43 protein-coding genes and 2 tRNA genes (2 of these 45 running past the window's edge) are annotated in these 45,956 nt (G+C 55.3%); 35 read left to right on the top strand and 10 right to left on the bottom strand.

Annotated features, from left to right (window positions below; translation table 11 throughout):
• Positions 1-1,846: the 5' portion of a DNA gyrase subunit A gene (gene gyrA, locus ACFSKT_RS29995; protein ID WP_377719410.1), read on the bottom strand. Its footprint begins 659 nt before the window's first position; 1,846 of the gene's 2,505 nt are visible here — the first part of the coding sequence; its start codon is at positions 1,844-1,846; its stop codon lies beyond the left edge, outside the window.
• 411 nt (positions 1,847-2,257) lie between these two features.
• Here gyrA and ACFSKT_RS29990 point away from each other — a divergent pair, with 411 nt between their 5' ends.
• The gene (locus ACFSKT_RS29990) at positions 2,258-3,034 is read left to right on the top strand and encodes a YheC/YheD family protein (RefSeq protein ID WP_377719409.1); all 777 of its coding nucleotides are present in this window, start codon (positions 2,258-2,260) and stop codon (positions 3,032-3,034) included.
• Between the two features lie 83 nt (positions 3,035-3,117).
• Here ACFSKT_RS29990 and gyrB read toward each other — a convergent pair whose 3' ends face one another.
• The 6 genes from gyrB to dnaA all read right to left on the bottom strand — a co-directional run bounded on the left by gyrB (position 3,118) and on the right by dnaA (position 9,547).
• Positions 3,118-5,028 carry a DNA topoisomerase (ATP-hydrolyzing) subunit B gene (gyrB, locus tag ACFSKT_RS29985; protein ID WP_377719408.1) on the bottom strand — a complete coding sequence of 637 codons (1,911 nt, stop codon included), beginning with the start codon at positions 5,026-5,028 and terminating at the stop codon, positions 3,118-3,120.
• A 90-nt stretch (positions 5,029-5,118) separates the two neighbouring features.
• Positions 5,119-5,367, bottom strand: a complete 249-nt coding sequence (gene remB, locus ACFSKT_RS29980) for an extracellular matrix regulator RemB (RefSeq protein WP_148929281.1) — start codon at positions 5,365-5,367, stop codon at positions 5,119-5,121.
• A gap of 47 nt (positions 5,368-5,414) precedes the next feature.
• Positions 5,415-6,524, bottom strand: coding sequence for a DNA replication/repair protein RecF (recF, locus tag ACFSKT_RS29975; protein WP_377719407.1), 1,110 nt, complete (start codon positions 6,522-6,524; stop codon positions 5,415-5,417).
• Positions 6,525-6,558: 34 nt separating this feature from the next.
• Positions 6,559-6,774 carry a S4 domain-containing protein YaaA gene (gene yaaA, locus ACFSKT_RS29970; RefSeq protein WP_377719406.1) on the bottom strand — a complete coding sequence of 72 codons (216 nt, stop codon included), beginning with the start codon at positions 6,772-6,774 and terminating at the stop codon, positions 6,559-6,561.
• A gap of 33 nt (positions 6,775-6,807) precedes the next feature.
• Positions 6,808-7,950 (bottom strand): DNA polymerase III subunit beta, encoded by a 1,143-nt coding sequence (gene dnaN, locus ACFSKT_RS29965; protein WP_377719405.1) that lies wholly within the window; start codon positions 7,948-7,950, stop codon positions 6,808-6,810.
• 268 nt (positions 7,951-8,218) lie between these two features.
• Positions 8,219-9,547: a chromosomal replication initiator protein DnaA gene (dnaA, locus tag ACFSKT_RS29960; protein WP_377719430.1), complete on the bottom strand. Its 1,329-nt coding sequence runs from the start codon at positions 9,545-9,547 to the stop codon at positions 8,219-8,221.
• 628 nt (positions 9,548-10,175) lie between these two features.
• Here dnaA and rpmH point away from each other — a divergent pair.
• From rpmH to ACFSKT_RS29900, 12 genes are all read left to right on the top strand, one after another.
• Positions 10,176-10,310, top strand: a complete 135-nt coding sequence (gene rpmH, locus ACFSKT_RS29955) for a 50S ribosomal protein L34 (protein ID WP_148929286.1) — start codon at positions 10,176-10,178, stop codon at positions 10,308-10,310.
• Between the two features lie 241 nt (positions 10,311-10,551).
• Positions 10,552-10,899, top strand: coding sequence for a ribonuclease P protein component (rnpA, locus tag ACFSKT_RS29950; protein WP_377719404.1), 348 nt, complete (start codon positions 10,552-10,554; stop codon positions 10,897-10,899).
• Positions 10,900-11,050: 151 nt separating this feature from the next.
• A complete protein-coding gene (locus ACFSKT_RS29945) occupies positions 11,051-11,857 on the top strand; it encodes a YidC/Oxa1 family membrane protein insertase (protein WP_377719429.1) in 807 nt (268 codons plus the stop codon).
• On the top strand, positions 11,854-12,549 hold the full coding sequence (gene jag, locus ACFSKT_RS29940) for an RNA-binding cell elongation regulator Jag/EloR (RefSeq protein WP_377719403.1): 696 nt from the start codon (positions 11,854-11,856) through the stop codon (positions 12,547-12,549). The genes ACFSKT_RS29945 and jag overlap by 4 nt, the downstream gene beginning before the upstream one ends.
• 70 nt (positions 12,550-12,619) lie before the next feature.
• Positions 12,620-13,999 carry a tRNA uridine-5-carboxymethylaminomethyl(34) synthesis GTPase MnmE gene (gene mnmE, locus ACFSKT_RS29935; RefSeq protein WP_377719428.1) on the top strand — a complete coding sequence of 460 codons (1,380 nt, stop codon included), beginning with the start codon at positions 12,620-12,622 and terminating at the stop codon, positions 13,997-13,999.
• A 100-nt stretch (positions 14,000-14,099) separates the two neighbouring features.
• On the top strand, positions 14,100-15,989 hold the full coding sequence (mnmG, locus tag ACFSKT_RS29930) for a tRNA uridine-5-carboxymethylaminomethyl(34) synthesis enzyme MnmG (RefSeq protein WP_377719427.1): 1,890 nt from the start codon (positions 14,100-14,102) through the stop codon (positions 15,987-15,989).
• 6 nt (positions 15,990-15,995) lie between these two features.
• The gene (rsmG, locus tag ACFSKT_RS29925) at positions 15,996-16,718 is read left to right on the top strand and encodes a 16S rRNA (guanine(527)-N(7))-methyltransferase RsmG (RefSeq protein WP_377719402.1); all 723 of its coding nucleotides are present in this window, start codon (positions 15,996-15,998) and stop codon (positions 16,716-16,718) included.
• Positions 16,719-17,129: 411 nt separating this feature from the next.
• Positions 17,130-17,963 carry a nucleoid occlusion protein gene (gene noc, locus ACFSKT_RS29920; protein ID WP_377719401.1) on the top strand — a complete coding sequence of 278 codons (834 nt, stop codon included), beginning with the start codon at positions 17,130-17,132 and terminating at the stop codon, positions 17,961-17,963.
• Positions 17,964-18,856: 893 nt separating this feature from the next.
• The gene (locus ACFSKT_RS29915) at positions 18,857-19,630 is read left to right on the top strand and encodes a ParA family protein (RefSeq protein WP_377719400.1); all 774 of its coding nucleotides are present in this window, start codon (positions 18,857-18,859) and stop codon (positions 19,628-19,630) included.
• Positions 19,611-20,462, top strand: a complete 852-nt coding sequence (locus tag ACFSKT_RS29910) for a ParB/RepB/Spo0J family partition protein (protein ID WP_377719399.1) — start codon at positions 19,611-19,613, stop codon at positions 20,460-20,462. The genes ACFSKT_RS29915 and ACFSKT_RS29910 overlap by 20 nt, the downstream gene beginning before the upstream one ends.
• Before the next feature lie 125 nt (positions 20,463-20,587).
• Positions 20,588-21,763 carry an aminotransferase class V-fold PLP-dependent enzyme gene (locus ACFSKT_RS29905; RefSeq protein WP_377719398.1) on the top strand — a complete coding sequence of 392 codons (1,176 nt, stop codon included), beginning with the start codon at positions 20,588-20,590 and terminating at the stop codon, positions 21,761-21,763.
• Between the two features lie 28 nt (positions 21,764-21,791).
• On the top strand, positions 21,792-22,283 hold the full coding sequence (locus ACFSKT_RS29900; protein ID WP_377719426.1) for a DUF4446 family protein: 492 nt from the start codon (positions 21,792-21,794) through the stop codon (positions 22,281-22,283).
• Here the strand turns inward: ACFSKT_RS29900 and yyaC are convergent.
• Positions 22,258-22,845: a spore protease YyaC gene (yyaC, locus tag ACFSKT_RS29895; RefSeq protein WP_377719397.1), complete on the bottom strand. Its 588-nt coding sequence runs from the start codon at positions 22,843-22,845 to the stop codon at positions 22,258-22,260. The genes ACFSKT_RS29900 and yyaC overlap by 26 nt on opposite strands.
• A 182-nt stretch (positions 22,846-23,027) precedes the next feature.
• On the opposite strand from yyaC, the gene ACFSKT_RS29890 reads away from it, so the two are divergent.
• The 4 genes from ACFSKT_RS29890 (at position 23,028) to ACFSKT_RS29875 (ending at position 24,239) form a co-directional block, all read left to right on the top strand.
• Positions 23,028-23,270, top strand: a complete 243-nt coding sequence (locus ACFSKT_RS29890) for a putative Se/S carrier protein (protein ID WP_377719396.1) — start codon at positions 23,028-23,030, stop codon at positions 23,268-23,270.
• 53 nt (positions 23,271-23,323) lie between these two features.
• Positions 23,324-23,554, top strand: a complete 231-nt coding sequence (locus ACFSKT_RS29885) for a DUF951 domain-containing protein (protein WP_377719395.1) — start codon at positions 23,324-23,326, stop codon at positions 23,552-23,554.
• Between the two features lie 65 nt (positions 23,555-23,619).
• A tRNA-Ser gene (locus ACFSKT_RS29880) sits at positions 23,620-23,707 on the top strand.
• Between the two features lie 441 nt (positions 23,708-24,148).
• Positions 24,149-24,239, top strand: a tRNA-Ser gene (locus ACFSKT_RS29875).
• A gap of 493 nt (positions 24,240-24,732) precedes the next feature.
• On the opposite strand, the gene ACFSKT_RS29870 is transcribed toward ACFSKT_RS29875, so the two are convergent.
• On the bottom strand, positions 24,733-24,921 hold the full coding sequence (locus tag ACFSKT_RS29870; RefSeq protein WP_377719394.1) for a YjzC family protein: 189 nt from the start codon (positions 24,919-24,921) through the stop codon (positions 24,733-24,735).
• Positions 24,922-25,168: 247 nt separating this feature from the next.
• Here ACFSKT_RS29870 and rpsF point away from each other — a divergent pair, with 247 nt between their 5' ends.
• The 3 genes from rpsF to rpsR are packed head-to-tail and all read left to right on the top strand — an operon-like array spanning position 25,169 to position 26,365.
• Complete coding sequence (gene rpsF, locus ACFSKT_RS29865) at positions 25,169-25,453, top strand: 30S ribosomal protein S6 (RefSeq protein WP_148929299.1); 285 nt, start codon at positions 25,169-25,171, stop codon at positions 25,451-25,453.
• A gap of 45 nt (positions 25,454-25,498) precedes the next feature.
• Complete coding sequence (gene ssb / locus ACFSKT_RS29860) at positions 25,499-26,068, top strand: single-stranded DNA-binding protein (protein ID WP_377719393.1); 570 nt, start codon at positions 25,499-25,501, stop codon at positions 26,066-26,068.
• Positions 26,069-26,086: 18 nt separating this feature from the next.
• Positions 26,087-26,365 (top strand): 30S ribosomal protein S18, encoded by a 279-nt coding sequence (gene rpsR / locus ACFSKT_RS29855; RefSeq protein WP_148929301.1) that lies wholly within the window; start codon positions 26,087-26,089, stop codon positions 26,363-26,365.
• Positions 26,366-26,442: 77 nt separating this feature from the next.
• On the opposite strand, the gene ACFSKT_RS29850 is transcribed toward rpsR, so the two are convergent.
• A complete protein-coding gene (locus ACFSKT_RS29850) occupies positions 26,443-26,790 on the bottom strand; it encodes a DUF4870 domain-containing protein (RefSeq protein WP_377719392.1) in 348 nt (115 codons plus the stop codon).
• 523 nt (positions 26,791-27,313) lie between these two features.
• Between ACFSKT_RS29850 and ACFSKT_RS29845 the strand changes: the two genes are divergently transcribed.
• From ACFSKT_RS29845 to ACFSKT_RS29775, 15 genes are all read left to right on the top strand, one after another.
• A complete protein-coding gene (locus ACFSKT_RS29845; RefSeq protein WP_377719391.1) occupies positions 27,314-28,426 on the top strand; it encodes an LCP family protein in 1,113 nt (370 codons plus the stop codon).
• A 168-nt stretch (positions 28,427-28,594) separates the two neighbouring features.
• Positions 28,595-29,032 (top strand): CBS domain-containing protein, encoded by a 438-nt coding sequence (locus ACFSKT_RS29840; protein ID WP_148929304.1) that lies wholly within the window; start codon positions 28,595-28,597, stop codon positions 29,030-29,032.
• A gap of 129 nt (positions 29,033-29,161) precedes the next feature.
• A complete protein-coding gene (locus ACFSKT_RS29835; protein WP_377719390.1) occupies positions 29,162-31,219 on the top strand; it encodes an amidohydrolase family protein in 2,058 nt (685 codons plus the stop codon).
• Between the two features lie 467 nt (positions 31,220-31,686).
• Positions 31,687-32,577, top strand: coding sequence for a DUF2232 domain-containing protein (locus ACFSKT_RS29830; RefSeq protein WP_377719389.1), 891 nt, complete (start codon positions 31,687-31,689; stop codon positions 32,575-32,577).
• 19 nt (positions 32,578-32,596) lie between these two features.
• Positions 32,597-34,558: a DHH family phosphoesterase gene (locus ACFSKT_RS29825; protein WP_377719388.1), complete on the top strand. Its 1,962-nt coding sequence runs from the start codon at positions 32,597-32,599 to the stop codon at positions 34,556-34,558.
• A complete protein-coding gene (gene rplI / locus ACFSKT_RS29820) occupies positions 34,555-34,998 on the top strand; it encodes a 50S ribosomal protein L9 (RefSeq protein ID WP_377719387.1) in 444 nt (147 codons plus the stop codon). The genes ACFSKT_RS29825 and rplI overlap by 4 nt, the downstream gene beginning before the upstream one ends.
• 32 nt (positions 34,999-35,030) lie before the next feature.
• Entirely contained in the window at positions 35,031-36,395 is a 1,365-nt protein-coding gene (gene dnaB / locus ACFSKT_RS29815) for a replicative DNA helicase (RefSeq protein WP_377719386.1), read from the top strand.
• A gap of 173 nt (positions 36,396-36,568) precedes the next feature.
• Positions 36,569-37,855, top strand: a complete 1,287-nt coding sequence (locus tag ACFSKT_RS29810; RefSeq protein ID WP_377719385.1) for an adenylosuccinate synthase — start codon at positions 36,569-36,571, stop codon at positions 37,853-37,855.
• Positions 37,856-38,099: 244 nt separating this feature from the next.
• Positions 38,100-38,897: a hypothetical protein gene (locus ACFSKT_RS29805; RefSeq protein WP_377719384.1), complete on the top strand. Its 798-nt coding sequence runs from the start codon at positions 38,100-38,102 to the stop codon at positions 38,895-38,897.
• Between the two features lie 129 nt (positions 38,898-39,026).
• Positions 39,027-40,562, top strand: a complete 1,536-nt coding sequence (locus tag ACFSKT_RS29800) for a peptidoglycan DD-metalloendopeptidase family protein (protein WP_377719383.1) — start codon at positions 39,027-39,029, stop codon at positions 40,560-40,562.
• Between the two features lie 227 nt (positions 40,563-40,789).
• Complete coding sequence (gene yycF, locus ACFSKT_RS29795; RefSeq protein WP_377719382.1) at positions 40,790-41,545, top strand: response regulator YycF; 756 nt, start codon at positions 40,790-40,792, stop codon at positions 41,543-41,545.
• Positions 41,542-43,374, top strand: a complete 1,833-nt coding sequence (gene walK / locus ACFSKT_RS29790) for a cell wall metabolism sensor histidine kinase WalK (RefSeq protein WP_377719381.1) — start codon at positions 41,542-41,544, stop codon at positions 43,372-43,374. Before yycF ends, walK begins: the two co-directional genes overlap by 4 nt.
• Positions 43,371-44,843 (top strand): YycH family regulatory protein, encoded by a 1,473-nt coding sequence (locus tag ACFSKT_RS29785; protein WP_377719380.1) that lies wholly within the window; start codon positions 43,371-43,373, stop codon positions 44,841-44,843. Before walK ends, ACFSKT_RS29785 begins: the two co-directional genes overlap by 4 nt.
• 6 nt (positions 44,844-44,849) lie before the next feature.
• The gene (yycI, locus tag ACFSKT_RS29780; RefSeq protein WP_377719379.1) at positions 44,850-45,602 is read left to right on the top strand and encodes a two-component system regulatory protein YycI; all 753 of its coding nucleotides are present in this window, start codon (positions 44,850-44,852) and stop codon (positions 45,600-45,602) included.
• 54 nt (positions 45,603-45,656) lie between these two features.
• On the top strand, positions 45,657-45,956 hold the 5' portion of the coding sequence (locus tag ACFSKT_RS29775; RefSeq protein WP_377719378.1) for an MBL fold metallo-hydrolase. The gene runs 543 nt beyond the window's last position; only the first 300 of its 843 coding nucleotides appear in the window; the start codon lies at positions 45,657-45,659; its stop codon lies off the right edge, out of view.

The raw sequence follows: 45,956 nt of genomic DNA, 5'->3' as shown, positions 1-45,956 counted from the left end.
TGGTCGCAAAGAAGAGGTATTTATCCGGTTCGAACGCTTCGACCGGAATAACGGCGTTTACCGTTTCACCTTGCTCGATCTGGATTAGATTTATAATAGGCGTACCTTTGGCCGTCCGGCTAAGATCCGGGATCTCATAGGCCTTCAAGCGGTACACCTTGCCTTTGTCCGTAAAGAACAGCAGGTAGTGGTGCGTATTGGAAACGAAGAGATGTTCGACGAAGTCGTCTTCTTTGGTTCCCATGCCGAGAATCCCTTTGCCGCCGCGCTTTTGACTGCGGTACGTGGTAACCGGCAGACGCTTCACGTAGCCACCATGCGTAATCGTGATGATGACATCTTCGCGAGGGATCAAATCTTCGTCCAAGATCTCGTCGTCGCTTAGCGTAATTTCGGTGCGGCGTTCGTCGCCGAATTTCTCGCGAACTTCGTTAAGCTCGTCGCTGATGATCTGAAGAACGAGTTGTTCGTCGGCCAGGATTGCTTTGTACTCGGCAATCTTCTTCTGCAGCTCTTCATACTCGGCCTCGATCTTCTCGCGCTCCAAACCGGTCAGGCGTTGGAGACGCATATCCAGAATGGCTTGCGCCTGATCGTAGCTAAGCGCAAATCTGGATATCAATCCGTCGCGCGCCTCTTCAGTCGTTCTTGAGGAACGTATCAAAGCGATGACTTCATCCAGGTGGTCAAGCGCAATGCGCAAGCCCTCCAGAATATGAGCTCTAGCCTCCGCCTTCTTAAGGTCGAATTCGGTTCTGCGGCGGATGACTTCGACTTGATGCTGCAGGTAATAATACAGGCAATCTTTCAGGTTCAACACGCGCGGTTCTTTGTTGACAATCGCAAGCATGTTGATGCCGAAATTGGTTTGCAGCTGCGTTTGTTTGTACAGGTTGTTCAACACGACATTCGGATTAACGTCGCGACGAAGCTCGATGACGACCCGCATGCCGTTGCGATCCGACTCGTCCCGCAAATCGGTGATACCTTCGATCTTCTTCTCACGGACGAGCTCGGCGATCTTCTCTACCAAGCGCGCCTTGTTGACCATATATGGCAGCTCGTATACGACGATACGCGCTTTGCCAGCATTGTCCTCGATATTGACGCGCGCGCGCATCGTAACCGAACCGCGGCCTGTCGTGTAGGCCTGGCGAATGCCTTCCCGGCCCATGACGAAACCTGCCGTCGGGAAGTCCGGTCCCTTGATATATTCCATCAGCTCAATCGGTGTAATATCCGGATTCTTGATGAGCGCCTGCACGCCTTCGATGACTTCCGTCAAGTTGTGCGGCGGAATATTCGTCGCCATGCCGACTGCGATACCCGATACGCCGTTCACGAGCAAGTTCGGGATACGGGCCGGCAAAACGGCCGGTTCATGTTCTTCGCCATCGTAGTTAGGCACGAAGTCGATCGTGTCTTTGTTAATATCGCGCAGCATCTCCATGGCGATCTTGGACAAACGGGCCTCGGTATAACGCATAGCTGCCGCAAAGTCGCCGTCGATCGAACCAAAGTTGCCGTGCCCATCGACCATCATATAACGAAGCGAGAAGTCCTGGGCCATACGGACCATGGACTCATAAACGGCCGAATCGCCATGCGGGTGATACTTGCCGATGACTTCGCCGACGATCCTCGCCGATTTCTTGTAAGGCTTGTCCGGCGACATGCCGAGTTCCGACATCGCAAACAAAATGCGACGGTGAACCGGCTTCAACCCATCTCTAACGTCGGGCAGGGCGCGGCTCACAATGATGCTCATCGCGTAGTCCATAAACGATTCGCGCATCTCGGTACTGATATCGCGGTCATGAATCTGCGATTGTTGTTCTTCCGCCATCGTAAACCTCCTAAAAGTTTCGCGTATGATTGTGCTTCGCAGCATCACCGCTGTTCAAGACGACCACACGCAAGTTGACTCCATGCGGGGGAGATCCGCGGCTTATCCTTCGCAAAGCTTGGTTGCCCCGCAATGATTTCGTATAAAAATGAAAGGGATAACATTACAGTTTGCCCATAAACCGCTGTCGCTTAAACCTCGTAACCGTGGGCGCATGCGCATGGATATTCGCCAATCTATCCGGGTCGATAGGTACAAACCCTCTCCACTCGCCTTGCTTCGACATAAACTATCCCCGGGGTACCAAAAAACAAACGAAAAATAGGCATTATCCCTGATATTATACCATTGTTTGCAGCCTCTGTCTTGTTTGTCTTGTGCCCCTACCAACTCCTGAGAGGCGGATTGACATTGGCTATTCAACGGGTTCGAAGCAAATGGGCCAAGACGAACGTCCTCCTGCAGTCGCCGCTCCTGGCTCCCCGGATACCGGATACAAAGCTATGGAGCCCAGATATGCTGGCCATCATGCTCGATCAATACGGGATGGTGTACGTAAAACCCGACGGCGGCACATTCGGCAAGGGCGTTATGCGCGTATGGAAAACCGGCGAAGAAGAGTATTATTTCCAGTCGGGAACGGTGGCCCATACCACCACGTCCGTTTCGTCTCTAGCCGAACAATTGGAATCGATCATGGGCGGACGCGGCTATCTCATTCAACGCGGCATCTCCTTGCTGCAGCTGGAGGGTCGAAGCTTCGACCTTCGCGTCATGGTTCAACGGAACGGAGCAAATCGCTGGGAGACGACAGGGCTAATCGGCCGCTTGGCGCAGGCGAACAAAATCGTGACCAACTATCATAGCGGCGGCACCCTCACCGAAGTATCTGTGCTGCTCCGTCCTTACTTGGACTTAGAGAGTCAGCAGCAGCTGTACGGGGAGCTCCGTCGGTTGGGCACCGATACGGCCAAACAGCTCTCCGGCACGTATCCCGGCTTGAAGGAAATCGGCCTGGATGTCGCTCTGGACGATCAGTTCCGTTTCTGGGTGCTCGAGGTCAACACAAAGCCGGATCCGTATATTTTCCGCGCGCTAAAGGATCCTTCGATTTTCCGAAAAATCTATCGCTACGCCGTGCAATACGGTCGGATTAAACGCTTCAAAAAGCGCCGTGCGGCAAAATAGCCGCCTTCATGCCTAACGCGATGATCCAATCAAAAACAAGCCGCCGGATGCCCGTGCGGCTTGTTCGCTAACTTCGCCTATTGCTATACGTCGAGGTTCTTCACGAACTTCGCGAATTGCTGTATAAAATCGCGGCGCGGCTCAACTTCGTCGCCCATCAGCGTCTCGAAAATTTCGTCCGCCTTGATCGCGTCTTCGATCGAAACCTGCAGCATGGTGCGGCTCTCCGGATCCATGGTCGTCTCCCATAGCTGCCCGGCGTTCATCTCGCCCAAACCTTTGTAACGCTGCACGTTGACTTTCGCGCCTTCTCCGAACTCGGCGATAATCTCGTCGCGCTCCCGCTCGCTCTGCGCATAACGCACAACCTTATTGCGCTCGATCTTGAAGAGCGGCGGCTGCGCGATGTAGATATAGCCTGCCTCTAGAATTTTGCGCATGTACCGGTAGAAGAACGTCAGCAGCAGCGTACGGATATGCGCGCCGTCGACGTCGGCATCGGTCATGATGATGACCTTGTGGTAACGCGCCTTAGCAATATCGAAATCGTCGCTGATGCCCGTGCCGAGCGCCGTAATGATCGCGCGAATTTCGGCATTGCCGAGGATTTTGTCCAGACGTGCCTTCTCGACGTTCAAGATTTTGCCCCGCAGCGGAAGGATCGCCTGGAAATGGCGATCGCGTCCCTGCTTAGCAGAGCCGCCCGCGGAGTCGCCTTCGACAATGTACAGTTCGCTGATCGAAGCGTCCTTGGAGGAACAGTCGGCCAGCTTGCCCGGCAGGGAGCTCACTTCCAGCGCGCTCTTACGCCGTGTCAGTTCGCGGGCTTTGCGCGCGGCCTCGCGCGCTCTGGCTGCCTGCAGGCCCTTGTCGATAATTTTGCGCGAAACGGCCGGATTCTCTTCGAGGAACTCCTGGAACTTCTCGGCAAAGAACGACTCTACGATTCCGCGCACTTCGCTATTGCCGAGTTTCGTCTTCGTCTGGCCTTCGAACTGCGGCTCCGGGATTTTGACCGAAATGATAGCCGTGAGCCCTTCGCGGACGTCGTCGCCGGAAAGATTCGAGTCGTTGTCCTTCACGAGATTCGTCTTGCGGGCGTAATCGTTAATGATCCGCGTGAGGGCGCTCTTGAAGCCGGATTCGTGCGTGCCGCCTTCATGCGTATTGATATTATTGGCGAACGAGTAGATGTTCTCCGTGTAACTGTCGTTGTACTGGAGCGCCACTTCGACATGGATGTTATCTTTGGCGCCTTCAACGTAAATCGGAGTTTCATGCAGCGCTTCGCGCTTCCGGTTCAAGTGCTGGACGAACTCGATAATGCCACCGTCGAACTTGAACGTATTGGATGTTCCGGTCCGCTCGTCGGTCAGATTAATCTCGATGCCTTTATTCAAAAACGCAAGTTCGCGAATACGTCCTTGCAAAATTTCATACTCATAAACCGTCGTCTCCGTGAAAATCTCCGGGTCCGGCTTGAAGCGTACGGTCGTTCCCGTCTCGTCGCTCTCGCCGATGATCTGAAGTTCGGATTGCGGCACGCCGCGACGATACTCTTGCTGGTGGATCTTGCCTTCGCGCTTAACGGTGACGACGACTAGTTCGGACAGCGCGTTCACGACCGAGATGCCGACGCCGTGGAGACCGCCGGACACTTTATAGCCTTCGCCGCCGAATTTGCCGCCCGCGTGAAGAACCGTCAATACGACTTCCAGGGTGGATTTCTTCAGTTTGACGTTCTCCCCGACCGGGATTCCCCGTCCGTTGTCGACAACGGTAATGCTGTTGTCCTCATGGATGGTCACGTCAATGCGTGTACAGAAGCCGGCCAGTGCTTCGTCGATACTGTTGTCGACGACTTCCCATACGAGATGGTGCAGGCCTTTGCTGCTCGTGGAGCCGATGTACATGCCCGGCCGTTTGCGGACAGCCTCTAAACCCTCTAGAACCTGTATCTGACTTTCATCGTAGGTGTGTTGATTCAACGACATGCTCGAATTCACTGCTCCTCTCGACTGCTATGCCCCAGCCCGGCTTCGGGCTGCTAAATGCAGGGCTGCTCGCTTCACTTTCCGCTGGAATCAAGTGGTCGCAAAATGATGCGATCTCTTCTTCAGCGTGGAGGACGAGATTGGCGAATAGTAGACTTTGTGCTGCGTCACAACGATCGATTTCGCTTCTTCTTCGCCTATAACTTCAACGTCTTTCCGCTTCCGGGCCTGCGCCACGAATTGTTTGGACAGCTTCGAGGATTGCTCGATCGAAATATCGAATATCGCCACGAGTTCCGCTGCGCGTATGATCTTTTCCCCGCCCAAATGAATATACATGGCTAGCACGCTCCCCGTAAAATTCCTTGGTAGTACCAGAAGCGCCGCTACCGCACAACCTGGCCGTCCCTCACCTGATAGATGCGAGAATCGTGCAGTTTGGCGATATTGACGCTCTCAAGCCCGGTCGTCGTAACGAACGTTTGTACTTTGTTCTGGAAGGTCTCAATGAGTTGGGTCTGCCGGTTCTGGTCGAGCTCCGACAAGACGTCGTCTAGCAAAAGCAGCGGGTATTCTCCGATCTCTTCGTGAATGAGCTCGATCTCCGCTAGTTTCAGCGAGAGAGCCGTCGTCCGCTGTTGGCCTTGCGAACCGTATACCTGCGCTTCCTTGCCGTTGATGAAGAAGGCAATATCATCCCGGTGGGGGCCGACAAGCGTTACTCCGCGGCGCAGTTCCTGATCTTTTACCTGTGTTAACTTTATCATAAATCGCTCGAATAAAACAGATTCATCTTTTGCATCTTCCGTCTCGAAGGAGGGGCGGTAGGCAATGGTGAGCTCTTCGGTCCCGCCCGTAATGCCGGCATGGATCTGCTGCGCCCATCTTTGCAGTTTATGAATAAAGTTTTCCCTTTTTTTTATAATTTTAACACCGTACTCCGCAAGCTGCATGTTCCAGATGTCGAGCATGGCCTGGTTGACGGACCCGGGAGTGGCGGTCTTGAGGTAGTTGTTGCGCTGCACGAGCACTTTGGAGTATTGGCCGAGGGAATGCAAATAACCGGGCTGCACCTGACCGATTTCCATGTCCAGAAACCGTCTGCGAATGCCCGGCGTTCCCTTCACGATCTCCAAATCTTCCGGCGCGAACATGACCACGTTGAGCGAGCCGACGAAATCGCTCAGCTTGCGCTGCTCCAGTCCGTTGATCTTCGCCTTCTTGCCTTGTCCGGATAGCGTTAAGTCTAGCGTCACCGAACCGTAACGCTTATCCACCTCGCCCCGGATCCTCGCGTCTTGCGACTGCCAGCCGATGAGCTCCTTGTCCTTGCTCGTGCGATGTGACTTGGTCAGCGCCAACACGAAAATGGCTTCCAGCAGATTCGTCTTCCCCTGGGCGTTCGGACCGACAAACAGGTTCACCTGGCTGTCGGTCCGAAGTTCCAGCTGCTCGTAGTTGCGGTAATGTTGCAATTGAATGGAATTTAAGAACACGCTGCCGCCTCCTACGCGCCTGTTATGCGGTGTCTTACCGCCGGACGACCCGGAACTTGCCGCAGCCTTCCACTTCGACCTGATCGCCGTCGTACAGCTTGCGTCCCCGTCTGTTATCCGGTTCCCCGTTAATGACGACCTTCGTTTCCTGCAAAAAGAACTTCGCTTCGCCGCCGGTGCTGATGCAATCGGCCAGCTTCAAAAATTGTCCGAGCGCAATATACTCGGTTGAAATCGAGATGTCTTTCATCGTGGTACGCCTCTTTCCTCTGCTCGCGATTCGTTAGCCGGTTGTCCGGTACGGCAAAATGAGATGCAAACTATGCGGATGATCCGTCGGTTTGATGATGATCGGGCTCATCGGACCGTTGAAACCGACGAACAAATATTCGCTGTCGATGACTTTGAGCGCATCGAGCATGTATTTGGAGTTAAATGCCACCCGCAGCGGATCGCCGGTGAACTGCTTCACTTCCAACTGCTCGGTCACGCGTCCAAGTTCCGTTGAGCTGGACGAGATTTCAACCGTGCCGTCATCTTGGGTCGCCAGGCGAACGATGTTCGTTTTCTCTTCGCGGGACATGAGATAGGCGCGGTCGATCGCATCGGTCAGCTTCTTCGTGTGAAGGACGAGTTCTGTTTTGAAGTTCTGCGGAATAATCTTGGAAGTATCCGGATATGTCCCATCCAAAATACGCGAGAAGAACAGCACATGTCCAATTTTGAACAACACTTGATTATCTGCGACGACAATTTCAACAAGACTGTTGTCATCCGGCACGAGCTTGGACAGTTCAACCAGCGTTTTACCGGCGATTACGACATTGGAAAAGCGCAGTCCACTCTCAGTGGACACTGAAGCGGTGCGGCTTGCCAGTCTGTGACGATCTGTAGCAACGAACTTGAATTGATCTTCTTGGAGATTCCATAACACGCCGGTTAAGATAGGCGTTTGTTCGCTTGTGGAAGCGGCGAATACCGTTTGGCGAATCATCGATTTGATCAGGTCGCCGGGAACCGAGATGCTTTCGCTTTGATCGATTGTCGGAAGCACCGGGAACTCTTCCGGATCCAGGCCGACCATTTGGATATCGGTGGAACCGGAGCGAACGAGGGTCTGATGGCCTTCCTTCACTTCGATTTCGACATTTTCGGAAGGCAGCTTCTTGACGATCTCGACAAAAAACTTGGCCGGAAGCACGACGCTGCCGGGTTTGTCGACGGATGCCACGATTTGTTGGCCGTCTTCGACAGGAATAAAGCTTTGAATGGAGATGTCGGTATCCGATGCGGTGAGCGTAACGCCTTGATGCGTTACGTCGAACTTGATGCCTCCCAAAATCGGTATTGCAGGTCTAGAGGACGAAGCTTTGGATACTTGTTGAATCGCGTCGTTCAGTTCGTCTTTGCGTATCGTTAGTTTCATGATTTCACTCCTCGTGATTATGGCGAACGGTCGATCGTTTTCGGGAGAAACCGACGTTGTTCTATTGATGATATTTCTTTAAAAAAAGAGTAGTCGTAGTAGTAGGCGCGGTGGATATGTGGATAAGCGGGTTTGGCCCGGATAAATCAAGCCTATCCACATGTTAATAGCTTGTGCATAGGCTTGTCCGTATAAACTATACACGCGTGCATAACTTTTTGTCGTTTATGACACGCGAATTGTCGAAGTTGCGCCGCTCCCGATGCGATCAGGAGTGGTTCTTTATTTTCTCCGTCAGCGTTTGGATGATCTTGAATAGATCCGGGTCGCTCTTCAGCTGCTGCGAGATTTTCTCATGAGCATGAATGACCGTGGTATGGTCGCGGCCACCGAATGCTTCGCCGATCTTGGGCAAGGAATAGTCGGTGAGTTCGCGGGAGAGATACATTGCGATCTGGCGCGGATACGCAACCGCCTTGGTACGCTTGCGCGCTTTGAACTCTTCCATCCGCAGCCCGTAAAACTCGCCTACCTTCTGCTGAATGTCCTGCATGGTTATCATTTTCGGTCGGCTGGCGGGAATAATATCCTTGAGCGCCTCCGCTGCCAAATGCGACGTAATGTCAGCATTAATAAGCGAAGAATAAGCGACGACGCGAATGAGCGCGCCCTCGAGCTCGCGGATGTTCGTATCGATCTGGTTGGCGATGTAGACCATTGCTTCGTTCGGAATATCCAGATTCTCGGCCTTCGCCTTCTTGCGCAAAATCGCGATCCTCGTCTCCAAATCCGGCGCCTGGATATCCGTGATGAGTCCCCACTCGAAACGAGAGCGGAGCCGTTCTTCGAGCGTCGGAATTTCTTTAGGCGGCCGGTCGGATGAAATGACGATCTGCTTGCGTTCTTCATGCAGGGCGTTAAAGGTATGGAAAAATTCCTCTTGGGTGCCGTCTTTGCCCGCTAAAAACTGAATATCGTCAATGAGCAGCACGTCGATGTTGCGGTACTTATTGCGGAAACTCTCGCCTCGGTCGTCCCGAATCGAGTTGATGAATTCGTTGGTGAACTTCTCGGACGACAAATAAAGAACGCGCGTGCTCGGATTATGCTCCAATATGTAGTGGCCGATCGCGTGCATCAAGTGCGTCTTGCCTAGTCCGACGCCGCCATACAAAAACAGCGGGTTATACGCCTTGGCCGGCGCTTCCGCAACGGCAAGCGATGCCGCATGGGCGAACCGGTTGTTGGCGCCGATGACGAACGTGTCGAACGTATATTTGGGATTCAGCATATGCTGAACCGTCTCTTCCGGCTGCGCAGGCACCGCCGTTACGACAGGCGCTTGAAAAGCTGGCTCCGGCGGCTTGTTCTCCTCGATCACGAACTTTATGTCAAATTGACGCCCCATATATTCCTGGAGCGTGGTGCGTACTAATTTGGTATAGCGGCTTTCCAACCACTCAACGGCAAAAGTCGTCGGTGCCGTCACAACCACCAGCGAATCGCCGTGCAGCGATGCTTTGGTTGCTTTGAACCATGTATCGAAGCTAGGTTTGCTCAGCTTGGTCTGTATGATCGACAGCACCTGCTGCCACATTTCGCTCGTATGGGCTTCCACAGATTGTCACTCCTTATCCAATTCGCCCTTATGCGGCGCAGACATGCGCTTGATGTCGAATAGACCCGTATAGGGAAACCTTCATCCACAGTATAAAGATTATTCGAGAGATAGATATCAATAGGGGAACGATGTTGTTCACAGTATTATCCACAGGTTGTTGATAAATAAGAGGAGATTGTATAGCTATCCACACCGAAAACATATCTATCATAGCAAAACAACCCCGCATTTTCAACGACTCTAATGGGTCTATCCACAAATTCTATAGGTTGTGTACAAAAGTTATCACCAACACTACATATTGTTTATAACTTGTTGGGATTCGACAAAAATCGCGGAGAGCAATTCACAGCCATCCACATGTTATTAGTTTGCGACGCATTATCCCGATTATTCTTGTTATCCACAGGCGGATGGCGTTCAATCCGTTATCCACGGTTTTGAGCAGCTGCTCGGCTGTTAGGCGCTGGAACCTTCGGTTGACATTTGGGCGAAGGCGTGGTTTAATTGAAAAAGCGTTTTTTTTATGTTAAAGATCCGTCGTTCGATCGGCGAAGTATAGAAAGTCGCTTGGCGAGGGAATATGGAAACAGGAGGTGCAATAATGAGACCGACATTTAAACCGAACGTTAGCAAACGCAAGAAAGTGCACGGATTCCGCAAACGTATGGCTTCGAAGAATGGACGTAAAGTGCTTGCTGCCCGCCGTCAAAAAGGTAGAAAAGTACTGAGCGCGTAAGAACAAGACCACGCACCGTGGTCTTTTTTTTATGCCTTGAACCGAAATCGGCTGCGAGATCGGGGACATTGCTGCTGTGATCGCGGCTTTTTTCGTATAAAATGAGGGAGCTTTCGCTTCTGCTCATGCTTGGATGCTGATCTATGGAAATCTTTCTTCATTAATGAGGGAAAAGTCGTTTAGGTTGGCGGGAGCGGGCAATAATTGAAATTAGCGCAAGAAGGTTGGTGAACGAAGAGCCGTGCAAAGGAAATTACGGTTGCGAAACCGGGAAGATTTTAGCCGGATCTACCGGCAGGGAAAGTCGTTCGCGAATGGACAGTTCGTCCTCTACTGGTCCCGGCAGCCGAAGGCGGAGCCGTTCCGGATGGGGGTGTCCGCCAGCAAAAAAATCGGCAATGCCGTCGTGCGAAACCGGATGAGACGGGTCGCCAAGGAAATCGTCCGGCTTCAGGCCGACCGAATCCAGCCGCATATCGATTTTATTCTAATCGTCCGCAAGCCGGCGGTCGGGATGACGAGCAAGGAACTGGAGCGGAGCATCATGCATGTGATGAAGCGGGCCGGACTGCTGAAAACGTCGAAATAGCGGCGGTTTTGGCGGTTTTTTGCTTCGCCTTGGCTTGTTTCTTTGTTCCATAAAATATGCTATAGTTTGTAATGTATGCATCGGGAGCGGGACGCTTCGTGCAGAAGCCCTTGGCGCTTGATTGCGATGGTTACTCTAGAGAGGAGTTTTTCTGTTGTCCCGTATTTCTAAACGCAGTTGGATCACCGTCCTCACGCTTGTACTTCTCGCTCTCTTCTTATCGGGGTGCGCGCCGTCAGCGGAACATGTGGTGAACACTGCCGATCTAAAGGAAGGCAACTTCTGGGAGAAGTATGTCGTGTATTACTTTGCGCAGACGCTCGATACGTTCGCCGATTGGTTCAATGGCGAGTATGGTCTCGCGATTCTGTTGCTGACGATTATCGTCCGCACGTTGATTTTGCCGCTGACGCTCAAGCAGTACCGGAGTTCGAAGGCGATGCAGGCCATTCAGCCGGATCTCGCCAAAATCAAAGAGAAATATAAAGACAATCCGCAAAAGCAGCAGGAAGAGACGATGAAGCTGTTCCAGCAGCATCAGGTCAATCCGCTTGCAGGCTGTTTGCCGTTGTTCGTTCAAATGCCGATTTTTATCGCGCTGTATAATTCGATCTATTGGAACCCGGCTATTCGCGACCACTCCTTCCTGGGAATCAAGATGGGGATGGCGGTCAACGAACAAGCTTGGTACGCGTATATTTTGCCGCTGCTCGCCGCGCTGACGACTTATATCCAGTCGAAAATGATGCAATCGCAGCAAAAAGGCAACAACCCGATGATGCCGGCGATGAATACGATTATGCTGATCTTCCCTGTGCTGATCTTCGTCATGGCGCTGTCGCTTCCGGCCGCACTGCCGATCTACTGGATCTTCAGTAACATCTATACGATCATTCAAAACTATTTCTTGTATATCCGCTCTGCAGAGAAGGACAAGGAGAGTGCACCTGCGAAATGAGGAAAATCGTCGCATCGGGCAAAACGATAGATGATGCTGTGCGCAACGGTTTAACGGAATTGAATACGACGATGGATCAGGTGGCGGTAACGGTGCTGGAAGCGCCAAGCCGTGGCTTGTTCGGCCTGATTGGGGTCAAGCCCGCCAAAGTCGAGATCGCGCTGATCGAGCGTCTGGTCGCGCCGGTTATCGCGGAAGCTCCGCCGGAGCGAAGCGAACCGGATCTTGGCGGCGCCGATCCGCTGGCTGAAGCCGAGCGTTTCATCGTCGACGTGGGCGCCACGATGGGATTATCTCTCTCGGTCGCGAGAAGCAAGTCGAGGGAAGGGACGACCCTTGCCATCCAAGGCCGCGGCGATCTAGGGCTGCTCATCGGACGCCGCGGTCAGACGCTGGATGCGATGCAGTATCTTGTCAATATCGTGGCCAACCGTTATTCCGACAGCCATCTGCGCATTGTGCTCGATGCGGAGAATTTCCGCGATCGCAGACGCAAGACGCTGGAGGACTTGTCCGACCGTCTGGCGGGACGCGTCATCCGGACGAAGAAGGAAGTCGTGCTGGAGCCGATGTCCCCGCAGGACCGGAAAGTGATTCACGCCCAGCTGCAAAACCATGCTCGGGTCAAAACCTACAGCAAAGGCGACGAGCCAAACCGGTGCGTCGTGATTACATTAAAGCAAGATGCATAAATAGAGATGAAGCAATGGCATGCAACAGTTGTCATTGCTCATTTTTTTAAGGGAGTATAAACCATCTATGATGACACAAGAAACAATCGCCGCGATCGCCACCGCGGTCGGAGAAGGCGGGATTGCCGTTATTCGCGTGAGCGGCCCCGATGCGGTGGCGGAGTCGGCGAAGCTGTTCAAGAGCGCCTCGAATATTGTGGAGGCGCCGTCGCATACGGTACATTACGGTCATATCGTGGATCCGGCCAGCGGGGAGAAAATCGAAGAGATTTTGCTAACCGTCATGCGCGGCCCGCGTTCGTTCACGGCGGAGGATGTCGTGGAATTGAGCACGCACGGCGGGGTTGTGGCGGTGAAGCGGGTGCTTGAGCTGTTGCTTCGGCAGGGCACGGTCCGGATCGCCGAGCCTGGGGAATTCACCAAGCGGGCTTTCCTTAACGGACGGATCGACCTGGCGCAGGCTGAGGCGGTCATTGACTTGATCCGTTCCAAATCCGACCGCGCGTTCTCGGTCGCGATGAAGCAGGCGGAAGGCACGCTGTCCCGCCGCGTGAAGGCGCTGCGCCATAACTTGGTGGAACTGCTCGCCCATATCGAGGTCAATATCGATTATCCTGAGCACGACGTGGCGGAGATGACGAACAACTATATCCGCCAGCGGAGCCAGGAGGCTTGCGACGAAATCGATCGGCTGTTAAAAACAGCGAGCGAAGGCAAGATATTGAGGGAAGGCATCATGACCGCCATCGTCGGTCGTCCGAATGTCGGCAAATCGTCACTGCTCAATGCCCTCGTACAGGAGAACAAAGCGATTGTCACCGATATTCCCGGCACGACGCGCGATGTCATTGAAGAGTATGTCACGCTTGGCGGGATTCCTCTTCGCTTGCTCGATACGGCAGGGATCCGGGAGACGAACGACGTCGTCGAACGAATCGGCGTAGAGCGCTCGCGCACCGCGCTAGAGGAAGCGGATCTGATATTGTTCGTGGTGAATGCCTCGGAATCGCTTCACGAGGATGACTATAAATTAGTGGAGCAGCTGCAGGGGCGTCCGGTAATTGTGCTGTTGAACAAAACGGATTTGCCGGTCGCGGTGGATGAAGCCGAGCTGGCCAACCGGTTTGCCCCGGAATCAATCGTGCGCTTATCGGTATTGCGCGAGCAAGGACTCGATCAACTGGAGAAGGTCATTCGCGGCATGTTCTTCGGCGGCGAGATCGATAGTGGTGATTTGACGTATGTCAGCAACGTCCGACATATTGCGCTGCTGCATCAAGCGCGGCAGTCGCTTGTGGACGCAATGGAAGCGACGGAAGCTGGGATTCCGATTGATTTGGTGCAAATCGATGTACGAACCGCATGGGAGCAATTAGGCGAAATGATAGGCGATTCGGTATCGGAGTCGCTTATTGACCAGATCTTCTCTCAGTTCTGTTTAGGTAAATAAGACAACAACGAAAGACATTCAAAACTGTCAGTTCTGGATTTGCAATCCTTTTCACGAAAAAGAGGGAGAAGAGGAGCTGGCAAGGAGGTAAATGAGCAAAATGGGATATGAAGCAGGAAATTTCGACGTCCTCGTTATTGGTGCAGGCCATGCGGGGTGCGAAGCGGCGTTGGCGTCGGCCCGGATGGGCTGCGAGACGCTGCTGCTGACGATTAACTTGGATATGGTGGCGTTCATGCCGTGCAACCCGTCGATCGGCGGTCCGGCCAAAGGACATGTGGTGCGCGAAATCGATGCGCTCGGCGGCGAGATGGGACGCAACATCGACAAGACCTTCATTCAAATGCGGATGCTGAATACCGGCAAAGGTCCGGCGGTTCACGCACTGCGCGCGCAAGCGGATAAATTTCTGTATCAACATACAATGAAGAAAACGATCGAAGAGACGGATCATCTGACGCTTCGTCAAGGGATGGCGGAAGAGCTGATCGTCGAGGACGGCGTTTGCGTCGGCGTTATTACGAAGACAGGAGCTATTTACCGAGCGAAAACGGTCGTACTGACAACGGGGACCTACCTTCGCGGGAAAATCATCATGGGCGAGCTGATGTACGAGAGCGGACCGAACAACCAGCAGCCTTCGGTACGCCTGTCGCAAAGCTTGCGCGAACTCGGTCTGGAGCTGGTGCGGTTCAAAACCGGTACACCGCCTCGCGTTCATAAGGATACGATCGATTTCGATAAAACGGAGATTCAACCAGGCGACGACAATCCGAAGTTCTTCTCCTATGAGACGGAATACTCCAACAACGAGCAACTGCCTTGCTGGCTGACGTATACGTCGGAGGAGACGCATCGCATCATTAACGATAATCTTCACCGCGCGCCGATGTTCTCGGGGGCGATTGAAGGGACGGGGCCGCGGTATTGCCCGTCGATCGAAGATAAAATCGTGCGTTTCGCCGATAAGCCGAAGCATCAGATTTTCCTCGAACCGGAAGGCAAAGATACGTCCGAGTATTACGTGCAAGGTCTCTCGACGAGCATGCCGGAAGACGTACAGTTGAGCATTCTACGTTCGATCCCGGGTCTGGAGCGGGTCGAAATGATGCGCACCGGCTATGCGATTGAATACGATGCCGTCGTGCCAACGCAGCTGTGGCCGTCGCTGGAGACGAAGGTCGTGCCGAACCTTTTCACCGCTGGTCAAATCAATGGTACGTCGGGTTATGAAGAGGCCGCTGGTCAAGGAATTATGGCCGGCATTAATGCCGCTCGCAAAGCCCAAGGCAAAGACCCGGTCATTCTGGATCGTTCGCAAGGCTACATCGGCGTGTTGATCGACGATCTCGTAACGAAAGGCACGAGCGAGCCATATCGTCTGCTTACCTCGCGCGCCGAATACCGCTTGCTGCTCCGTCATGACAATGCCGATCTGCGTCTAACGCCAACCGGTTACGAGATTGGCTTGATTAGCGAAGCGCGCTACGCGAAGTTTGCGAAGAAGAAGGAGCTCGTCGAGCAGGAAATCGAACGATTGAAATCAGCGAAAATCAAAGTGGAGCAAGGCGTGCAAGATATGCTGGCCGAGCTCGGATCGGCGCCGCTTCAGTTTACGACTGATGCGCTCACACTGCTTCGCCGTCCGGAAGTGACGTATGCGCATGTGGAACGATTCGTGCCTTCCCCCGTAGAACTGACGGATGAGATGAAGGAACAGGTCGAGATTCAAATTAAATATTCCGGTTACATCGAGAAGCAGCTGCTTCAGGTGGAGCGTCTCTCCAAAATGGAGAAGAAGCGGATTCCGGAAGATATCGACTATACAGCAGTTCACGGACTAGCTTCCGAAGCAAAGCAAAAGCTGACGAATATTCGTCCGCTCTCCATCGGTCAGGCATCCCGGATCGGCGGCGTCACGCCGGCGGATATCTCCATCTTGCTCGTCTATCTGGAACATTATAACCGCGTAACGGCGGCGCGGGGGTAAGGTAGCATGAATGATACGCCGCAGTGGTTTCCTTCGCTGCTGGCCGAGAAAGGGGTCGAACTGTCTGCGGAACAGTTAGAACAGTTCGACCTCTACTTTCGCCTGCTGGTGGAATGGAACGAGAAGATGAATTTAACCGGCATTACGGAGCGGGAAGCGGTATACGAGAAGCATTTTTATGATTCGGTATCGCTTGCTTTTTATGTTCCGATGGATGGGATTAGCAGTATCGCGGATATCGGTTCGGGCGCAGGGTTCCCGAGCATTCCGCTGAAAATTTGTTTTCCTCATTTGCGCGTGACGATTGTCGATTCGCTTAACAAACGCATATCGTTCTTGAACCATGTCGCTCAGGAACTTGGCTTGAAGGACGTGCAGTGCGTGCATGGCCGAGCCGAGGATATCGCCAGACAACCGGAGCATCGTGACCGCTATGACTTGGTCACCGCCCGAGCGGTCGCGCGCATGAGCGTCCTGAATGAGTTTTGCCTGCCTTTCGCGAAGAAGGGTGGCGCGTTCGCCGCGATGAAAGGGGCCTCCTTGGAGGAGGAACTACAAGTTGCCAGTCGAAGCTTGAATGAACTTCGCGGTAAAGTGCGGACGACGCATTATTTCCAGCTGCCGTTCGAGCAGTCGGAGCGCCATATCGTCATTGTGGACAAGCTGGACGCGACGCCAAAAAAATACCCGCGAAAAGCCGGCCTGCCATTAAAGCAGCCGATCGAGTAGGGCTGCAATCGGTCGCCTTCTGGGCGTGAGGAAGATTTGACGAGTAGGCATTCGCGACATGCGAGATTCAAGACGCTATAACTAGTTCGGAGATTTGAATTTCTATGGGGACAGGCGGGCAGAAGTGACCTATGCTTGTCTTCCGTTTTACATATATGTCGGGGCGAACGTGGTCGCTGTAGTGGAATTAAAATCGTTTTTATGTTAAAACACTTGGCGGGCAGCATTTTGATCACCTACAGCAATTAAGAACTGGCAGCGAATGATTTGCGAGTAATGTTCCACGTGAAACATTTTCCCGACTAATAAGAGGCAAGGCTTCTTGTCAAGCAGGAAATCATTTTGAAGCCAGAGAATATATATAAAGAAAGCATTCCTCTGGCACTTTGAATTCGGGTGGTAGTTGACGAGATGAAAGAACAATTTTCGCGTTTATTTGGTTTATCCTCAGATCCAAAGGGCGCCCAAGATGAAGTGAAGCAAATACCGATCGGCGAGATCGATACAAGCCCTTATCAGCCGCGCACGATTTTCGATGACGAACGGATTGACGAACTTTGCCAGACGATTAAGACTCACGGCGTTATTCAGCCAATTGTCGTTCGGATGCGGAACAACCGCTATGAGATCATTGCGGGCGAGCGTCGCTACCGGGCAGTCAAAAAACTTGGGCTGGACACTATTCCTGCTATCGTGAGGGAATTCAATGATTCGCAGGCTGCCTCGATTGCATTAATCGAGAATTTGCAGCGCGAAGGTCTGACGGCTATCGAGGAAGCAGTTGCGTATCAGAAGCTGATCGACCTTCACTCGTTAACACAAGAAAGTCTTGCACAGCGACTGGGTAAGAGCCAATCGACGATCGCCAATAAAATCCGGTTGCTTGGCCTTGGCGAAGCTGTGAAAAACGCGCTGATCGAGCGCAAAATCACGGAACGTCATGCGCGTGCACTGCTGGCGTTGGATTCGGATGAGCTTCAGCAGAAGGTGCTGGAGGATGTCGTTGCCAAAGAGTTGAACGTGAAGCAAACCGAAGCTCGGGTTGCCTTCTATAAAGAAGTCGCGAAAGCCAAAAAGTCGAAACGGGTTTCCTTTACCAAGGACGTAAGGTTGGCCTTAAATACGATCCGCCAATCGATCGACATGGTAACCGAATCGGGTCTGCAAATTAAAACAAACGAAAAGGATTTTGAAGATCACTATGAAATCGTCATTCAAATTCCTAAACGTTCCCGTGAAGGGTAGTCGTTTCACGTGGATTTAATACCTACCTGTATTTCTCCTCATTGAATGCTACATGCTAATTCTCGGATTGTGAACGCAATCGAATCCGGAATGAAATGCACCTTGCCGCGCTATTGGCCGGCGCTGTTTGTTTCATTTCATCTTGTGTGTAGCTATGAAGATGAGAAACATGCGAATATGTTAAGGTGATGCAGCCTTTAAGGCCAAGTCTAGCCGTCCTGATGAAGGGCGGCATCGCCGTTTTTTAGCAACCATACAACGCGATCGCGCGAAGGAATGTTCCGGCAACTTGAAATCCATGGGGTCGGAACGTTTTTTATATTCTCACGCAAAAGAGTAGGAGCCTGTGAAGCGCTGGCAATGCGGACAGGTTAAGCATCTCTAAGCGGGTGCAAGAGCAGCTGGAGAGTTGGTGTGGAGATGGAACGGCTGAAATCCCACACCAACCGCAGGCATTGAATTCTTCAACCGTACGATTTTCTCCTAAGCTGACAGGCTTGGGCGCGAGGGGCGAGAATGGCGTCAGTTTTTCTTGTCCGCCGTGGCCAAATGAAACAATGAGGTACGGTTGATCGAATTCCGTTCATGGATTATCGATGAAGCTTAGATCATTTCGTCCTTCGCTCAGATGCTGCTGGATTATGTTGTTTGCAATTAACTAGCATGTTTGATGTTGTGACTATCGTTTGAAGGCACGCGAAATTTTGTCGGTTAATTCTTGTCACGGATGAGTAATCTGCTATTCACTGCCGTTCCCGCCTTGGCGACAACTAAATATATGGGGCGCCAATCGAACGTTTCATTGAACATGACCGAATAAGCTTTTATAATGAATGTATCGATTACACAGTGAGCGAGTTTCAACAAGCTATCAACATTAGAGGTGAACGGTTTTGTCTAAAACGATTGCGATATCCAACCAGAAGGGCGGTGTCGGAAAAACGACAACGTCGGTAAATCTGGGAGCCTGCCTGGCTACGCTGGGCAAGAAAGTGCTTTTGGTCGACATTGATCCGCAGGGGAATACGACGAGCGGCATCGGCGTTAACAAAGCAGACGTGAAATATTGTATCTATGACGTGCTGATTGACGATGTGCACCCGAACGATGCGACGGTCGTAACCGCGATTGATGGATTGAGCATCATTCCCGCGACGATTCAACTTGCCGGGGCGGAGATCGAATTGGTATCGAGTATCTCGCGCGAGATGAAGCTGAAGAACGCGTTGAAAAAGGTGAAAAGCCAGTACGATTACATTCTCATTGATTGTCCGCCATCGCTTGGTATTTTGACCGTCAATTCCTTGACCGCTTCGGACTCGTTGATCATCCCGATTCAGTGCGAATATTATGCCCTTGAAGGGCTTAGTCAGCTGCTCAACACCGTGCGTCTGGTGCAGAAGCATCTGAACACGTCGCTCCAAATCGAAGGCGTGCTGCTTACCATGCTGGATGCCCGTACTAATCTGGGCATTCAAGTCATTGAAGAAGTGAAGAAGTATTTTCAACAGAAGGTATACCAAACCATTATCCCGCGCAATGTTCGTTTGAGCGAAGCGCCATCGCATGGACAAGCCATTATCACGTACGATCCGAGATCCAAAGGGGCCGAGGTTTATCTTGAACTCGCGAAGGAAGTGATCATGTATGAGCAAGCGGCTAGGTAGAGGACTTGATGCGCTTATTCCGTCTCTTTCAGTAAGCGAAGAAGATAAGGTCGTGGAGGTCAGCCTGGCAGAACTTAGGCCGAACCCATATCAGCCACGTAAAACTTTCGACGACGACGCGATAAAAGAATTGGCCGAATCGATTCGGCAGCATGGTGTCATTCAGCCGATTATTGTTCGTTCGGTGCTGAAAGGGTACGAGATTATCGCTGGCGAGCGCCGCTTCCGCGCCTCGCAGTTGTGTGGTAATGCAACTGTGCCGGCCGTCGTTCGCAGTTTCTCCGATCAACAGGTGATGGAGATTGCCTTGATCGAGAACTTGCAGCGCGAAGATTTGAACGCGATCGAATTGGCACTAGCTTACCAAGCGCTCATGGATAAATTCGATCTGACGCAAGAAGAGCTGTCACTTAAGGTAGGCAAGTCTCGTTCGCATATTGCCAACTTCCTACGTTTGTTGACACTGCCGGAGCAGATCAAAGAAAATGTTTCACGTGGAACATTATCGATGGGTCATGCGCGCGCGCTGGTCGGCGTGAAGGAAGAATCGCGTCGCAAAGAATTAGCTGAATTGACGATGACGAATGAGTGGAGCGTTCGCCAGCTTGAGGAAGCGATCCAAAGGTTGTCTCAGCAAGTGCAGCCGGAAAAGGCGAAGCAAATACTGAAAAGACGCGATCCATATATCGAGCAATTAGAGGAATCGCTGCGAGATCAGTTTAAGACGACCGTTAAGATTAAACAGCAGAAAGACAAGGGGAAAATCGAGCTTCTCTACTACAATAAACAAGACCTGGAGCGGCTGCTCGAGCTGCTGCAGCAAATGGCCTAATCGTCCGAATGGACTGCAAGCTAACCCTAGCACACAGTTGCAGCGAACGCGTGATTCGCTGCATGCTGTGTGCTATTATTGTATAGAGCGAAAATGGTCGGTTAGCATGGAAAGGGGTAAGCGATATGGCAGAGGGGCAAGAGAAACCATTCATCTATATGGATCATGCGGCGACTTCGTGGCCGAAAGCGCCTGGCGTCATAGAAGCGGTAGCGAAAGCGATGGAAGAGGATGCGGCCAATCCTGGTCGCGGCAGCCACAAGATGGCGGTTCGAGCAAGCCGTGTATTGTTCGATACCCGAAAGGCATTGGCTAAACTATTTCGTATCGCCAACCCCAACGATATCGCCTTTATGCTCAATACAACTATGGGTTTGAATCAGGCGATCAAAGGAATGGTTCAGCCCGGCGACCATGTAATCGCGACCGCCGTCGAGCATAATTCCATCCGGCGCCCGCTAGAATATTTGAAGGCGGCATTGGGCGTGGAAGTGACTTATCTGGAGACCGATGCGAGCGGGCGATTGGATCCGAATCAAGTTAAACAGGCATTGCGCAGCAATACGAGACTCGTTGCCGTTAATCATAGTTCGAACTTGCTGGGCTCAATCCTGCCTGTAGCGGAGATCGGCGAGATTACGCGGGCGCATGGCAGCGCTAAGCTGCTCGTGGATGCGGCTCAAAGCGCCGGGACGCTGGAGATCGACGTAGAGGCCATGGGCATCGACATGCTTGCTTTCCCGGGACATAAGGGACTGTTGGGGCCACAGGGTACCGGAGGCTTGTATATTTCGCCTCAGATCGATCCTGTGCCGCTTATGCATGGCGGAACAGGCAGTCAATCCGAATCGCCGGAACAGCCTCAGGTGAGGCCTGATCGCTATGAAGCCGGTACGCCGAATACCCCGGGCATCGCGGGTCTGAAAGTCGGTGTGCATTATGTGCTGAATGAGACGCCGCAAAAGATACATACTAAAGAGTGGGACTTAACCCAGCGAATGATTGAAGGATTGCTGCGCATCGACAGCGTGCGCGTGCTCGGGCCTGAACAGGGACGAAACCGGACGGGCATCGTATCCATCGTGGTGGATGGCATCGATCCGTCGGAGACGGCTTTTATTCTCGATCAGCATTACAACATCGCCGTAAGATCGGGGTTCCATTGTACGCCGCTTGCGCATGGCATGGCGGGGACGACGGGGACGGGAGCCATTCGGGCCAGCGTGGGGTATGGAACGACGGAGCAGGAAGCAGATGCCTTCGTCGAGGCGATCGCAGAAATCAAACAGCATTATCGTTGAAGTAGGGAATGGGAGCGAAGAAACATTGATGGAAGCATGGAACTTGCAGCCGATGGACGGGGTAACGATTGGTCTGGCGATCATCGTCTTGATCCTCGTGATCCGGTCATTCGCATTGGGCGGCAAATTGAAAAAACTGCGCAAAAGTTATACGCAGTTTACGAGCGGGTCGGGCGTAGAGGATTTGGAACACATTATTATCGCATTGAAGGAAAAACTGGCGCATCAGCAACAGGAGCATGTCGCCCTGCAGCAGCAGGTGATTGAGCTGCAGCGTCAAGCCAAAGAACAAAAAGGGCACGTCGGCATTCATCGTTACAATGCGTTCTCCGACGGAGGCAGCGACCTCAGCTTCTCGCTGGCTATCCTGAGCGAAACGGAAGAGGGCCTCGTGCTGAGCGGCCTGCACAATCGGGAGAATACATTCGTGTACGCCAAACCGATCCGAGAGGGCAGTTCCGACTATCCCTTAACTCCGGAGGAGAAGAAGGCCATTAATCTTGCGTTGAAGCGGGAATAGCCGGGTGAACCGACTTTACGATCGCCGAGAACAGGCTGTGCGCGATGACTTCGGACATTCGCATGACCAGATGCAGCCTCGTATTCTGCAAAACGAAGTATTCCATAAAGCCGCCCACATTGACGATGCCCGTTACATGGATGTCGCCGACGGGCGGCAGTTCTTTATTCACGCCGGCGCCGGGGCGAACCGGGCCTGTCCCGACTTGAATACTGCCGACGCTTGAGACTTGTCCCAAGCATGCATCGATGCCGATGACATAGGGGTGACGAACTTGTCTGTTGATGCGCTGGAGCGTGTCGTCCAAGTTCATCGCGTGCACGGGTTCTTCCAAGGTGCCGTAAATATCAAAGTAGCGGCTGCGATATTTGCTTAGGGACGTTCCGACGAGTGGGCCAAGCGCATCGCCGGTAGAGCGGTCGGTGCCAACGCACACAACGACAATACGCGCATGATCGGGCACATCGCTCAGCAAATAAGCTAAGCGATTAATGAGCAGACTTGTCGCATTCGGCTCCGAATAGGGTACCTTGAGTGGATTGTCCTTACTTGAAAACTTCATTGAAATCCCTCCCGCCTGATGGTGAGCAATGGCCCGCGCGTCGGCCCTACTAATCTATGACGATATCGATGCGAGCGATCCGAGAGTCGATAGGATCTTCGCTTATTTACTAGCTAGTATATGGATAAGACAGCCATTTTATACTTGCGGCACGCGAGAAATGATGAAGGAGGCGGGGCTGGATGCTGATTGCGTTCGATTCGACCCAACAAGCGCTTCGGGCGGAAATGCTGCTAGAATACGCAGACGTAGAAATAGATATTTGTCCAACGCCCAAAGAGATCACTGCGGGCTGCGCGTTATCGATTCATTTTCCCCAAGAGGATCTGACGACGGTCCAGACGGTGCTGATTCAAGAAAAAGTTGAAATTCGCGGCATATTTCGTCCCTTAGCAGGTGGAGGTTACGAGCCGGTCATCGTATAATGGGGATATCGTAGGACAAGACATCCTGGTCGGGAAAGGAGTGGCGGAAGCGGTTGGAACGGAAACAATTTGAACTCGGCGATATCGTCCAGATGAAGAAGCCTCATCCTTGCGGCACGAACGAGATGGAGATCATCCGGATGGGGATGGATATTAGGATCAAATGCGTTGGATGCAAACATAGCGTGCTTATCCCTCGGTTAAAGTTCGAGAAGAATCTGAAGAAGGTGCTTCGATCGAAAGCCGCGGAAGCCGGAGAAACGCAGGCAGAAGGCGGCGTCTAATTTTTTTGCGGACACCGCTTGCAATCGTCCAAGCCCTATGCTAAAATGAACTTCGTTGACTAATTGGAGAGGTACCCAAGAGGCCCAAGGGGGCTGACTCGAAATCAGCTAGGCGTGTCACAGCGTGCGTGGGTTCGAATCCCACTCTCTCCGTTCTCTAATTACTCCAATAACGCCTCCTGCAGATGATGCAGGAGGTTTTGTTATTTCCGGGATATGTGGCGCGCATGTGAGAGGCCTCCAAGGCAGATGACCGTGTAAAAGAAGCAGAAACGCTGCCTGAGGCTAGAGAGTCACCGCATGAGCCATCGTCGTGAGATGGCGGAGAGCCATCGTTAACTTTAGTAGGGCAGATGGCGGAGAGCGGAGTTCGACTGGTTTGAATGTCGGCAGAGGGACGATCAATAGCACTGCATGAACTCATAAAGGGTGCAGGGATTCCTTCGTGGTAAATCGGTGGATGCGATGATCTGTGAAGAGGAATGACGGGAATAGCTTGATGCCTAAGAGGGGTCCGATGCGGGGCTTCACCAGCTGTTTCCGTTTGCATACCATGAAGCTTTTGTGATAAGATACATCATGTTGATTACTCATGGAGAGGTACCCAAGAGGCCCAAGGGGGCTGACTCGAAATCAGCTAGGCGTGTCACAGCGTGCGTGGGTTCGAATCCCACTCTCTCCGCCATACATAACAAACGACGACTCCGATGGGGTCGTTTTTTTGTGCGCATTTACGGTTGTGCGACGGGGAAGGACTGTGTGGACCAGCACCACAGCTTCGGAAATAAGTCTCCATTTAGAAAAGGGAGAGCGATTAGACGCAGCATGGAATTGGGTCCACGCACGCGGGGGCAAAATCTCATGCCAGCATCGATCAATGCAGCTGCAGGGACAAACGAAAAAAGGACTCTTACGAGTCCTTTTCCGACGGTGGTTGATCGATTGTAATTCGTCATCACTATAACGTCACTTCTGAAACCACGGTCATCGGTTACACCGATGTGCTTGTGTTACAGACGATGTCTTTGGCACAACCCCTCGCTTCTTCGTAATCAGCTATTCGTGGACAAAATCACACTGCGGTCCTTGCGCATTCGCGTTCAACGGAACCACGCCTCTCTTCACACCGTCGAGAATAGATTGTGCGCCAGCGCTTCGTTTTATGCACCGGGCTGCGATTAGTGATTATGATGCAGTCGTTTCCACTTGCGGCCATCGTTTGACGTTTCCGGGAAACGCTCGCCTTTCTCCAAATGGACTTTCTGCGGATTCGTGACGCCCATATGGTACGAGTTCTCGCCGATCTCAATATACGTCCCTTCGTTCGGTGCCCGGTCGCCCGGCCGGAATTCGGTCCATTCACCCATCGTCATCAGCCTCCAAAGCGAATAATGGTCAACGGCCCGCAGATGCGGAGCCGACGCTTAGTGTATGTACCGACGAGAGCGAACATAAGCGGGAGAAAGAGCCAGGCGCTCGAATGCATGGTTTCACTTGTCAACGGATAGGCGACTCTGGTATAGTGTTATGGTATGCGAGAAATTACTTGCGAGAAATTACTCGCTCCTTGCTCCCTTTAGTGGGGGCCGTTAGTCCAAAAGGAGGTGAATCGAAATGCGCAAATATGAAGTGATGTACATCATTCGTCCAGATGTGGAACAAGAAGCGGTACAAGCTTTGACCGACAAGTTCCAAGCAATCATCTCGAACGGCGGAGAAGTTACGAAGCACGACGTGCTGGGTAAGCGCCGCCTTGCGTATGAGATCAACAAGATTCGTGACGGTATCTATGTCCTCGTTCATTTCAACGCCACACCGGCTGTTGTCGCTGAACTTGACCGCGTCATGAAGATTACGGATGAAGTTATCCGTTTCTTGGTTGTCAAAGACGTTGCTTAAGATGTCTAACTCACGCAAGGAATGTTCGATTGGAGGCGAAAGTCGATGTTGAACCGTGTTATTCTAATCGGCCGATTAACAAGAGATCCCGAGATGCGCTACACTCCGGCAGGGGTTGCGGTTACGCAATTCACGCTGGCCGTAGACCGTCCGTTCCAAAGCGGCGGCGAGCGGGAAGCGGATTTCATCCCCGTTGTAACATGGCGTCAGCTGGCTGAGCTGTGCGCGAACTATTTGCGTAAAGGCCGTCTTGCGGCGGTGGAAGGCCGTATTCAGGTACGGAACTACGAGAACAACGAAGGCAAGCGCGTCTACGTGACGGAAGTCATTGCCGATAACGTGCGTTTCTTGGAATCCAACCGCGAAGGTGGACAACGCGAAGAATCGGGCAGCTACGGCGGCGGAAACCAAGGCGGAGGCGGCGGCAACTATGGCGGAAGCCAGGGTGGCGGCGGTCAAAGCGGAGGCGGCTATAGCGGCGGAGGCGGAGGTTCTTACGGCGGAGGCGGTGGCCGGTCCGGAGGTTCCGGAGGGTCATCACGGAACGACAATCGTGATCCATTCTCGGATGACGGACGTCCGATCGATATTTCCGAAGATGATTTGCCATTCTAACTGAAAGGACGGATACAGATGAGCTTCAAGCAAAGAGAAGGCGGCGACGAGCGTCCAGAGCGCAAGTTCGGCGGTCGCAAAGGCCGTAACAAGCGTCGTAAAGTATGCTTCTTCACGGCTAACAAAATCACGCACATCGACTATAAAGATACGGACCTGCTCCGTAAATTTATCAGCGAGCGCGGTAAAATTTTGCCTCGCCGTGTAACCGGAACAAGCGCGAAATACCAACGTCTGCTGACGATCGCTATCAAGCGTTCGCGTCAAGTAGCGCTGCTCCCTTACACAACGGAATAGTAGGACACGCGTACTCCGGTACGCTGGACGATATACCAGGAAACAGCCGACAGCGATGTCGGCTGTTTTTGTTTGTTTTAAAACAGCTGCGATTGCCGCTCGGCGAACTCTCCGATAACCGGCAGCTTGAACCAGCGCCCTTGCATGGCGAGCACCATCATGGCGACCCATAAGATGAAGCACAGCGGCGCGAAGAATATGCCAAGAATCCAGCCGATAATCGGGAGCAGGCCGAGCACAATATTGATGATCATCATGGCCGCGGCGACCAGAATGGATTGCAGCGCATGAAATTTGACGAAGCGGCTCTGACGTTCGATGACGAGGAACAGCATGCCGGTTACGCAAAGGCCGAAGTAACAAAGCAATCCAACGAGCCGCGGATCGAGCCCGGTCGATGAGCGGTCAGGCATATATGGCTGCATAGACAAGGATCTCCTTCCCGAATATGTCCTAGTGTTACTTATTCGCCAATCAGGCAAACTATGCCCAGGTTGTACAGGTGGGGCAAGCCGAGCTGCTTTCCAGCGGAACACGCTCTTCGGAAGCCTGCACTGCGGCGTCCTCAGCAGAGCGGTTGGGCGAGTTGTCCCCATGAGGCAGCGAAAAAGGGAGAAGCCAAGCTGTTCCAACGAAAAGCGATTTGCGAAAGCCACTGTGCAATGGTTTGTAAAAAGGATGACGTAAGCTTTGTCCGTTAGGACAAAAGCGTGCCAAGCAGGAAGTCCGCCAACCGCGTACAAACGTACCCGCTCGCAGAAGGTGTCCAAAGGGAAAGTTCCCGGAGAATAACGGCTTCGGAAGCATCCACTCAGCCCTTGGAGCCCACTCGGCAGCGGGGTTGAGGGAGCGGCCATGTGTTACCATACTGTAACTTTCCGTCCGGCTGCGTCGTTTAAAATAAAGGTGGTTCGTTTATATAGATAAAGGGATAGGAGTAAACCATTCATGGCTACACAACCCCAACCAGAACGCAAATCACGCAGATGGAAGTGGATGGCCGCGGCGATGGCGTTCATTCTCCTGACGGGCACCCTTGGCTATCTCAACCGGGCGACGCTGGCCTCCTGGGGCTTCGACTTGTTCTTGGCCGATCAGGTGAAGAAGAAGCTCGATCAATCCTACAAGCCGCTCGAGGGCCGCGAGGTGAAGCGGATTGCGCAGACGAAGAAGGAAGATCCGTTCACGCTGCTGCTGCTCGGCGTCGATCAGCGGGATCAAGAGATCGGCCGTTCCGACACGATGATCTACACGGTCGTGCGTCCAAGCGACGGCGCGATGCTCATGTTCTCGATCCCGCGCGATACGTATGCCACGATCGTCGGGAAGACGAAGAAGAACGGCGAACCGTGGGAAGACAAGATTACCCACGCTTACGCGTTCGGCGGCGCGGCTATGTCGGTCCAAACCGTCGAGAAGCTGTTCGGCTCTCATGTGGATCATTACGCCACCATTAACTTCAATGGATTTCGCGACGTAATCGATGCCATGGGAGGCATTGCGCTGCCTATCACCGAAGATTTGGTCAACGACGACGCCGACCATGAGAAGTTCGTGGTGAAAGCCGGGCAAGACAAGTACAACGGCAAGGACGCGCTCAACTACGTCCGGTACCGCGAAGATGCGGGCGGCGATATGAGCCGGACCGGCCGGCATCAGATTTTCCTGAACGCGATCATGGAGAAAGCCTCGAAAGTCGGGCAATGGACGAAAATTCCGGAACTTATCGATATTATGGGTCATAACTTTAGCACAGATTTGACCTCCACGCAGATGATTAATTTGGCCAAAAGCATGCTGCAGACCGAATCGCGCACGATGTATAGCCACACGCTTAAAGGAGACGGCCACCGGAAATCGAAAGGCGGCGCGTGGTACTATTTCGCGGACGAAGCGGATCTGGATGCGGTTGGCGCATTGATCGAGGCCTGGCTGGACCCGAAGCTGGCCAAGAGCCAGCTGCCGCTGCCGGAGGAATATGAGAAGCGCAAGGCTGCGAACACTGCGGCGGAGGCGACGACTGCGCGCTCGACTGCGGTTGCCGAAGCGGCTAAGCCTTAACAAGCCGGCACAAGGTGAAACGGCTATCGCCGTTTTTGATGACGCAGCGCGTTCCATTCCGGATAAGCCGACTGGTTTGCGTTCACAATCCGAGGGATTGGAAATGCAGCATTCCGCGCGAGCGGCACATGCCAGGGGGTCAAAACTAGGGAGTAGGAGATCAACTGGATGAATATTGCCTTTTTCTTATTACCGAAACAAGAAGTCGTCTGCCTTTCGACCGAAGCGACGCTCCGGCAAACGCTGGAGCGGATGGAGCATCACCGCTACACGTCCGTACCGATTCTCGATCGCGACGGCTGCTATGCGGGCACCGTGACGGAAGGCGATCTATTATGGTATATGAAGAACAACCCGGAACTGACATTCGAACAGACGCACCGGGTCAAACTATCCGATGTCCAGCTTCGGCTGGCGCATCGGGCGGTGCGGATCGACGCCAATATGGAAGACCTGGTGTCACTGGCGAAGCTGCAAAACTTCGTCCCCGTCATTGACGATATGAACCGGTTCATCGGCATCGTCAGACGAAGCGACATTATCGACTACTGCGAGAAGCTCATCGTCAGCGGCGGGGCGGAGATGAAAGAGATCGCCGCCGGCTAAACGGGTTTGCGAATTATGTAGCGAAGTAGTACGATTAAGGAAACGGTTGGAAGCGTGGCAAACCACAAGCAATATGCAAGGGGCCGTCCTCCCGAGGGACGGCCCTTCTACATGTAGGAGGCGTAGGGAATGAGCAGCAGGCAGGATCGGAACAAACGGGGGCGCGGGTCGATGCGAGGCATTATGGTGATCGCCATCGTCCTCGTGCTCGGGTTCGCGGGTTATTTGGCCTACTCGATGGTGCAAGAGAACTCGCAGTCGCCGGGGAACACCGCGGAGCAAGGAGCGGGCAATAGCGGCGCAGGCGGGAACGCAGGCGCCTCTAATAGTGGGCAAGCCGGCGGTTCGAATGCCGGCAGCGGCAGCGAGAATGCCGGCGAAGGCGAGGGGAAGGGCGAAGAGGCGGACAAGCCGGAACAGACCCCGGCGGAGCTGCTGGAGGCGACCGTCACGGACGCGGATTTGGCGAAGGAATATGATATCGTCATTACCGGCGGTCGCGTCATCAACCCGGAGACGAAGCTGGATCAGGAAGGGCTCAATGTCGGCGTAACGGACGGCACGATCGGCGTCGTCACGTCCAAGGCGCTCAAGGGCAAGAAGACGATCGACGCCAAGGGGCTGGTGGTCTCCCCGGGCTTCATTGATAACCTGTCGTACGATCCGAATCCGCTTGGCGTCTGGCAGAAGATCGGCGACGGCGTGACGAGCAACATCGCGATGCATGGCGGTACGTCGACGCCGAAGGCGTGGTATGCTCATTACGAGCGCGATATGCCGCCGGTTAACTTCGGGGCGTCGTATTTCTACACGCAGGCGCGGAATCAGTTCAAGCTGAGCCGCTACGATGCGGCCAAGCCCGAGCAAATCGCGAAGCTGCGCGAGCAGGCGGAGGAAGCGTTGAACAACGGGGCGCTGGGCATCTCATTCAGTCTCGAGTACGTGCCGGGCATCTCCGCAGAGGAGATCATTCCGCTTATGGAGCTCGCGAACGAATACAACGTGCCGGTATACTTCCATGGCCGTTATTCCGACGCCGAAGCGCCGGGCACGGAGCTGGAAGGGACGCAGGAGCTGATCGACTACGGGGAGAAGACAGGCGCTGCGGTACATATCGACCATATCAACAGCACGGGCGGCACGTTCTCCATGCAGGAGGCGCTCGGCATGATCGAGAAGGCGCGCGCGGAAGGCTATGATATTACGGCCTGCGTGTACCCGTATGATTATTGGGGAACATACCTGAACTCCGCTCGCTTCGACGAAGGCTGGCAGCAGCGGTTCCGCATTTCGTATGAGGATCTTCAGATTGCCGGCACGTCGGAACGTCTGACGAAAGAGAGCTTCACGAAGTATCAGAAACAAGGGAAGCTCGCGGTTGCGTACGCCATTCCGGCCGAAGCGGTCGTGCAGGCTTTCCAGGCGCCGTTCGTCATGATCGGCAGCGATGCGATTCTGGAGCCAAGCAACAACAACCATCCGCGCGCTTCGGGCACGTTCGCGCGTACATTGGGGATGTATGTGCGCGAGCAGCAGGTCATGTCGCTCATGGACGGCATCGCCAAGCTGTCTCTCATGCCGGCTCAGCGGCTGGAGAAGCAGGCGCCGGCGCTGCGCAAGAAGGGCCGCATCGCGAAAGGCATGGACGCGGATATCGTCATCTTCAACCCGGATACGGTCACCGATAAATCGACGGTCGAGAATCCGGAGCTCATGTCGGCGGGCATCGACTACGTGCTCGTCGCGGGCCAGGTCGTGCTCGATCGCGGCACGATGAACAAGAAGGTGCGTCTGGGCGAACCGTTACGCAGCCAATTCCAACGCGTTGGCGCGAATACGGCGGCCGGCACGCTGCAGTGGGAAGGCGCGAGCTATCCGGTTCTGAGTTACAACCAAGCCAGTTATGTCGACGTTGAGGCGCTGGCGGAACACGGGTATACGCTGACGTGGGATGCCGTGTCCAAGACATTCGCTTTGGCGAAAGGCGAAGGCGGACAGACGGCCGGCACGGCGGGCCAGATGCCGAAGAACGGGGAGCTGATGCTCGAACGCGGCTATCGCATCGTATCGGGCGAAGTCAGCAGCGAGCTGCTGTCGATCGGCAAGCGCGCATTCGCGCCGGTGTCGTTCTTGAATTCGATCGGCCTGTCCGCGGAGAACGACGGCGATGCATGGACGATTGAATAACGGTCGTTAATCGCCAGAGGCAGTTTTATAGATACAGTAAGAGACGCTCCCGGCAACGGGGGCGTTTTTGCATCGGGCTGACTGAATCTCCGCTCGTTGGCGTGCTGACCATGGCCGGTATGGGACGAACGGGGCGGCGAAGGCGAGAGCGCAGCAGACACTCCGGAATGGGCATGGTGAAGCTGGCGCGCCGAAGCCCGCCTCTTGGCAGGGGTGTCGGCATCATCGGAACAAGCGCAAGCTGATTCCTTCTGCGGGCGTTCTTCGAAGCGCTGCTTCCATGCTCGCGCCCGCAAGCCGCGTCTTAGCTGACAATGCGGGTAATAGACTAAGCATATGGCTTAGTCTTCTGGTTGGCGGCCCAACAGGCACCATTCTAGTTGCCGGATGTTTTATGTTATAATGAGGACTACAGTTTAGGCATACAACTTCATACGTGCAAGAGGTGAACGGGCTTGAGAACCGGCATGAAATCTTTGTTATGGAGCGCGCTCCTGCTGGCGCTGCTGCTCGCCGTCGCCGTTCCGCTGCTGAACGCGCTAGCGCTGGCCGTGATGTTGGTTCCCGCGGTTCTGTTGTATGCGACTTTATCGAAGCCCATGTTCGCCGTTCATCTGGCGGCCGTATTCGGCATCGCGCTGACGATACTGGGCCCGCCCGCGCTTATCGTCGGGCTGTTCTTCGTGGCGCCGGCCATCGTGATGGGGCATTTGTACCGGAAGGGCGCTCCGGCGCGCAAGGTCATCACCGCGACGCTGCTGACGCTCCTCGCCGAGCTGATGCTGGAGCTCGTGCTCCTGGACCGGTTGTTCGATATGTCCCTGCTGACCGAGATCCGCGATCTCATTCTCCAGGTGACGGGCGATCTGGACGCGCAAGGACTGCTGCCGTCGACGTGGAGCGCGGATATGACGGATGCTTTCATTCAAACGATGATCCATTCGATTCCGATGACGATGATCACAGTGGCGTTCCTGTATGCGGTCATTACCCACGCGATCGCCCGGCCGCTGCTGCGCGCTTCGGGGCTTGAGGTTCCTGGCCTTCAGAAGGCGCGCGAATGGATGCTTCCGCGCATCATGGTATTTTATTATTTGATCGTGCTGTTCGCCGACTTGGTCGTTCCCGATCAGGGCGATTCTTTTCTGACAGTGGCATTGCTGAACCTCGTACCGCTCATGCGGCTCGCGTTTACGATTCAAGCGATCGGATTTTTCTTTTATGTGGCCCATCAACGAGGCTGGAGCAGAATCGTGCCGATTCTGCTGGGCGCGCTCGTCGTGGCTTTTCCTCCGCTCAGCTTGATTGGGGTATTCGATGCCGCATTCCCCATCCGCGCAGCGTTCAAGAAACCGTAAGTACAGGGGCGAAGTAAAGATGCCGAAGTTTTTGATTAAACGCTGGCACGGAATGCACCATCTATGGGCATTCGTGCTCATGCTGCTGCTCACGGTCGCCGTGGCGTGGTACGAATGGAAGCTGGGTCTGATCGGCTTGCTGCTGTCCGGCGCCGTGGGCGTGTACTCGTGGATGGCGGAGCGCGCGTTCCGGCGCGACCTGAAAACCTATCTGGGTACGCTCTCGTACCGGGTGAAGAAAGCCGGCAGCGAGGTCATCAGCGAACTGCCGTTCGGCATTATTCTCTATAACGAGGAGAAGACGGTCGAATGGCACAACTCGTTCGTCACGCACATGCTGGAGCGGGACTCGGTCGTCGGCGAATCGCTTACCGACCTGTTCCCTTTACTGGCCCAGGCGAAGGACAAGGAAGGCACCGTGGAAGCGGTCATCGGCCAAGAAGTGTATGAGCTGATGTTCCGTTTCGAGGAACGGCTGCTATACGTCCGCAATATTACGCAGCGCTGGGAGCTGGCCAGACGCTATGAAGACGAGAAGCTGGCGATCGGCATCGTCATGATGGATAACCTGGAGGAAGTGACCCAGGGGATGGACGACCAGCAGCGCAGCCAGCTTCTCTCCAAGGTGACGGCCGAGATTACCGAATGGTCGCAGAAGTTTCAAGTGTATCTGAAGCGTCTGACGAGCGACCGGTATCTCGTGATTACCGACCAGCGGACGCTGAAACAGCTGGAGCTGTCCCGTTTCGTGCTGCTGGACGAAGTGCGCGAGATGACAGCCGATCAGAAAATCCCGATGACGCTCAGCATCGGCTTCGCGGCCGGCGCGGAGACGATCGTCGAGCTTGGGCAGTGGGCGCAGACGAGTCTCGATATCGCGCTAGGCCGCGGCGGCGACCAAGCGGCGGTGAAGGTCGGCCAGCGGCAGACGTTCTACGGCGGCAAGTCGAACGCGGTGGAGAAGCGCACGCGCGTCCGTGCGCGGGTCGTGGCCCATGCCCTGCGAGATCTGATCAAGGAATGCGACAACGTCGTCATCATGGGGCACAAAATGCCGGACATGGACGCGATCGGCGCCGCGATCGGCGTGCTGAAGGCCGCGCAGATCTTCCATAAGGATGCCCACATCGTGCTGGAAGGGATCAATCCGGCCATTCAGAAGATGATGGAGAATTTGAGGGAAGACGAGAAGATGTTCAAGCGGTTCGTCTCGCCGGAGCAAGCGCTCGGCCTGATCGAAGCGGGCACGCTCGTCGTCGTCGTCGACACCCATAAGGCGTCGATGGTGAAGGAGCCGAAGCTGCTGCAGCAGGCGGGCAAAATCGTCGTGATCGACCATCACCGCCGCGGCGAGGAATTCATCAACAACGCGATTCTCGTCTACATGGAGCCGTACGCGTCCTCCACGTGCGAGCTGGTCACGGAGCTGCTGCAATATATCCATGACCGGGTCGTGCTGGACGTGCGCGAGTCGACGGCGCTGCTGGCGGGCATTACGGTGGATACGAAGAGCTTCTCGCTTCGCACCGGCTCCCGCACGTTCGAGGCGGCCTCGTTCCTGCGCCGCAGCGGCGCGGATACGACGATGATCCAGAAGATGCTCAAGGAAGACCTGGCCGAATACATCAAGAAGGCGGAGATGATCAAGCATGCCGAGATTCTGTATGAGCATGTGGCGATCGCCGTCACGGAGCCGGGCCGCAAATATTCGCAATTGCTGATCGCACAATCCGCGGACACGCTGCTGAACATGACCGACGTGCTGGCCTCGTTCGTCATCGGCGAGCGGCAGGACGGCTTGATCGGCGTCAGCGCCCGGTCGCTGGGTCATATGAACGTGCAGGTCGTCATGGAACGCATGGGCGGCGGCGGTCATCTGACCAACGCGGCCGCGCAGCTCGAGGGAACCGTCTCCGAGGTGGCTCACAAATTAAAGCAGGTGCTTCACGATATCGAAGAGGAAGAGGGGTTATTCGAATGAAAGTAATCTTTTTGCAGGACGTCAAAGGGCAGGGCAAGAAAGGCGAAGTAAAGGAAGTATCGGAAGGCTACGTGCGTAACTTCCTATTGCCGAAAGGGCTGGTCAAGCCGGCATCCGACGGCAACCTGAAGACGCTGGACATCCAGAAGGCCGCCGAAGTGAAACGCAAGGAGAAGGAGAAAGAAGACGCGCAGGCGTTCGCCGCGAAGCTCGAGGCGATCACGGTCGTCGTCAAGACAAAGTCCGGCGCGGACGGCCGCTTGTTCGGCTCCGTCACGAGCAAGCAGATCGCCGAGGCGCTCGAGAAGCAGGGCCATAAGATCGACAAGCGCAAAATCGAGCTGGAAGAGCCGATTCGCGCGCTCGGTTACACGAACGTGCCGGTGAAATTGCATCCGGAAGTGAAAGCGACGCTTAAAGTGCAAACGGTTGAAGAATAATACTACAGTGGGCAAAGGAGACAAGCGAAACCATGAGCGATGAACAGCTGATGTTTGACCGTGTTCCCCCGCAGAATACAGAAGCCGAACAGGCGGTGCTTGGCGCCGTTCTCATCCAGGCCGAGGCGCTCGTCACGTCTATGGAACGGCTGCGCAGCGAAGACTTCTACACGCCGTCTCACCAGTTGATTTATGAAGCCATGATCGAGCTGGGGGAAGCGAACCAGCCGATCGACCTTGTCACGCTAACCGCCCATCTGCAAGGCAAACAACAGCTGGAAGAGGTCGGCGGCGTCAGCTACCTGGCGAAACTCGCGGGTGCGGTTCCGACCGCGGCCAACGTGGATTACTATGCGCAGATCGTCGAAGAGAAGTCCCTGCTGCGGCGTCTGATCCGGACGGCGACGCAGATCGTCTCCAACGGCTATGCGGCCGCAGAAGATGTCGGCATGATGCTGAACGAAGCGGAGCAGCGCATTCTTGAGCTGTCCAACCGCCGTTCGAGCAGCGGCTTCGTCTCGATCCGCGACGTGCTCATGGAGGCGTTCGAGCGCGTCGAGACGCTCTATCAGAACAAAGGGACGTCGACCGGCATTCCGTCGGGTTTCGTCGATCTTGATAAAATGACCGCCGGATTCCAGCGCAGCGACTTGATCATCGTGGCAGCCCGTCCTTCCGTAGGTAAAACCGCCTTCTCGCTGAACATCGCCCAGAACGTCGGCGTGCGCGCGAAGGAGACGGTCGCGATTTTCTCGCTCGAGATGTCGGCCGTGCAGCTCGTCAACCGGATGATTTGCGCGGAATCGAACGTCGACGCGGGCCGTCTGCGGACCGGCTACCTGGAAGGGGACGATTGGGAGAAGCTGACGATGGCGATCAGCGCCTTGTCCGAAGCGCAAATCTACATCGACGATACGCCGGGCATCACGGTCGCGGACATCCGGGCCAAGTGCCGCCGCCTCAAGAAGGAACGCGGTCTGGGCATGATTCTGATCGATTACCTCCAGCTGATCCAAGGCCGCGGCAAAGCCGGCGAGAACCGTCAGCAGGAAGTCTCGGAGATCTCCCGTACGCTGAAGCAGATCGCGCGTGAACTCGAAGTGCCGGTCATCGCGCTGTCGCAGCTCTCCCGCGGCGTCGAGCAGCGCCAGGACAAGCGTCCCATGATGTCCGACCTTCGTGAATCCGGATCGATCGAGCAGGACGCCGATATCGTCGCGTTCTTGTACCGGGACGACTACTACGACAAGGAATCCGAGAAGAAGAACATCATCGAGATTATCATCGCCAAGCAGCGTAACGGCCCGGTCGGCACGGTGGAGCTGGCGTTCCTCAAGAGCTTCAACAAATTCGTTAGTTTGGACCGGACGCACCAAGAGCCCGGACAAGCCTCGTAAACCGCTCTTATTCGTTTTCGATATGTCATATTTCCGAACGATTGTATAGAACCCTATGCAATCGTTCGTTTTTTATTGACTTTGATTTTTAACATTGCTACACTAAGACTGCTGCCTTTTGCGACCGGCAGTAATTTTCGGTGTGTGCAAATACATCGAGTGGGGGTATGAGCATGTCAACGGTAGTTGTTGTCGGAACACAATGGGGAGACGAGGGCAAAGGCAAAATCACCGACTTTCTCGCAGAGGGTGCCGACGTTGTAGCCCGTTATCAAGGCGGTAACAACGCGGGCCACACGATTATGATCGGCAACAAGAAGTACAAGCTGACTATGGTGCCATCGGGTATTTTCAATCAGGATAAAACATGCGTCATCGGCAACGGGATGGTTATCAACCCGCAAGCGCTGATCGACGAAATTAACTATATACATGACAACGGCTTCAAGACGGACAACCTGCGCATTAGCGACCGCGCCCACATCATCATGCCGTACCATCTGGTGCTCGACGGCCTGGAAGAAGAGCGCAAAGGCGACAACAAGATCGGCACGACGCGCAAGGGCATCGGCCCGTGCTACATGGATAAAGCCGCGCGCAACGGCATCCGTATGGCGGACCTGCTGGACGCGGAAGAGTTCGAGTCGAAGCTTCGCCGCCTCGTCGTGGAGAAGAACCAAGTGATCTCGCAAGTATACGGCAGCGACGGCCTCGATGTAGAGAGCATTCTGACCGAGTACCTGAGCTATGCGGAAGTGCTGCGTCCATACGTCACGGATACGTCCGTCGTGCTGAACGATGCGATCGATTCGGGGCAGAAGGTGCTCTTCGAAGGCGCGCAAGGCGTCATGCTGGACATTGACCAGGGTACATACCCGTACGTCACGTCGTCGAACCCTTCGGCTGGCGGCGTGTGCATCGGATCCGGCGTAGGTCCGTCGAAGATTCAAGAGGTTATCGGCGTGGCGAAAGCGTACACGACGCGCGTCGGCGACGGTCCATTCCCGACCGAGCTGACGAACGAGACGGGCGACTGGATCCGCGAGCGCGGCCATGAGTATGGCACCGTAACGGGCCGTCCTCGCCGCGTCGGCTGGTTCGACACGGTCGTCGTCCGCCACGCGCGCCGTGTTAGCGGCATCACGGGCCTGTCCCTGAACTCGCTGGACGTTTTGTCCGGCCTCGAGACGGTCAAGATCTGCACGCACTACATGCTGCGCGGCGAAGTCATCGAGCATTATCCAGCGAGCCTGAAGCTGATCTCCGAGTGCGAAGCGGTATACGAGGAGCTGCCGGGCTGGAGCGAGGATATCTCGAACGCGAAGACGCTGGCCGACCTGCCGGAGAACACGCGCCGTTATGTCGAGCGCGTAGCCGAGCTGACCGGCATTCCGATCTCGATCTTCTCCGTCGGCCGCAACCGCGAGCAGACGAACCAAATTCGTCCGATCTATAAATAAGCCGAGCGTCTTGCGCATTCGGCAAGACGATAGAAGCCCCAATCCCTTCCAAGGGAATTGGGGCTTTTTGGCGTTCACCCGCATCGAGAACAGCTGATTTTCTATCACAAGCGCATCTATGGGAGCAAGCACATTTTCCCAGTGTTGGTGAATGGTTCCGCCAGTGCGTGCCCATACTAGGAAGTAGGAAACAGGCAGGCATTCGGCTGGATCGTCGGGTGCGCAAGCGGAAAGGTGAGGAAACATGATCTTGAAAATGGTCAGTTGGCTGGGAAAAACGGTGGCGGCGGGATTAATTATCAGCTTTTTGTCAATCTGGACGACGGGCTATGTCGTCAATAGTTATGTGGAGACGCTGCTCAAGCAATTCAACATCCCGCTCGAGATGAAGCCGATCGCGATGGACGGCGTATGGGGCGCCCTGTGGGGGGCGGACCCTGAGGTCAAGTCCGATGCCGGGTCATTAGCCGCGCAAGCCGATCAGGACGAGGGCGGCTCGGCGGAAGAAGGCGGCCCGTCGAAGGACGGCGATAAGGATGCGTCCGCCTCCACGCGCACGGAAGCGAGCAGCGGTTCCAGCGGATCGGAAGAAGCCATTGGCTCCGGAACGGCAGATACGGAAGGCGTAGGAAGCGAAGGCGATCCAGGCGGCGAGACAAGCGGCGAACCGCTCGCGGTGGATGCGTACGGCGAGCTGCCGGACGGCATCGTCACCGATGTCGGGGGCGGAACGGGAACGAAGGCGAACAGCGGCGCGACATCGGAGGATAGCGGCACGGCATTGGACGATGCCCAGGAGGGCGGCGTCGCGATGACGACGGAAGAGATGAGCGAAGCGAAGAACCGGATCAGCGCCGAGGATAAGAACGAGCTGTTCGACGTCATGATGAAGAAGCTGCCCCAGGAAGCGTGGCAGAGCATCTCGACGATGATGGAGAACGGGCTCACGGAGCAGGAAATGACGGACGTGGAGCAGCTGTTCGCCCAGCATCTGAATCGGGAAGAATACGATCGGATGACCGAGATTCTGAGCAAATATTAATGTTTTGTAACCCGCCGTTTGGTTGATCGCCCTTTCAAGCGTATGATACAGTAGACAACGGAGCCAATCGATGTAGATTTATGTCGAAATCGAGCAAAAGAATGTACCGTACACGAAAAGGAGACGATCATGTCTGTTTTTAACGAACCGGATCGGATCCGAAAGGGATGGAATTCTCTCCGGCAATCCTTTCGGCGCGCCCGATCTCAACCATCCAGCAGCGTAGAGCACGACAACGGCACGAACAAAGGCAAGCGCAATTTACATAGAAAACCGCTCCTGTTGGCCGGAGGCGCGCTCGCCTTCGTGCTGATCGCCGGATTCAGCGGTGCGGAATTTATGAAAGCCAATACGGTGGATTATTACGATGTGTACCGGAACGGCAGCTTGATCGGGTCGGTCGCGAAGCAAGAGCAGGTCGAGGCGCTCGTAGCGGAGCAGAAGAAAGCCGTCGCGGCAGCACATCCCGATGTCACGATGGTGCTCGACACCGGGACGATCACGTACAAAGCCCAGAGCGCCTATAAGGCGAGACCGGAGACGGATGCCACGCTGGACAAGCTGGCAGATCTGTTCGACTCGCATGCCACGGGCGTGGAGCTGAAGGTGGACGGCAAGGTAATCGCGGTCGTAAAGGATCAGGCGACGGCGGACAAAATTCTGGCCAGCGTACAGAACCGCTATGCGCCGAAGGCCGCGCAAGCCAAGACGGCAGTGACCGCGCTGGCATATACGGAAACGTCGAAGACGGCTTCGGCCAAGCCATCGACGGTCGTGAAGTCGGTGAAGATCATCGAGAACGTGACTACGACGGCGGCGAACGTCGATCCAAGCGCGATCGACGATGCGGGCGAGGTCTACACGAAGATGATCAAGGGTAGCGTCAAGCCGACCCAATATACGGTGCAGGCCGGCGATTGCGTCGGATGCATCGCGCAGAAGTTCGACATTTCGCCGCAAGTCATATATGAGAACAACAAATGGATTAAAGACGATATGATCAAAATCGGGGACGTGCTCGATCTCACGGTACTGCAGCCGGAAGTGACGGTGCAGACGGTGGAGCATGTCACGGAGACGGAATCGATCGAACCGATTACGGTCATCCAGAAGAACAGCAACATGCGCGCGGGCGAGACGAAGATCGTGCGCGAAGGCAAGGCGGGCAAGAAGAAAGTCGTCTATCAGTTGACGAAGCAGAACGGCTACCTCATGAACGAAGAGCTGCTCGGCGAGCAGGTATTGGAGCCCTCCGTCCCCGCCATTGTCATGAAAGGGACGAAGGTCATACTCGGCGAAGGAACGGGCAGGTTCGCTTGGCCGGTAAGCGGCGCCAAATTGACCAGCAGCTACGGCACGAGATGGGGAAGGCTGCACAAGGGCATCGACTTGATCGGGAATAAGACGATTTTAGCCGCGGACAACGGGGTCGTCTCTTTCGCCGGCTACAAGAACGGCCTTGGCAACGCGGTTATTATTAACCATAAAAACGGATATGAAACCATCTATGGCCATTTGAGCAAAATTAGCGTCGAGAAAGGCCAGGTTGTCCAGCAGGGAGACAAGCTGGGCATCATGGGCAACACCGGCCATTCGTTCGGGACGCACCTGCATTTCGAGATTCACAAGGGCGGCAAGGTGCAGAATCCGATCAAATATTTATAATAATGCGCGGCGCTGCCGTGACCCCAACGGGTCATGGCGGCGCTTTTTGGCGTAGGCAGGAAGGGAGCACGCATCGACGGAAAATATTTTCCAGATTGCGGCTTACATGAGGGAACTTTCATTGGGACAACCCCGGTACCTATGATAGAATAGATGAATAGCCAAGCGGCATGAATGCTGGGTTTGGCAAGCAAAATGACAAGCAATGCGACAGGCGGTGGCGTTAGTTGCACGGTAAAATATTGGTCGTCGATGACGAACAGCCGATTGCGGATATTTTGAAGTTCAATTTGGAGAAGGAAGGCTATCAGGTCATCTGCGCATTCGATGGCGGCGAGGCGGTCAAGCTCGCGTTCGAAGAGCGGCCGGACCTGATTTTGCTTGATTTGATGCTGCCCGTGAAGGACGGCATGGACGTGTGCCGCGAGGTGCGCGCGCGTCTGCAGACGCCGATTATCATGCTGACCGCCAAGGATACGGAGCTCGATAAGGTGCTGGGCCTCGAGTTGGGCGCGGACGATTACGTCACGAAGCCGTTCAGCACGCGCGAGCTGCTCGCCCGCGTGAAGGCACATCTGCGCCGGCAGAAGAACGAGCAGGGCGCAGGCGGACAGACTGCCGCCGCAGGCGCGGCTCAAGCGCAGGCGGAAGAGAAACAGGGCCTTTCCATTTTCAACTTGTTTATCGATACGGATATGTACGTGGTGTATAAGGATGGCGAACCGCTCGATCTGACGCATCGCGAATACGAGCTGGTGTATTACCTGGCCCGCAATAGCGGCAAGGTCATGACGCGCGAGCATTTGCTTCAGGCGGTCTGGGGCTTCGAATACTTCGGCGACGTGCGCACGGTGGACGTGACGATCCGCCGGCTGCGGGAGAAGATCGAGGATGACCCGAGCCGTCCGGAATATATTATGACGCGACGCGGTCTCGGCTATATGATGCGCAATCCGAAATCCGGAGGCTTCGGAGCCGGATGAACGGCGTTCGCTTCTTTCGGTCCATTCAGGTCAAGCTGATCATTATCTACGTGCTGCTCATTCTAATCGCGATGCAGCTGATCGGCGTGTATTTCATCAGCACGATGAAGACGTCGCTGACGTCGAATTTCACGACGAATATGAACAACCAGGCGGACGTGCTCGCGGGCTTCGCGGCCGACAAGCTGAATGCCCGGACCGAGAAGCCCGGGGAGGACGGACAGGCGGGGGAGGACGACCTCAGCTCGCTCGTGCGCAACCTGTTCAGCATCAACGAAGCGGAGATTCAGCTGATTGACGCGAGCGGCAAAGTATTGGCCACGTCGCTGTCGATTCATCAGGAATACGTCGGCAAGAAGAATACGACCCTCGCGGTCAGCCGCGCCCTGCAGGGCATACGGGACAACGAGGAAGAAATCATCGACGAGGATAACGTTCGCAAGAAGATCATCGCCAAGCCGGTGCTGTACGAGAGCAAAATCGTCGGCGCCGTCTACATGGTCGCTTCGATGAAGGAGCTCTACGCGACGGTGAACCGGATCAACCGGATCTTCATGTCGGGGATGCTCATCGCGCTCGGCCTGACCGGCGTGCTCGGCATTCTGCTGGCGCATACGATCACAAGTCCCATCAAAGGGCTGACGCGGCAAGCGGCCGCGGTCGCGGAAGGTCGGTTCGACAGACAGGTGCCGGTGCACGGCGACGACGAGATCGGCCGGCTGAGCGAAGTGTTCAACAACATGACGATGCGGCTGCGCGAAGCGCTCGAGACGAACGAGGAGGAGAAGGATAAGCTCGCCTCGATCCTCGCCAACATGAGCGACGGCGTCGTCGCGACGGACGAACAGGGCGTCGTCATGATCGCCAACCGGCGCGCGCGGGAGATGCTGCAGAGCGACTGCCAAGGGCGTCCGCTATCGGAGTTGTTCGATATGGAGGAACGGCATCTGCAGGCGATGCTGGGCGGCGGCGGCGAGTCGTCGACGGTAATTCATCGTCAGCATCCGGACGAGGAGCTCGACGAGGTCATGCGCGTGACGTTCACGCCGATCCATCGCCGCGACAAGGGCATCTCCGGCGCGATCGCCGTGCTGCAGGACGTTACGGAGCAGGAGAAGCTGGAGCAATCCCGCCGCGAGTTCGTCGCGAACGTCTCGCACGAGCTGCGGACCCCGCTGACGACGATCAAGAGCTATACGGAAGCGCTGGATGACGGGGCGATGGATGACCGCGAGCTGGCTCAGCGTTTCGTCTCCGTCATTCGAAACGAGACCGAGCGGATGATCCGGCTGGTGACCGACCTGCTGCATCTATCGCGCCTTGATTCCAACCAAGCGCCGCTGCGGCGCCAGTCGACGAGCGTGCCGGAGATGCTGGAGGAAGTGGCCGACCGGTTCTCGTTCCAAATGCGCAAGAAGTCGATCCGCTCGACCGTTCGCGTCGAGGACGGCATCAAGCATGTGCTGCTCGACCGGGACCAGATCGACCAGGTGCTCGATAATCTCGTCTCCAACGCGATCAAATATACGCTGGACGGCGGTCGAATCGAGATCGTCGCCAGCCGGCCGGACCCCAGTTCCATCGCCATTCGGGTGAAGGACACCGGCATCGGCATCTCGCGCAAGGATTTAAGCCGCATCTTCGACCGGTTCTACCGGGTGGATAAGGCACGTTCCCGCAACATGGGCGGCACCGGTCTGGGGTTGTCTATTGCCCGGGAAATCGTCAAGGCGCACGGCGGCACGATCGCGCTTGATTCGGAGCCGAACGAAGGCACGACCGTGACCGTCACGCTGCCCGCCCTTCAAGAGGGAGGTGCGGCATCATGATGGAGAAGATCAAGACGGTGCTGCTCGTCTTTCTGGTCGCGCTTAGTCTCCTGCAGAGCTATTGGCTGGCGTACAGCATGCCCGGCATCGGAGCGACGGTCAGTCAGAAGCAGGATTACGTCAAGGCCGATTTGAAGGGCGACGAGGAGAAGCTCGAGAATCTGATTTTCCCCGAGGATATCGTCCTGCACTTCGGCAGCAACCAGCACACGCTGCTCTATCCGGGGACCAACTTCTACGACTTGATCTTCGATCGGGTTAGAGGACGGGAGTTCAAGGACTTCCAACGCGACGCGCGCTTTGCCGTCGATTGGGACGAAGTGCGCGCCCAGAGCATCGGCGTCGAGCTGCGCTTCGGCACGGGCGTGCCGGTCGAGCTGCTGTCCAAGGTGTTGAAGCTGTCGGAAGGCGATTCGATCTTCCAGAACGACTCGATCGCGAATATATGGATATTCAAAAGCCCGGAGCGCGAGGAAGTGAGCACGTATTTCTTCAGCACGGACGGCACGACTGTCTACGAATCTGTGCGCGCGGATCTGACGGTGCGCGACGTTCAGAACTACGTGGGCTTCGGCCAGTATTGGACGCCGTATCAATATGTCGCGCCGGATCTGTATCTGGCGAAGGAGCCGCTGCAAGCGGTCGAGGCTCTCGTGGGCTTCAGCACGTATACGCCGGAGCAGATGCAGCATAACCTGTTCCTCGATCCGGGCGCGACGCGGGCGATCAACGACGAGAACGACGTGCAGACGTATACCGACCACAAGCGCGGCCTCCAGGTGGAGCAAGGCGGGCGATGGATAAGGTATACCGATCCGGCCCCGGCGCAGGATTCCGTCGTGGAGCGGGTGAGCGAGAACGTCTATGCTTCCATTCAGTTCATTAACGAGCACGGAGGCTGGGACGGCAGGCATCGGTTCATCGAGCCCGGCATGGAAGGCGGGGAGCAAACGATCCGCTATCAGCAATATTACGGCGCGTTCCCGATGCTGTCCAAGAAACCGTTCCTGTACGGCGAAATGCTGCTGCGGATGCAGCAAGGGGTCGTCACGGAGTACGAGCGTTCGATCGTGACGATGGCCGACATCGAAGACCGTAAGGAAGTGCGCTGGCTGCCGGGCGGCAGTCTGCTTAGTCAGACGCTCGCTGGCTACAGCCGGCGGGGCGAGGTGGAAGCGATATTCCCGGCGGTCGAGGTCGAATTGGTCGAAGGACGCACGGAAGCCGATGCGGACAAGCTCCGCGTGAAGCCGATCTGGGCGGTTCGGCTGCGCGACGGCTCGCAGGAGAAGCTGTTGTCTGCGGTGGCGGGCAGTCGCAAGCCGCTGGCCGGCGAACCGGGCGGAGCGGACAAGGATAACGCGGGAGCGCTGCCCGGCGGGCTGTCGCTTGGCGGAACGGCGGGCGGCATAAGCGCCGGCGGCGTTCAACTAACGGCCGGCGGCAGCCTGCTGGATATGCGGAGGTAACGGCGGATGGACTGGAGACGCGCGAAAAGCGTTTTGATATTGGCGTTCCTGCTGCTGAACGTGGCGCTCGGCTACCAGCTGTGGTCGAGCTACGGGGAAGGGTTCAGCGCGAGCGCGGACGTGAACGACCTGCCGCCGGAGACGCTGGCCGTCATCCAGGAGAAGCGGATCTCCGTGCAGGCGAACATTCCGGCGGAGACGCCGGAGCTGCGGGATTTGACGTACCGGGCGGAGGCGCCGCTCGGCAGCGGAGAACGTACGATGCTGGAGACGCCGGTCGCGAGCAAGGCCGTCTATAACGAGAAGGAGCTGAGACAGGCGCTGGGCGGGGCGATTCCGGATCTGGCGCAGTATCAGTTCGATCAGTCGGTCAGCCGCGACGGCGTGGATGGCGTGTTCGTACTCTACCGGATGATCGACGGGAGGCCGATGTTCGACGTGAAGCTGGAGCTGTTCTATAGCAACCAGCGCATCGTCGCCTACCGACAGGACCGCATCGAGCTGCTGCCCGCCGAGCAATCCCAGAAGCAGGAGGTGCTGCCGGCCACGAAGGCGGCGGCGAGCCTGATCGACCGCAACTATTTGCCGGTGGGGGCCGTCATTAAAGAGATCAAGCTGGGCTATCACCATGGCCAGATCTTCGACTCGCAGACCCAAGTATCCGCGCCTTCATGGCGGGTGCTGCTGGAGGACGGCACGGCGTATTACGTCTACGCGATCAGCGGCGAAGTTGTAACAGGCAAAGAAGAGGGACAGTAGACATCAAGGCGCCTTATGCAACCAGGGAGAAGGAAAGGACAGGTTAAACGAGCTATGGGGATGCGGTTTACCGTGCTGTCGAGCGGTTCGACGGGCAACGCCACCATCGTGCAGAGCGATGAGGCAGCGGTGCTTGTGGACGTCGGAATGAGTGTAAAAAAAATGGAGGAGCTCATGCGGGAGCGGGGCATCGCGGGCCATCACCTGGACGCGATTCTCGTCACGCACGAGCACTCGGATCATATTAAGGGCTTGGGGGCGTTCGCCCGCAAGTTCGATCTGCCGATCTTCGCGAACGAGGCGACGTGGGCTGCGCTGGAGCGCCATGTCGGCAAAATCGCGCCGGAGAAGCGG

This window comes from Paenibacillus xanthanilyticus (assembly GCF_042682185.1).
Lineage (GTDB): Bacteria > Bacillota > Bacilli > Paenibacillales > Paenibacillaceae > Paenibacillus_Z > Paenibacillus_Z xanthanilyticus.
This window is presented reverse-complemented; position numbering and strand designations above follow the sequence as displayed.

Bases quoted from the DNA above. Each gene is read 5' to 3' on its own strand.
- gyrB (WP_377719408.1), bottom strand. From the start codon at position 5,028: ATGTCGTTGAATCAACACACCTACGATGAAAGTCAGATACAGGTTCTA.
- remB (WP_148929281.1), bottom strand. From the start codon at position 5,367: ATGTATATTCATTTGGGCGGGGAAAAGATCATACGCGCAGCGGAACTC.
- yaaA (WP_377719406.1), bottom strand. From the start codon at position 6,774: ATGAAAGACATCTCGATTTCAACCGAGTATATTGCGCTCGGACAATTT.
- dnaN (WP_377719405.1), bottom strand. From the start codon at position 7,950: ATGAAACTAACGATACGCAAAGACGAACTGAACGACGCGATTCAACAA.
- dnaA (WP_377719430.1), bottom strand. From the start codon at position 9,547: ATGTGGCAGCAGGTGCTGTCGATCATACAGACCAAGCTGAGCAAACCT.
- rpmH (WP_148929286.1), top strand. From the start codon at position 10,176: ATGAGACCGACATTTAAACCGAACGTTAGCAAACGCAAGAAAGTGCAC.
- jag (WP_377719403.1), top strand. From the start codon at position 11,854: ATGAGGAAAATCGTCGCATCGGGCAAAACGATAGATGATGCTGTGCGC.
- mnmE (WP_377719428.1), top strand. From the start codon at position 12,620: ATGACACAAGAAACAATCGCCGCGATCGCCACCGCGGTCGGAGAAGGC.
- mnmG (WP_377719427.1), top strand. From the start codon at position 14,100: ATGGGATATGAAGCAGGAAATTTCGACGTCCTCGTTATTGGTGCAGGC.
- rsmG (WP_377719402.1), top strand. From the start codon at position 15,996: ATGAATGATACGCCGCAGTGGTTTCCTTCGCTGCTGGCCGAGAAAGGG.
- noc (WP_377719401.1), top strand. From the start codon at position 17,130: ATGAAAGAACAATTTTCGCGTTTATTTGGTTTATCCTCAGATCCAAAG.
- ACFSKT_RS29910 (WP_377719399.1), top strand. From the start codon at position 19,611: ATGAGCAAGCGGCTAGGTAGAGGACTTGATGCGCTTATTCCGTCTCTT.
- ACFSKT_RS29905 (WP_377719398.1), top strand. From the start codon at position 20,588: ATGGCAGAGGGGCAAGAGAAACCATTCATCTATATGGATCATGCGGCG.
- ACFSKT_RS29900 (WP_377719426.1), top strand. From the start codon at position 21,792: ATGGAAGCATGGAACTTGCAGCCGATGGACGGGGTAACGATTGGTCTG.
- yyaC (WP_377719397.1), bottom strand. From the start codon at position 22,845: ATGAAGTTTTCAAGTAAGGACAATCCACTCAAGGTACCCTATTCGGAG.
- ACFSKT_RS29890 (WP_377719396.1), top strand. From the start codon at position 23,028: ATGCTGATTGCGTTCGATTCGACCCAACAAGCGCTTCGGGCGGAAATG.
- ACFSKT_RS29870 (WP_377719394.1), bottom strand. From the start codon at position 24,921: ATGGGTGAATGGACCGAATTCCGGCCGGGCGACCGGGCACCGAACGAA.
- rpsF (WP_148929299.1), top strand. From the start codon at position 25,169: ATGCGCAAATATGAAGTGATGTACATCATTCGTCCAGATGTGGAACAA.
- ssb (WP_377719393.1), top strand. From the start codon at position 25,499: ATGTTGAACCGTGTTATTCTAATCGGCCGATTAACAAGAGATCCCGAG.
- rpsR (WP_148929301.1), top strand. From the start codon at position 26,087: ATGAGCTTCAAGCAAAGAGAAGGCGGCGACGAGCGTCCAGAGCGCAAG.
- ACFSKT_RS29850 (WP_377719392.1), bottom strand. From the start codon at position 26,790: ATGCAGCCATATATGCCTGACCGCTCATCGACCGGGCTCGATCCGCGG.
- ACFSKT_RS29845 (WP_377719391.1), top strand. From the start codon at position 27,314: ATGGCTACACAACCCCAACCAGAACGCAAATCACGCAGATGGAAGTGG.
- ACFSKT_RS29840 (WP_148929304.1), top strand. From the start codon at position 28,595: ATGAATATTGCCTTTTTCTTATTACCGAAACAAGAAGTCGTCTGCCTT.
- ACFSKT_RS29835 (WP_377719390.1), top strand. From the start codon at position 29,162: ATGAGCAGCAGGCAGGATCGGAACAAACGGGGGCGCGGGTCGATGCGA.
- ACFSKT_RS29830 (WP_377719389.1), top strand. From the start codon at position 31,687: ATGAAATCTTTGTTATGGAGCGCGCTCCTGCTGGCGCTGCTGCTCGCC.
- ACFSKT_RS29825 (WP_377719388.1), top strand. From the start codon at position 32,597: ATGCCGAAGTTTTTGATTAAACGCTGGCACGGAATGCACCATCTATGG.
- rplI (WP_377719387.1), top strand. From the start codon at position 34,555: ATGAAAGTAATCTTTTTGCAGGACGTCAAAGGGCAGGGCAAGAAAGGC.
- dnaB (WP_377719386.1), top strand. From the start codon at position 35,031: ATGAGCGATGAACAGCTGATGTTTGACCGTGTTCCCCCGCAGAATACA.
- ACFSKT_RS29810 (WP_377719385.1), top strand. From the start codon at position 36,569: ATGTCAACGGTAGTTGTTGTCGGAACACAATGGGGAGACGAGGGCAAA.
- ACFSKT_RS29805 (WP_377719384.1), top strand. From the start codon at position 38,100: ATGATCTTGAAAATGGTCAGTTGGCTGGGAAAAACGGTGGCGGCGGGA.
- ACFSKT_RS29800 (WP_377719383.1), top strand. From the start codon at position 39,027: ATGTCTGTTTTTAACGAACCGGATCGGATCCGAAAGGGATGGAATTCT.
- walK (WP_377719381.1), top strand. From the start codon at position 41,542: ATGAACGGCGTTCGCTTCTTTCGGTCCATTCAGGTCAAGCTGATCATT.
- ACFSKT_RS29785 (WP_377719380.1), top strand. From the start codon at position 43,371: ATGATGGAGAAGATCAAGACGGTGCTGCTCGTCTTTCTGGTCGCGCTT.
- yycI (WP_377719379.1), top strand. From the start codon at position 44,850: ATGGACTGGAGACGCGCGAAAAGCGTTTTGATATTGGCGTTCCTGCTG.